The sequence below is a fragment of the Rhodocyclus tenuis genome (genome assembly GCF_014197755.1).
Taxonomy (GTDB): domain Bacteria; phylum Pseudomonadota; class Gammaproteobacteria; order Burkholderiales; family Rhodocyclaceae; genus Rhodocyclus; species Rhodocyclus tenuis.
Window position 1 is genome coordinate 230,687 of record NZ_JACIGE010000004.1, and the last position, 55,217, is coordinate 285,903.

58 protein-coding genes and 4 tRNA genes (1 of these 62 cut by a window edge) are annotated in these 55,217 nt (G+C 63.2%); 53 read left to right on the top strand and 9 right to left on the bottom strand.

What is annotated here, in order from left to right:
* The first annotated feature begins 26 nt into the window (after window positions 1-26).
* Together GGD90_RS07515 and GGD90_RS07520 are read left to right on the top strand one after the other, a co-directional pair.
* Window positions 27-1,883, top strand: a complete 1,857-nt coding sequence (locus GGD90_RS07515) for a GspE/PulE family protein (protein ID WP_153115649.1) — start codon at window positions 27-29, stop codon at window positions 1,881-1,883.
* A 198-nt stretch (window positions 1,884-2,081) separates the two neighbouring features.
* Window positions 2,082-2,636, top strand: a complete 555-nt coding sequence (locus GGD90_RS07520; protein WP_153115650.1) for a low molecular weight protein-tyrosine-phosphatase — start codon at window positions 2,082-2,084, stop codon at window positions 2,634-2,636.
* 72 nt (window positions 2,637-2,708) lie between these two features.
* On the opposite strand, the gene GGD90_RS07525 is transcribed toward GGD90_RS07520, so the two are convergent.
* Entirely contained in the window at window positions 2,709-5,600 is a 2,892-nt protein-coding gene (locus GGD90_RS07525) for an Rne/Rng family ribonuclease (protein ID WP_153115651.1), read from the bottom strand.
* 401 nt (window positions 5,601-6,001) lie between these two features.
* Between GGD90_RS07525 and GGD90_RS07530 the strand changes: the two genes are divergently transcribed.
* From GGD90_RS07530 to GGD90_RS07545, 4 genes are read left to right on the top strand one after another with little or no spacing between them, the layout of a single operon-like run.
* Entirely contained in the window at window positions 6,002-7,000 is a 999-nt protein-coding gene (locus tag GGD90_RS07530) for an RluA family pseudouridine synthase (RefSeq protein WP_153115652.1), read from the top strand.
* A complete protein-coding gene (locus tag GGD90_RS07535; protein ID WP_153115653.1) occupies window positions 6,984-7,640 on the top strand; it encodes an HAD family hydrolase in 657 nt (218 codons plus the stop codon). Before GGD90_RS07530 ends, GGD90_RS07535 begins: the two co-directional genes overlap by 17 nt.
* Window positions 7,619-7,969 (top strand): Rieske (2Fe-2S) protein, encoded by a 351-nt coding sequence (locus GGD90_RS07540; RefSeq protein WP_153115654.1) that lies wholly within the window; start codon window positions 7,619-7,621, stop codon window positions 7,967-7,969. Before GGD90_RS07535 ends, GGD90_RS07540 begins: the two co-directional genes overlap by 22 nt.
* A gap of 4 nt (window positions 7,970-7,973) precedes the next feature.
* Window positions 7,974-8,930 (top strand): S49 family peptidase, encoded by a 957-nt coding sequence (locus GGD90_RS07545; RefSeq protein ID WP_153115655.1) that lies wholly within the window; start codon window positions 7,974-7,976, stop codon window positions 8,928-8,930.
* Between the two features lie 11 nt (window positions 8,931-8,941).
* On the opposite strand, the gene GGD90_RS07550 is transcribed toward GGD90_RS07545, so the two are convergent.
* Together GGD90_RS07550 and GGD90_RS07555 are read right to left on the bottom strand one after the other, a co-directional pair.
* Window positions 8,942-9,652 (bottom strand): SAM-dependent methyltransferase, encoded by a 711-nt coding sequence (locus GGD90_RS07550; RefSeq protein WP_153115656.1) that lies wholly within the window; start codon window positions 9,650-9,652, stop codon window positions 8,942-8,944.
* Window positions 9,653-9,685: 33 nt separating this feature from the next.
* A complete protein-coding gene (locus GGD90_RS07555) occupies window positions 9,686-10,270 on the bottom strand; it encodes a Maf family protein (protein ID WP_153115657.1) in 585 nt (194 codons plus the stop codon).
* A gap of 295 nt (window positions 10,271-10,565) precedes the next feature.
* On the opposite strand from GGD90_RS07555, the gene GGD90_RS07560 reads away from it, so the two are divergent.
* The 9 genes from GGD90_RS07560 (at window position 10,566) to GGD90_RS07600 (ending at window position 17,365) form a co-directional block, all read left to right on the top strand.
* Window positions 10,566-11,060: a YceD family protein gene (locus tag GGD90_RS07560; RefSeq protein WP_153115658.1), complete on the top strand. Its 495-nt coding sequence runs from the start codon at window positions 10,566-10,568 to the stop codon at window positions 11,058-11,060.
* 21 nt (window positions 11,061-11,081) lie between these two features.
* Complete coding sequence (gene rpmF / locus GGD90_RS07565) at window positions 11,082-11,261, top strand: 50S ribosomal protein L32 (protein ID WP_153115659.1); 180 nt, start codon at window positions 11,082-11,084, stop codon at window positions 11,259-11,261.
* A gap of 70 nt (window positions 11,262-11,331) precedes the next feature.
* A complete protein-coding gene (plsX, locus tag GGD90_RS07570) occupies window positions 11,332-12,345 on the top strand; it encodes a phosphate acyltransferase PlsX (protein WP_153115660.1) in 1,014 nt (337 codons plus the stop codon).
* A complete protein-coding gene (locus tag GGD90_RS07575; protein WP_153115661.1) occupies window positions 12,342-13,304 on the top strand; it encodes a beta-ketoacyl-ACP synthase III in 963 nt (320 codons plus the stop codon). The genes plsX and GGD90_RS07575 overlap by 4 nt, the downstream gene beginning before the upstream one ends.
* Before the next feature lie 98 nt (window positions 13,305-13,402).
* Window positions 13,403-14,344 carry an ACP S-malonyltransferase gene (fabD, locus tag GGD90_RS07580; protein ID WP_153115662.1) on the top strand — a complete coding sequence of 314 codons (942 nt, stop codon included), beginning with the start codon at window positions 13,403-13,405 and terminating at the stop codon, window positions 14,342-14,344.
* A 6-nt stretch (window positions 14,345-14,350) separates the two neighbouring features.
* Window positions 14,351-15,091, top strand: a complete 741-nt coding sequence (gene fabG / locus GGD90_RS07585; protein WP_153115663.1) for a 3-oxoacyl-ACP reductase FabG — start codon at window positions 14,351-14,353, stop codon at window positions 15,089-15,091.
* A gap of 101 nt (window positions 15,092-15,192) precedes the next feature.
* The gene (acpP, locus tag GGD90_RS07590; protein ID WP_153115664.1) at window positions 15,193-15,429 is read left to right on the top strand and encodes an acyl carrier protein; all 237 of its coding nucleotides are present in this window, start codon (window positions 15,193-15,195) and stop codon (window positions 15,427-15,429) included.
* Window positions 15,430-15,633: 204 nt separating this feature from the next.
* The gene (gene fabF / locus GGD90_RS07595; protein WP_153115665.1) at window positions 15,634-16,872 is read left to right on the top strand and encodes a beta-ketoacyl-ACP synthase II; all 1,239 of its coding nucleotides are present in this window, start codon (window positions 15,634-15,636) and stop codon (window positions 16,870-16,872) included.
* A gap of 37 nt (window positions 16,873-16,909) precedes the next feature.
* The gene (locus tag GGD90_RS07600; protein ID WP_153115666.1) at window positions 16,910-17,365 is read left to right on the top strand and encodes a protein YgfX; all 456 of its coding nucleotides are present in this window, start codon (window positions 16,910-16,912) and stop codon (window positions 17,363-17,365) included.
* Here GGD90_RS07600 and nadB read toward each other — a convergent pair.
* On the bottom strand, window positions 17,343-18,920 hold the full coding sequence (gene nadB / locus GGD90_RS07605; protein ID WP_153115667.1) for an L-aspartate oxidase: 1,578 nt from the start codon (window positions 18,918-18,920) through the stop codon (window positions 17,343-17,345). The genes GGD90_RS07600 and nadB overlap by 23 nt on opposite strands.
* Window positions 18,921-19,120: 200 nt before the next feature.
* Between nadB and rpoE the strand changes: the two genes are divergently transcribed.
* The 10 genes from rpoE to recO all read left to right on the top strand — a co-directional run bounded on the left by rpoE (window position 19,121) and on the right by recO (window position 27,666).
* On the top strand, window positions 19,121-19,720 hold the full coding sequence (gene rpoE / locus GGD90_RS07610) for an RNA polymerase sigma factor RpoE (protein WP_153115728.1): 600 nt from the start codon (window positions 19,121-19,123) through the stop codon (window positions 19,718-19,720).
* Between the two features lie 35 nt (window positions 19,721-19,755).
* The gene (locus tag GGD90_RS07615) at window positions 19,756-20,205 is read left to right on the top strand and encodes a SoxR reducing system RseC family protein (RefSeq protein WP_153115668.1); all 450 of its coding nucleotides are present in this window, start codon (window positions 19,756-19,758) and stop codon (window positions 20,203-20,205) included.
* A 135-nt stretch (window positions 20,206-20,340) separates the two neighbouring features.
* A complete protein-coding gene (locus GGD90_RS07620; RefSeq protein ID WP_153115669.1) occupies window positions 20,341-21,783 on the top strand; it encodes a DegQ family serine endoprotease in 1,443 nt (480 codons plus the stop codon).
* 1 nt (window position 21,784) lies between these two features.
* On the top strand, window positions 21,785-22,045 hold the full coding sequence (locus GGD90_RS07625; protein ID WP_153115670.1) for a glutaredoxin family protein: 261 nt from the start codon (window positions 21,785-21,787) through the stop codon (window positions 22,043-22,045).
* A 271-nt stretch (window positions 22,046-22,316) separates the two neighbouring features.
* Complete coding sequence (lepA, locus tag GGD90_RS07630; RefSeq protein ID WP_153115671.1) at window positions 22,317-24,110, top strand: translation elongation factor 4; 1,794 nt, start codon at window positions 22,317-22,319, stop codon at window positions 24,108-24,110.
* 12 nt (window positions 24,111-24,122) lie between these two features.
* Complete coding sequence (gene lepB, locus GGD90_RS07635) at window positions 24,123-24,911, top strand: signal peptidase I (RefSeq protein WP_153115672.1); 789 nt, start codon at window positions 24,123-24,125, stop codon at window positions 24,909-24,911.
* Window positions 24,912-24,921: 10 nt separating this feature from the next.
* The gene (locus tag GGD90_RS07640; protein WP_153115673.1) at window positions 24,922-25,287 is read left to right on the top strand and encodes a DUF4845 domain-containing protein; all 366 of its coding nucleotides are present in this window, start codon (window positions 24,922-24,924) and stop codon (window positions 25,285-25,287) included.
* Window positions 25,284-25,958 (top strand): ribonuclease III, encoded by a 675-nt coding sequence (rnc, locus tag GGD90_RS07645; protein WP_153115674.1) that lies wholly within the window; start codon window positions 25,284-25,286, stop codon window positions 25,956-25,958. Before GGD90_RS07640 ends, rnc begins: the two co-directional genes overlap by 4 nt.
* On the top strand, window positions 25,955-26,842 hold the full coding sequence (era, locus tag GGD90_RS07650; protein WP_153115675.1) for a GTPase Era: 888 nt from the start codon (window positions 25,955-25,957) through the stop codon (window positions 26,840-26,842). The genes rnc and era overlap by 4 nt, the downstream gene beginning before the upstream one ends.
* Window positions 26,843-26,952: 110 nt before the next feature.
* Window positions 26,953-27,666: a DNA repair protein RecO gene (recO, locus tag GGD90_RS07655; protein WP_153115676.1), complete on the top strand. Its 714-nt coding sequence runs from the start codon at window positions 26,953-26,955 to the stop codon at window positions 27,664-27,666.
* Window positions 27,667-27,678: 12 nt separating this feature from the next.
* Here the strand turns inward: recO and GGD90_RS07660 are convergent, their stop codons facing one another.
* Window positions 27,679-27,981, bottom strand: coding sequence for a hypothetical protein (locus tag GGD90_RS07660; RefSeq protein ID WP_153115677.1), 303 nt, complete (start codon window positions 27,979-27,981; stop codon window positions 27,679-27,681).
* A 316-nt stretch (window positions 27,982-28,297) separates the two neighbouring features.
* Between GGD90_RS07660 and GGD90_RS07665 the strand changes: the two genes are divergently transcribed.
* The 4 genes from GGD90_RS07665 (at window position 28,298) to cowN (ending at window position 30,965) form a co-directional block, all read left to right on the top strand.
* Window positions 28,298-29,065, top strand: a complete 768-nt coding sequence (locus tag GGD90_RS07665) for a pyridoxine 5'-phosphate synthase (protein ID WP_153115678.1) — start codon at window positions 28,298-28,300, stop codon at window positions 29,063-29,065.
* Window positions 29,062-29,439 carry a holo-ACP synthase gene (acpS, locus tag GGD90_RS07670; protein ID WP_153115679.1) on the top strand — a complete coding sequence of 126 codons (378 nt, stop codon included), beginning with the start codon at window positions 29,062-29,064 and terminating at the stop codon, window positions 29,437-29,439. The genes GGD90_RS07665 and acpS overlap by 4 nt, the downstream gene beginning before the upstream one ends.
* Entirely contained in the window at window positions 29,436-30,500 is a 1,065-nt protein-coding gene (nagZ, locus tag GGD90_RS07675; protein WP_228273664.1) for a beta-N-acetylhexosaminidase, read from the top strand. Before acpS ends, nagZ begins: the two co-directional genes overlap by 4 nt.
* Before the next feature lie 189 nt (window positions 30,501-30,689).
* A complete protein-coding gene (cowN, locus tag GGD90_RS07680) occupies window positions 30,690-30,965 on the top strand; it encodes a N(2)-fixation sustaining protein CowN (RefSeq protein WP_221227688.1) in 276 nt (91 codons plus the stop codon).
* A 114-nt stretch (window positions 30,966-31,079) separates the two neighbouring features.
* Here the strand turns inward: cowN and efp are convergent, their stop codons facing one another.
* Window positions 31,080-31,637 (bottom strand): elongation factor P, encoded by a 558-nt coding sequence (gene efp, locus GGD90_RS07685; protein ID WP_153115681.1) that lies wholly within the window; start codon window positions 31,635-31,637, stop codon window positions 31,080-31,082.
* A gap of 39 nt (window positions 31,638-31,676) precedes the next feature.
* Window positions 31,677-32,873: an elongation factor P maturation arginine rhamnosyltransferase EarP gene (earP, locus tag GGD90_RS07690; protein ID WP_153115682.1), complete on the bottom strand. Its 1,197-nt coding sequence runs from the start codon at window positions 32,871-32,873 to the stop codon at window positions 31,677-31,679.
* 106 nt (window positions 32,874-32,979) lie between these two features.
* Here earP and uvrC point away from each other — a divergent pair, with 106 nt between their 5' ends.
* From uvrC to GGD90_RS07715, 5 genes are all read left to right on the top strand, one after another.
* Complete coding sequence (uvrC, locus tag GGD90_RS07695) at window positions 32,980-34,830, top strand: excinuclease ABC subunit UvrC (protein ID WP_153115683.1); 1,851 nt, start codon at window positions 32,980-32,982, stop codon at window positions 34,828-34,830.
* On the top strand, window positions 34,830-35,414 hold the full coding sequence (pgsA, locus tag GGD90_RS07700; protein ID WP_153115684.1) for a CDP-diacylglycerol--glycerol-3-phosphate 3-phosphatidyltransferase: 585 nt from the start codon (window positions 34,830-34,832) through the stop codon (window positions 35,412-35,414). The genes uvrC and pgsA overlap by 1 nt, the downstream gene beginning before the upstream one ends.
* Before the next feature lie 174 nt (window positions 35,415-35,588).
* Window positions 35,589-35,664: transfer RNA gene (locus GGD90_RS07705), tRNA-Gly, on the top strand.
* A gap of 63 nt (window positions 35,665-35,727) precedes the next feature.
* A tRNA-Cys gene (locus tag GGD90_RS07710) sits at window positions 35,728-35,801 on the top strand.
* A gap of 16 nt (window positions 35,802-35,817) precedes the next feature.
* Window positions 35,818-35,893 (top strand) — tRNA-Gly (locus GGD90_RS07715).
* Window positions 35,894-36,157: 264 nt separating this feature from the next.
* Here the strand turns inward: GGD90_RS07715 and GGD90_RS18210 are convergent.
* Window positions 36,158-36,292, bottom strand: coding sequence for a hypothetical protein (locus tag GGD90_RS18210; protein ID WP_265589149.1), 135 nt, complete (start codon window positions 36,290-36,292; stop codon window positions 36,158-36,160).
* Between the two features lie 31 nt (window positions 36,293-36,323).
* Window positions 36,324-36,408 (bottom strand) — tRNA-Leu (locus tag GGD90_RS07720).
* 216 nt (window positions 36,409-36,624) lie between these two features.
* On the opposite strand from GGD90_RS07720, the gene GGD90_RS07725 reads away from it, so the two are divergent.
* The 19 genes from GGD90_RS07725 to GGD90_RS07815 form a co-directional block, all read left to right on the top strand.
* Window positions 36,625-37,173, top strand: coding sequence for an FxDxF family PEP-CTERM protein (locus tag GGD90_RS07725; RefSeq protein WP_153115685.1), 549 nt, complete (start codon window positions 36,625-36,627; stop codon window positions 37,171-37,173).
* Between the two features lie 320 nt (window positions 37,174-37,493).
* Complete coding sequence (locus tag GGD90_RS18395) at window positions 37,494-37,610, top strand: LuxR C-terminal-related transcriptional regulator (protein ID WP_407690629.1); 117 nt, start codon at window positions 37,494-37,496, stop codon at window positions 37,608-37,610.
* Window positions 37,597-39,018, top strand: a complete 1,422-nt coding sequence (locus GGD90_RS07735) for an undecaprenyl-phosphate glucose phosphotransferase (protein WP_153115686.1) — start codon at window positions 37,597-37,599, stop codon at window positions 39,016-39,018. The genes GGD90_RS18395 and GGD90_RS07735 overlap by 14 nt, the downstream gene beginning before the upstream one ends.
* Window positions 39,019-39,025: 7 nt before the next feature.
* Window positions 39,026-40,264: an XrtB/PEP-CTERM-associated polysaccharide biosynthesis outer membrane protein EpsL gene (epsL, locus tag GGD90_RS07740; RefSeq protein WP_153115687.1), complete on the top strand. Its 1,239-nt coding sequence runs from the start codon at window positions 39,026-39,028 to the stop codon at window positions 40,262-40,264.
* 128 nt (window positions 40,265-40,392) lie between these two features.
* The gene (locus tag GGD90_RS07745; RefSeq protein ID WP_184415003.1) at window positions 40,393-41,385 is read left to right on the top strand and encodes an EpsD family peptidyl-prolyl cis-trans isomerase; all 993 of its coding nucleotides are present in this window, start codon (window positions 40,393-40,395) and stop codon (window positions 41,383-41,385) included.
* A gap of 38 nt (window positions 41,386-41,423) precedes the next feature.
* The gene (epsE, locus tag GGD90_RS07750; RefSeq protein WP_153115689.1) at window positions 41,424-42,251 is read left to right on the top strand and encodes a polysaccharide export protein EpsE; all 828 of its coding nucleotides are present in this window, start codon (window positions 41,424-41,426) and stop codon (window positions 42,249-42,251) included.
* A 12-nt stretch (window positions 42,252-42,263) separates the two neighbouring features.
* The gene (gene epsF, locus GGD90_RS07755; RefSeq protein ID WP_153115690.1) at window positions 42,264-43,682 is read left to right on the top strand and encodes a chain length determinant protein EpsF; all 1,419 of its coding nucleotides are present in this window, start codon (window positions 42,264-42,266) and stop codon (window positions 43,680-43,682) included.
* A gap of 17 nt (window positions 43,683-43,699) precedes the next feature.
* The gene (epsG, locus tag GGD90_RS07760; protein WP_153115691.1) at window positions 43,700-44,575 is read left to right on the top strand and encodes a chain length determinant protein tyrosine kinase EpsG; all 876 of its coding nucleotides are present in this window, start codon (window positions 43,700-43,702) and stop codon (window positions 44,573-44,575) included.
* Between the two features lie 76 nt (window positions 44,576-44,651).
* Window positions 44,652-45,548: an exosortase B gene (gene xrtB / locus GGD90_RS07765; RefSeq protein WP_221227689.1), complete on the top strand. Its 897-nt coding sequence runs from the start codon at window positions 44,652-44,654 to the stop codon at window positions 45,546-45,548.
* Window positions 45,549-45,552: 4 nt separating this feature from the next.
* On the top strand, window positions 45,553-46,239 hold the full coding sequence (gene epsI, locus GGD90_RS07770; protein WP_153115692.1) for an exosortase-associated protein EpsI, B-type: 687 nt from the start codon (window positions 45,553-45,555) through the stop codon (window positions 46,237-46,239).
* Window positions 46,240-46,244: 5 nt separating this feature from the next.
* Complete coding sequence (gmd, locus tag GGD90_RS07775; protein ID WP_153115693.1) at window positions 46,245-47,375, top strand: GDP-mannose 4,6-dehydratase; 1,131 nt, start codon at window positions 46,245-46,247, stop codon at window positions 47,373-47,375.
* Between the two features lie 7 nt (window positions 47,376-47,382).
* Window positions 47,383-48,321 (top strand): GDP-L-fucose synthase, encoded by a 939-nt coding sequence (gene fcl, locus GGD90_RS07780; protein ID WP_153115694.1) that lies wholly within the window; start codon window positions 47,383-47,385, stop codon window positions 48,319-48,321.
* Window positions 48,287-49,837, top strand: coding sequence for a lipopolysaccharide biosynthesis protein (locus tag GGD90_RS07785; protein WP_153115695.1), 1,551 nt, complete (start codon window positions 48,287-48,289; stop codon window positions 49,835-49,837). The genes fcl and GGD90_RS07785 overlap by 35 nt, the downstream gene beginning before the upstream one ends.
* Before the next feature lie 4 nt (window positions 49,838-49,841).
* Window positions 49,842-51,254 carry an O-antigen ligase family protein gene (locus tag GGD90_RS07790; protein WP_153115696.1) on the top strand — a complete coding sequence of 471 codons (1,413 nt, stop codon included), beginning with the start codon at window positions 49,842-49,844 and terminating at the stop codon, window positions 51,252-51,254.
* Complete coding sequence (locus GGD90_RS07795) at window positions 51,251-52,165, top strand: glycosyltransferase family 2 protein (protein ID WP_153115697.1); 915 nt, start codon at window positions 51,251-51,253, stop codon at window positions 52,163-52,165. The genes GGD90_RS07790 and GGD90_RS07795 overlap by 4 nt, the downstream gene beginning before the upstream one ends.
* Window positions 52,162-53,433 (top strand): glycoside hydrolase family protein, encoded by a 1,272-nt coding sequence (locus tag GGD90_RS07800; RefSeq protein ID WP_153115698.1) that lies wholly within the window; start codon window positions 52,162-52,164, stop codon window positions 53,431-53,433. Before GGD90_RS07795 ends, GGD90_RS07800 begins: the two co-directional genes overlap by 4 nt.
* Window positions 53,430-54,299: a glycosyltransferase family 2 protein gene (locus tag GGD90_RS07805; RefSeq protein ID WP_153115699.1), complete on the top strand. Its 870-nt coding sequence runs from the start codon at window positions 53,430-53,432 to the stop codon at window positions 54,297-54,299. The genes GGD90_RS07800 and GGD90_RS07805 overlap by 4 nt, the downstream gene beginning before the upstream one ends.
* Before the next feature lie 31 nt (window positions 54,300-54,330).
* On the top strand, window positions 54,331-55,185 hold the full coding sequence (locus GGD90_RS07810) for a class I SAM-dependent methyltransferase (protein ID WP_153115700.1): 855 nt from the start codon (window positions 54,331-54,333) through the stop codon (window positions 55,183-55,185).
* Window positions 55,186-55,192: 7 nt separating this feature from the next.
* Window positions 55,193-55,217, top strand: the start of a protein-coding gene (locus GGD90_RS07815; RefSeq protein ID WP_184415007.1) for a glycosyltransferase family 4 protein. It continues 1,193 nt past the right edge of the window; the window shows 25 of its 1,218 coding nt (coding positions 1-25); the start codon lies at window positions 55,193-55,195; its stop codon lies off the right edge, out of view.

Here is a 55,217-nt window from a genome sequence, read left to right on the forward strand (position 1 = left end):
GCCGACAACCTGTCCGGATTCCGCCGATGTCCGACATCAAAGCCGCTCAAGCCGTTTCCGCCAAAGCTTCCCACGTCCACGACCATCGTCTGACGCTGGGCGAGGTGACTGCGCTCCTCGTCGAGGACGGCATCGTGACGAAGGGCGACGCCGACGCGCTCGTCGCCGAATACCGCCTGCGTCGTGCCGACGCGCATCCGCTGGTGATCGTTGCCGATCGCAAGTGGAAGTCGGCCCTGGCACCTCATCGGCCGCTGCTGCTGGAAGACCTGTCGGAGTGGTTTGCCGGCAAGATCGGCTTGGAGTATTACCACATCGATCCGCTGAAGATCGATTTCACCACCGTCACCGAAGTGGCCTCCAGCGCCTACGCGACGCGCTTTGGCATCCTGCCGGTGCTGGTGACGACACGCGAAGTGGTGGTGGCGACGACCGAGCCTTTTCTGCGTGAGTGGGAAAAGGAACTGGCGCCGATCCTGAAGAAGGAAATCCGCCGCGTCATCGCCAACCCGCTCGACGTGGCGCGCTATCTGGTCGAGTTCTACAACCTCGCGCGTTCGGTGAAAAAGGCGGCGCAGAACGGCAGCGTCAGCAGCGGCCTGTCGTCGTTCGAGCAACTGGTCGATCTCGGCCGCGGCAACAAGCAGTTCGATGCCAACGACCAGCACATCGTCAATATCGTCGACTGGCTGTGGCAGTACGCTTTCGAGCAGCGCGCCAGCGACATCCATATCGAGCCGCGGCGCGATCTCGGCATCGTGCGCTTCCGCATCGACGGCGTGCTGCATCAGGTCTATCAGATTCCGATGTCGGTGATGACGGCGATGACCAGCCGCATCAAGATCCTCGGCCGCATGGACGTGGTCGAGAAGCGCCGCCCGCAGGACGGACGGATCAAGACGCGCATGGCCGACGGGCAGGAGGTCGAACTGCGCCTGTCGACGCTGCCGACGGCTTTCGGTGAAAAGCTGGTGATGCGCATCTTCGACCCGGAAGTGCTGGTGCGCGACTTCGCCGAGCTCGGGTTCACGGACAGTGACCAGACGCGCTGGAATTCGATGGCCGGGCAGCCGAACGGCATCATCCTGGTCACCGGGCCGACCGGTTCGGGCAAGACGACGACGCTGTATTCGACGCTCAAGCAGCTGGCGACGCCGGAAGTCAATGTGTGCACCATCGAAGACCCGATCGAGATGGTCGAGGCGGCGTTCAACCAGATGCAGGTGCAGCCGGCAATCGATCTCGGCTTTGCCGAAGGCGTTCGCGCGCTGATGCGGCAGGACCCGGACATCATCATGGTTGGCGAAATCCGCGACCTGCAGACCGCCGAAATGGCGATCCAGGCGGCGCTGACCGGGCATCTGGTGTTGTCGACGCTGCATACCAACGATGCGCCGTCGGCGATGACGCGCCTGCTCGATCTCGGCGTGCCACCTTATCTGCTCGGGGCGACGGTGCTCGGCGTGATGGCGCAGCGTCTGGTGCGCGTACTCTGCCCGCACTGCAAGAAACCGCATCCGGCGAGCGCCGACGATCTGGCGATGTGGGACAGCCTGGTCGCACCCTGGCGCGCGGCACGGCCGAGCCACTTCCATCGCCCGGTCGGTTGCCTCGAATGCCGCATGACCGGCTATCTCGGCCGTGTCGGGCTTTACGAAATCATGTTGCTCTCGCCAGAAATCAAGCAGGCGGTCAGTGCCGGTGCGGAACTGGCGCAACTGCGCGAACTCGCTTACCGCGAAGGGCTGAAACCCCTGCGTATTTCCGGTGCGATGAAGGTGGCCGCCGGCCTGACGACGCTGGCCGAAGTGGTGCGGACGGCGCCACCGGCGGACACGCCACGCGCGACGACGACGGCTAACAGCACGGCCGCGACCGTTTGATGCTGATCCGGCCGAGGGCGACGCCGGTGGCATCCAGGCGGCGCGATGGCATCGACCCGCTTGCTTTTTCTACGCACCACCCGAGAAAAATGCAGCTGCAACATCTTTCGTGTATCTTCCGGAATTCGATGTCATGAGTGGCATCGTTCAAGGTGCTGATTTTCCTGTGCTTGTCGCCGAGCTGACGATTCTTATGTCATGATCAAAATACTCTTCGTGTGCATGGGCAACATCTGCCGCTCACCGACAGCGGAGGGCGTCTTTCGCCAGCTTTTGCGCCGTGAAGGGCTGGAAGGTGCGGTTGAGGTCGATTCCGCCGGCACGCACGGTTACCACGTCGGCGAGGCACCTGACACCCGTACGCAGCATGCTGCGGCCAGTCGTGGCTACGATCTATCGGCGATGCGTGCACGCAAGGTCGCGCCACAGGACCTCGAGTATTTCGATATCGTTCTGGCGATGGATCGCAGCAATCTCGAGACGCTGCAACGCATGTGCCTGCCCGCGCATCTCGACCGGCTCGGTTTGCTGATGCCGTATGCGCCGAACTTCGACGATGACGAAGTTCCCGATCCTTTTTATGGCCTGGGTTACGGTTTTGATCTGGTCATCGACATGGTCGAGGACGCCTCGCAGGGCTTGCTGGCGGTGGTGCGTGAGCGTCTTGCGGCAACAGCTGCCGAACGTGGCGCTGTGCAGGCCGTAGCGGCGGCGCGTGGCGACGGTGCCGACGTGTCTTCGGGCAATTCGTAGCGCGTTTCCTGCGCTGCTTGCAATGCAAACGGGGCGCCACTGGCGCCCCGTTCTTGTTGCCGTGCCGATCGCTTACTTCTGCGTTTCGACCATCACCATCGGCTCATCGACCGGCGGCGGTGCTGCCGGGCGGCGACGACGCTGACGTTGCTCGGTGATCGGCGCCGGCTCGGCTTGCCATCCGCTGACCTTCTGACTGCTGGTCTCGACCAGTACAAGTCCGCTCTCCTGCAAGGCCTGAGCGACGTCGACCACGACGGCGGGCGGCGCGACCGGCGGCGTCAGCGACTCTGCGACGACCGGTTCTACAAGCTCGGGCGCGGCGACAGCAATTTCCGCGGCGACCGGAGCGGCCGCTTCGGCAGCCTCTGCGGTGACGACCGCCACTGTGGCTGCCGTGTCGGCGCTGCCGCTTGGAGGCAGTTCGGCCAGCGGCCCGGAAACGGTGGGCGCTTCGACAGGGCTTGCCGCGAACTGCGCGGCCGATTCAATCACCGCCGGCGCCGGCGCGACGCTCTCGGCCGGCGTAACTGCCGCCGGTGCTTCGGCGACAGTTTCGACAACCGAAGCAATGGCCTCGGGTGCCGCTACCGCTAGGGGTTCGGCAATGAGCGACGCTTCCTCTATGGCGACCGGCAGCGGCGCCTGTACTTCGGCTTGCATCCGGCTCGGCGCGGCGACGGCGGCTTCCGGCGTCAGACCGCTATCGGCCACTTCACCCGCTACCGACTTGAGCGCTGCATCACCGCCATTGGCCTCGACCTCACGTCCGCCGGCAGAACGGTCACGACGGCCACCACGACGACCGCGGCGGCGTCCCGGTGAATCCTCGTTGCCGGCTTCGCTGGTGGGCGGCGCAACATTCGTCGCTGCCGGGACGAATGTTTCCGGTACTGCGACGGGTGTTTCCTTGCGCTCGCCGCGATCCGCACGCGGTTCGCCACGCTGGCGACGCGAGTCCTTGTTGTCGCGACCTTCGCGATTTTCGCGGCCCTCACGGCCCTCGCGCGGTTTGCGATTTTCGTCGCGTGCCTGCTGTTGCGGGCGCTGTTCGCGGTTCTCGCGGCCCTCACGGTTTTCGCGTGGCGGACGCTCGCGCTCCTCGTCGCGGCCGTTGCCGCGCTCGCGCCGGGAATCACGGCGCGGCTCACGGCCGTTCTGGTTCGGTGTACTGTTCGCTGCCGCGGGCGTTGCCGCTGCGACCGGAGTGGCAGCCGGCTGGCGGCTCGGGCGCAGCCAGGAAAAGAGGCGGGAGAACAGCCCGTCGTCGACCACCGGCGCCGCCGCTGCCGGCGCCGCCGCTGCCGGCGCTACCGCCGTTTCGCGCACTTTCTCGGCGACGATTGGCGCCGGCTGTGCTGGCGTGATGTTCTTGATGGCTGCTTCCTGGCGCGGCGGCTTGGCTTCGGCGCCGACGCCTTCCGGACGGCCGGCGTCTTCCGGCGGGGCCTCGACCATCTTGTACGAAGGCAGCTGCAGGTCTTCCTGATTGAGGTCGTCGTGACGCAGGCGGACGATGGTGTGCTGCGGGGTTTCCAGATGCACGTTCGGAATCAGCAGCACGTTGACCTTGTGCCGCAGTTCGATGGCCTGGATGTCGGCGCGCTTTTCGTTGAGCAGGAAGGTGGCGACATCGACGGGCACCTGCGTATGCACGGTGGCCGTGTTGTCCTTCATCGCTTCTTCTTCGAGAATGCGCAGGATGTGCAGCGCGGCGGATTCGGCGCTGCGGATGTGGCCGGTGCCGGAACAGCGCGGGCAGGGGATGTAGCTGGTTTCGGCGAGCGCCGGACGCAGGCGCTGGCGCGACAGCTCCATCAGGCCGAAACGGCTGATCTTGCCGGTCTGCACGCGGGCGCGGTCGAAGCGCAGCGCTTCGCGCAGGCGGTTTTCCACCTCGCGCTGGTTGCGCTGGTTTTCCATGTCGATGAAGTCGATGACGATGAGACCGCCGAGGTCGCGCAGACGCAGCTGGCGGGCGGTTTCTTCGGCGGCTTCGAGGTTGGTCTTGTAGGCGGTTTCCTCGATGTCGGCACCGCGCGTCGCGCGTCCCGAGTTGACGTCGACGGCGACCAGCGCTTCGGTATGGTCGATGACGATGGCGCCACCCGACGGCAGATTGACCTGACGCGAGTAGGCCGACTCGATCTGGTGTTCGATCTGGAAACGCGAGAACAGCGGTACGTCGTCGCGGTAGCGCTTGATGCGATTGACGTTGCCCGGCATCACATGACTCATGAACTGCTGTGCCTGCTCGAACACTTCGTCGGTGTCGATCAGGATTTCGCCGATATCGGGCTGGAAGTAGTCGCGGATGGCGCGGATGACCAGACTGCCTTCCTGATAGATCAGGAAAGCGCCTTTCTGCTGGTTGGCGGCTCCGTCGATCGCCTTCCACAGCTGCATCAGGTAGTTGAGGTCCCACTGCAGTTCTTCGGCGCCACGACCAATAGCAGCGGTACGCGCGATCAGACTCATGCCCGACGGCGTCTGCAACTGGTCCATGATTTCGCGCAGTTCAGCGCGTTCGTCACCCTCGACGCGGCGCGAAACGCCACCGCCACGGGGGTTGTTCGGCATCAACACCAGATAGCGGCCGGCGAGGCTGACGAAAGTCGTCAGCGCAGCGCCCTTGTTGCCACGTTCGTCCTTGTCGACCTGGACGATCAGTTCCTGGCCCTCGCGCAAGGCTTCGCGAATGGTTGCCTTGCTACCTTCGACACCCGGCTGGAAAAATGCGCGCGAGACCTCCTTGAAAGGAAGAAAGCCGTGCCGTTCGGCGCCGTAATCGATAAAGGCAGCTTCGAGACTGGGCTCGATGCGGGTGATGATTCCCTTGTAAATGTTGCTCTTGCGTTGTTCCTTGGCGGCCGACTCGATATCGAGGTCGATCAGTTTCTGACCATCTACTATCGCGACACGTAGTTCTTCGACCTGTGTCGCGTTGAAAAGCATGCGTTTCATCAGCTTGGCTCCCGCGCGCTGGAACGGGGGGAGCGCCTTGTGCAGGCAGCGACGGATTAGTTGTGATCAGGATGCTTCATGGGCTTTCCGGTTTGCCAACTAAAGAAGTGTCTCGCTGTTTATTTTACTTTTTCGAGCCCTGAAACCCAGGGCCGGGAAATCTGCTTGGGGCGGTCCGCACGTGCTGGGCGCGCGCAAATGAAGTAGTATCGCTACTTGTGGTGAGCGTACTTAACCAGGTGATTTGCGCAGGAAGATCTCGCGCAGATCGGCGCGAGCGGGGATGCTGAGGCCTGCCGGAAAATACGTCACGATCATCCTGCAATCGGCGCCGTTCGACGGTCTCACGGGTCAGCGCCCCTTTCCATCCGAGACGCAAATCCACTCCAGTATATAAAACAATGGTCGAAGTTGGCAAAAATTCCGTAATAAAGACCATCGTCAGCGAAGAAGAGCAGGGCCAGAGACTCGATAACTACCTGTTGCGAGTCTGCAAAGGTGTTCCACGCAGTCATCTCTACCAGATTGTGCGCAGTGGCGAAGTCCGCGTTAACAGCGGTCGCGTTGCCGTGTCCTATCGGCTGCGCAGCGGCGATATCTTGCGCATTCCTCCCTTGCGCATGGCCGAGCGCAAAAGCGAGCGCGAGAACGAGATCATTGACGGTGCGGCGATCAAGGCCGAGCTCCCGATCCTGTTCGAGGACGAAGCGCTGCTGGCCATCGACAAGCCCGCCGGGATCGCCGTGCATGGCGGTAGCGGCGTCAGTTTCGGCGTCATCGAAGCTTTGCGCCGGCAGCGGCCGCAGGCGCGCTTCCTCGAACTCGCGCATCGTCTTGACCGCGAGACTTCCGGTGTCCTGCTTGTCGGCAAGAAGCGATCGGCGCTCAATGCCCTGCACGATCTTTTTCGTAGCGGTGGGCGATCCGGAGGCGCCGTCGACAAGCGCTACTGGGTGCTGGTTGTCGGGCGCTGGATGGATCCCTTGCGCAACGTCCGCCTGCCGCTACTGAAATACGATCTGCCCTCGGGCGAAAAGCGCGTGCGCGTTGCCGACGAGGGCAAGGCTTCGCACACGGTGTTCCGCCTGCTGGCGCGCTGGAAGGGTTTCAGCCTGCTTGAGGCCGAACTGAAGACCGGGCGCACGCACCAGATACGCGTGCATCTGGCGCATCTGGGCTACCCGATTGCCGGCGACGAGAAATACGGCGATTTCGCACGCAACCGTGAGCTGCAGCGCGACGGGCTCAAGCGCATGTTCCTGCACGCGCGCAGCATGCGGCTGCCGCATCCGGCGAGCGGCGAGACACTTGAGCTCGAATCGTCGCTGCCAACGGCGCTTGCTTCTTTCCTTCAGCATCTGTCGCAGCACGACGCCCAGGATTATGGCCAAACGTTTTGAATTACTGGTGTTCGACTGGGATGGCACTCTCCTCGATTCGGCCGCCGCCATTGTTACCTCGATCCAGGCGGCGTGCCGTGACCTTGATCTGCCGGTGCCGCCGGAACAGCGCGCACGGCATGTGATCGGTCTGGGCCTGCACGACGCGCTGCTCTATGCCGCGCCCGACTTGCCGGAAGAGAGTTATCCGAAGATCGTCGAGCGCTACCGTTTTCACTACCTGTCGCGCGACCACGAACTGGAGCTGTTTCCCGGTGCTGCAGCGCTTGTTGCCGAACTGTCGGAAGCGGGCTTTACGCTTGCTGTCGCCACCGGCAAGAGTCGGCAAGGCCTGGAGCGCGCGCTATGCGCCAGCGGGCTCGGCCGTTTCTTTGCGGCAACGCGCTGTGCCGACGAATGTCACTCGAAACCGCATCCGCAGATGCTCGAGGAATTGATGGATGAGCTTTCGGTGGCGCCCGGACGAACGCTAATGATCGGCGATACCACGCACGATCTGCAGATGGCGATCAATGCTGGTGTCGGCTCTCTTGCGGTAACGCATGGCGCGCATCCGGCGGCGGATCTCGCGGCCTTGACGCCGCTCGCCTGCGTTGACGATATCGACGAAATGGCCGCATGGTTGCGCAGGAACGCGTGATTTGCCGGTCGGCCGATCTGGTCGAGGGCAGTCGTGGTGTACGTTTCAAGGTCATGGTTTACGGCAAGGAAGAGCCCGCTTTCGCTATCCGTTTCCACGGCCGTGTCCATGCGTATTTCAACCGCTGCAGCCATGTTCCGGTCGAACTCGACTGCCGTCCGGGCGAATTCTTCGATGATTCCAAGCTATACTTGATTTGCTCAATGCATGGAGCGCTCTACGCACCCGAGAGTGGGCGCTGTCTTGGCGGACGTTGCCAGGGGCGCGGCCTGATCCCGGTCGCGGTCGAGGAGCGTGACGATTTTGTCCTTCTTATCCCGAACGAGTAAGACATTGGAAACCCCGCAAAACGACCCGCAATGGGAACGACAGCTGCTGGAAAAGATCGCTTTTTCCACCCTGCAGGAACAAAAAGCCAAGCGGCGCTGGGGGATTTTCTTCAAGCTCGCGGTACTTGCCTATCTGGTCGCGGTGCTGGTGCTGGTGGTCGATTGGGGTGATTCCGAAAAGCTTGCTGACGGCAGGCACACGGCGGTCGTCTATCTGCATGGCGTCATCGAGCCGACTGGTGAGGCCAGTGCCGAAAAGATCACGGGCGCCCTGCAGGCGGCCTACGAAGACAAGGGTACTGCCGGAATCGTCCTGCGCATCAACAGTCCCGGTGGCAGCCCGGTGCAGTCGGGAATCATCCACGATGAAATCCTGCGTTTGCGCGCCAAGCACCCGGACATCCCGCTCTATGCCGTGGTTGAGGATATCTGCGCCTCGGGCGGTTATTACGTGGCGGTTGCTGCTGACCGCATCTACGTCAATCGCGCCAGCATCGTCGGATCGATCGGCGTGTTGATGGACGGCTTTGGCTTTACCGGCACAATGGACAAGCTGGGTGTTGAACGGCGCCTGCTCACCGCCGGCGAAAACAAGGGCTTTCTCGATCCTTTCTCGCCGCAGGACGAGAAGCAGAAAGCACACGCGCGGCTGCTGCTCGGCGAGATTCACAAGCAGTTCATCGAAGTCGTTCGCCAGGGGCGCGGCAAGCGCCTCAAGGAAACGCCGGAGATGTTCTCGGGCCTGATGTGGGCGGGCAGCCAGAGCATCCAGCTCGGTCTGTCCGACGATTACGGTACCGTCGATTCGGTCGCGCGCGACGTGGTCAAGGCCGAGAAACTGCTCGATTACTCGGTCAAGGACAACATCGCCGAACGCTTTGCCAAGCGTCTTGGCGCTGACGTGGCGCGCAATCTGAGCTTCGGCCTGCTCGGCGGCGGCGAGCAGACGCAGCTGCGCTAGGCGATCCTTCGTCAGGCCTGCAGCAGAAATACTGCGGGCCGGCGTTCAATGTCCGGCGGACCCAGCCGGCGCCATTCGGCAAGCGTCCGCGTGGCAAGATACTCGCTCGGCAGGGTGATATCGGCGGCGATACAGAGGCGTGATGTCTCAGCGCAGGCGGCGAGCATCGCAGCGAACAGCTGCCGGTTGCGATACGGCGTTTCGATGAAAATCTGCGTCCGCACTTGCCGCCGCGATTCTCTTTCCAGTTCGCGCAAACGTTGCGCACGCGCCTCGTCCTTGACCGGCAGATAGCCATGGAAGGCGAACTGCTGTCCGCACAGTCCTGACGCCATCAGGGCGAGTAGTAGCGACGACGGGCCGACCAATGGAACGACACGGATTGCGTGCTGGTGTGCCAGTTCGACCAGCGCTGCGCCGGGATCTGCAACGCCCGGGCAGCCGGCTTCGGAGACCAGGCCGACGTCATTACCGCTCAGAAGGGGTTGCAGCAGCGCCGGCAAATCGGCCGGACGCGTGTGCTCGTTGAGTTCGTGAATGGCGATTTCGGCCAGCGGCCGTGTGACAGGCAAGCTCTTCAGGAAAGCGCGCGCGCTCTTGGCATTTTCGGCAACAAAAAAGGCGAGGCTTTGTGCGGTGGCGAGCACCGTGGCTGGCAGGACCGCTACCGGTGCTGTTGGACCCAAGGGTACCGGGATCAGATAAAGTGTGCCAATCTTCACAATATGGGTGAGAAGTGAGCCGTAATACTATGATTAAATAATGTTAACGCCTTCTTCGATAAGCATGTCGCAAAGCGCGATCAGCGGCAGGCCGATCAGCGCATTGGGGTCTTCGCCTTCCATCCGGTCGATCAGTGCGATGCCGAGACCTTCCGACTTGGCACTGCCAGCGCAGTTGTAGGGCTGTTCGCGATGCAGGTAGCGCTCGATGGCGGCGTCGTCGACCTGGCGAAAGCCGACCAGCGTCGGCACGCCACGTAGCTGCACGCGCCCGCTCGCAGCATTGAACAGGCACAGTCCGGTGAAGAAATTTACCTGACGACCGCGCAAGTTCTGCAACTGGCGAACGGCGTTGGCATGATTGCCGGGCTTGCCGAAAATCTGTCCGTCGAGGCAGGCGACCTGATCGCTGCCGATGATCAGCGCCGACGGGAAACGGGCGGCAACAGCGCGCGCCTTGGCTTCGGCCAGGCGCAGGGCAGTCGCTTCCGGCGACTCGCCGGCGAGCGCGCTTTCATCGACGTCCGGATTGGCAGTAGTGAAAGGCAGGCCAAGACGGGCGAGCAGTTCACGGCGGAACGGCGAGGTCGAGGCGAGGACGAGCGGTGACGTATTCATGGCGAGTCAGAAAGCAGGCGCAGGGAAGGGTGAGTCGGCCCACAGTGAGGGGGCGGAATGTCTGAATGCGGTGGCAAAGGTCCGGTGCTTGCCGCGTTACATGACCGGGCGGGCTGCGGTGCCGGCTTCGGGCCATGGCTGGGTTTCTGCGCGGCCGGCAAATTCGCGCGAGGGGCGGCAATTGAGATGTCTTCAGCCCGTTCGGGTGAGCTGCCTGTCAGCCGGCGCCTGATGCGCGCAATATGCTCAGACGCTGCTGGACTTCGAAAGCCGAAAATAATATCATGCGCCCCCTATGTCGCAACAGATCGTGATTGACAGTCTGGCATTCGTGCAGGAAGCAGGTTCGCTGCAGGGCGAATTGCGGATTGCGCAACTGTCCCGGACCCACGACTGGCTGGCGCAAACCAGCGGTGCCGTTGCCTATCGCGTAAGCGCGGTGAGTGGCGAGCGTGGTCAGTCGCAGCTGAAGATTGAGGTCGATGGAGTGCTTCAGTTGCGTTGTCAGCGTTGTCTGGAAGCGATGGAGTATTCCTTGCAACTGAACAGCCGCATCGAGTTGGTCAGTAGCGAAGCAGAGATAACGCAGGAAGAGCTCGAAGACGATTCGAGGGATTATCTTCCGGCGCAGCAGGAACTCGACGTTGTGGCGCTGATCGAGGACGAGATCATTCTCGCCCTGCCGTTTGCGCCACGACATGAAAGTTGTTCTGTGCCCTTAGCCGGGCCGAGAACCAGTAAAGTTTTACCCTTTGCCGCGCTGGCAGCCCTCAAGGGCAAGCCGGCCTGAATTTGACGACAGGAGCAAGTCATGGCTGTTCAACAGAACAAGAAGTCCCCCTCGAAGCGCGGTATGCACCGTGCGCACGATTTTCTGACCAACCCGCCGCTGGCTGTTGAAGCGACGACGGGCGAGGTGCACCTGCGCCATCACGTCAGCCCCTCGGGTACCTATCGCGGCAAGAAGGTCGTCAAGGCCAAGGGCGAGTAAGCTGCCGGATTCGGGCAGGCAGGCCGCCTATCGGGCGTGCCGCCTGCCCTTTCTTTTGCGCATTTAATTCATGACCATTACTGTCGCCATTGATTGCATGGGCGGAGATCACGGCCCGGCAGTCACGGTTCCGGCGGCACTCGCTTTCGTCCGCGCTAACGCGGATGCCCGCGTCGTCCTCGTCGGTCCGGAAGAGACGCTCCGCTCCTGTCTGGGTGGCGCGGTTCATGAGCGCGTGACTCTGCGTCATGCGACTCAGGTAGTGGGCATGGACGAGCCGCCTTCGCTCGCCTTGCGCAGCAAGAAGGATTCGTCGATGCGCGTAGCGATCGATCTGGTGCGTCAGGGCGAGGCCGATGCCTGCGTTTCTGCCGGCAATACCGGTGCGCTGATGGCGATTTCGCGCTTCGTACTGAAGATGCTGCCCGGTATCGACCGGCCGGCAATCTGTGCGGCCTTGCCGACGATGACCGGCCACACGCACGTGCTTGACCTCGGCGCGAACGTCGACTGTTCGCCGGAGCATCTGCTGCAGTTCGGTCTGATGGGCGCGTCGCTGGTCAGTGCGATCGAGCACCATGAGCGGCCGACGGTCGGCATCCTCAACATCGGCGAGGAAGAGATCAAGGGCAACGACGTCGTCAAGCGCGCCGCCGAGTTGCTGCGTGACTCCGGGCTCAATTTCATCGGCAACGTCGAAGGCGACGGCCTGTACAAGGGTGACGCCGAAGTTGTCGTGTGTGACGGCTTCGTCGGCAATGTTGCCTTGAAGTCGTCGGAGGGGCTGGCGCAGATGCTCGGCGCTTTTCTGCGCGAGGAATTCGGACGCAGCACCCTGTCGCGCATCGCCGCGCTGCTGGCCATGCCGGTACTCAAGCGCTTCAAGAACCGGCTTGATCACCGGCGTTACAACGGTGCCTGTCTGCTCGGCCTGAAGGGGATTGTCGTCAAGAGTCACGGCTCGGCCGACGTCTTCGGCTACGGTTTTGCCATCAGTCGCGCTGCCGATGCGGCACGCACCGGCGTTCTTGCCCGCATCAGCGAGCGCGTCGCGCAACTGCACCCGCAACTGGAGACCGCCTGATGTTCGCCAGAATCGCCGGTACGGGTAGCTACCTGCCCGGAACGCCCGTCACCAATGACGATCTCGTGGCGCGCGGTATCGATACCAGCGATGAGTGGATTGCGACGCGCACCGGCATCCGCTCGCGCCATCTGGCGCCGCCGGAAACCAGCAGCAGCGATCTTGCCTACGAAGCCAGCCTGCGCGCGCTCGCCAGCGCCGGTGTCGATGCGTCGGAAATCGACCTGATCGTCGTCGCCACGTCGACGCCCGATTACGTCTTTCCCAGCGTCGCCTGCCTGCTGCAGGGACGCCTTGGCAACCGTGGCGCCACGGCCTTTGACGTGCAGGCTGTGTGTAGCGGCTTTATCTATGCGCTGACCATCGCCGAGAAGTTTATCCGCGCCGGCGGTCATCGCCGCGCGCTGGTCGTCGGCGCCGAAGTCTTTTCGCGCATTCTCGACTGGCAGGATCGTTCGACCTGCGTGCTCTTTGGTGATGGCGCTGGCGCCGTCGTCCTGGAGGCCGCCGAAAAGCCGGGAATCCTGGCTTCGGCGCTGCACGCCGATGGCGCGCACCACGGCATCCTCTCGGTTCCCGGCAACGTCTGTGGCGGGAAGGTGATCGGCGATCCCTTCCTGCGCATGGACGGTCAGGCGGTCTTCCGTTTCGCGGTGCGCGTTCTCTCGGAAGTGGCCGGCGAATGCTGCGCCAGCGCTGGCGTTGCGCCGGCCGACATCGACTGGCTGATCCCGCATCAGGCCAATATGCGCATCATCGAGGCGACGGCGCGCAAGCTCGGTCTGGGCATGGAGCGCGTGATCGTCACGGTGGATGATCATGGCAATACCTCGGCAGCGTCGGTGCCGCTGGCGCTTGACGCCGCAGTGCGCGATGGCCGTGTGCAACGCGGACAGAAAGTGCTGCTTGAAGGTGTCGGTGGCGGCTTTACCTGGGGTGCCGTCCTGCTTGAGTTTTAGACGCGACAGTCTGCTGCCGCTGCGGGCAGGGTGCTGGCCGGGTCGTTTTGCTTGAATACTGTTTTCGCTGTCTTGCCAATGCTTGTGGGGAGTCTCAGTTGACATTCGCTTTCGTATTTCCGGGGCAGGGTTCGCAGTCGGTGGGCATGATGGCCGCCTACGGCGACGCTGCCATCGTCCGTTCAACGTTTGCCGAAGCTTCGGCCGCGCTCGGTGAAGACCTCTGGCAACTGGTTGCCGAGGGGCCAGCCGAAGCGCTCGCGCTGACCGTCAACACGCAACCGGTGATGCTGACCGCCGGCATTGCCGCCTATCGCCTGTGGCTCGAGAAGGGTGGTCGCGAGCCGGCGGTGCTGGCCGGACACAGCCTTGGCGAATACGCCGCGCTGGTCGCCGCTGGCGTCATCGAGTTCGCCGATGCGGTGCCGTTGGTGCGTTTGCGCGCTGCGGCGATGCAGGAAGCTGTACCGGCCGGAACCGGCGCCATGGCGGCGATCCTCGGCCTCGACGACGAAGGAATCAGCGCTGCCTGCGCCGAAGCTGCGGCCGCAGTTGGCGGCGGCGAAGTCGTTGAGGCGGTCAATTTCAACGCGCCCGGACAGACGGTGATCGCCGGCAACAAAGCCGCGGTCGAAGCCGCCTGCGCGCTGTGCAAGACGCGTGGTGCCAAGCGCGCGGTGCTGCTGCCGGTCTCGGCACCATTCCATTCTTCGCTGATGCGTCCGGCGGCCGAACGGCTGGCCGTCGGTCTGGCGTCAGTCAAATTTGCCGCGCCGCGCATCCCGGTAGTCAATAACGTTGATGCGCGCGTCGAAAGCGATCCGGAAGTGATTCGCGCCGCCCTCGTTCGCCAGGCGTGTTCGCCGGTGCGCTGGGTCGACAGCATCCGGGCGATCGCCGCGCTTGGCGTCGGCACGATCGCCGAATGCGGTCCGGGCAAGGTTCTCGCCGGTCTGAGCAAGCGATGCGCCGATGGCGTCACGGGGCTTGCACTTGCCGATCTGGCTGCCATCGAGGCAGCGCTGTCTACGCTGGAGTAATTCCCGATGCTCAACGGAAAAGTTGCACTCGTCACCGGCGCTTCGCGTGGCATCGGTCAGGCCATTGCGCTTGAGCTGGGCCGTCTCGGCGCGACCATCGTCGGTACCGCGACCAGCGAGGAGGGCGCAGCCCGCATCAGTGCCTATCTTGCTCTTGCCGGAGTCAAGGGCGAGGGGGCCGTGCTTGAGGTTCGCGACCAGGCACAGATCGAGGCGGTGCTCGGACAGATCGAAAAGACGCATGGCGCCGTCGGTATTCTGGTCAACAACGCTGGCATCACGCGCGACAATCTGGCCCTGCGCATGAAGGAAGAAGAGTGGGATGCGGTGCTCGACACTAACCTGAAAGCCGTCTTCCGCCTGTCGAAGGCGGTGATGCGCGGCATGATGAAGGCACGCAACGGGCGCATCATCAACGTGACTTCGGTGGTCGGTCACTCCGGCAATCCGGGACAGGCGAACTATTGCGCCGCCAAGGCGGGCGTTGCCGGCATGAGCCGCTCGCTGGCACGCGAACTCGGCAGCCGCAACATTACGGTCAATTGCGTTGCGCCGGGCCTGATCGCCACCGACATGACGCACGCGCTTGACGAAAAATTGAAAGAGTCGATGCTGGCGGGTATTCCGCTGGCGCGCCTCGGTACTCCGGGAGACGTGGCGGCAGCGGTCGCCTTCCTGGCATCGCCGGGCGCGGCTTACATTACCGGCACGACGATTCACGTCAACGGTGGCATGGTGATGGAGTAAAAGGTGTTGTGGACGGCCGGTGAGCATTTGGTGCGCGTCGGTCGATTTGGTAGAATGCTGCGGTTTGATTCAAACCGGCAATCAGGGAAGGAGCCCTAAAAATGGAAAACATTGAACAGCGCGTCAAGAAGATCGTTGCCGAACAACTCGGTGTGAATGAGGCTGACATCAAGAACGAATCCTCGTTCGTTGACGATCTCGGTGCAGACTCGCTGGATACGGTTGAACTGGTGATGGCGCTCGAAGAAGAATTCGAGTGTGAGATTCCCGACGAAGAAGCCGAGAAGATCACGACGGTTCAGCAAGCCATCGACTACGTCGTCGCTCACCCGAAGTAATTGTTGTTGCGGGGAAATTTCCCGCAGTCTCGAAGCCGGGCCGGCTCTGTTCCGAGTGGCAGGTCCGGTTGCCGGCTTAGCCGGCTTTGCATCGCGCGGACCGGTTTCTGGTGGATTATTTTCGGCAGATCCGCATCCGGCTGATTCATTTCATGTACCGTGCGCAGCAGTGTCCGGTCGTCCATTTTTTTCCGGGAGCAGAAGTTGACGCGCCGAAGAGTAGTCATTACTGGCCTTGGTATCGTTTCTCCGGTCGGCAACTCCGTCGACGAGGCATGGCAGAACATTGTCGCCGGACGCTCGGGTATTGATCACATCAAGAGCTTCGACACGGCAAACTTTCCGGTAAAGATTGCCGGCGAGGTCAAGGGCTTCGACGTCTCCGAATACATCGCGCCGAAAGATGCGCGGCGGATGGATACTTTCATTCACTACGGGCTGGCGGCCGGTGTGCAGGCGATCCGCGATGCCGGTCTGGTGGCGCACCCCGATGACGCGGAGCGCTTTGGCGTCGCTATCGGTTCGGGTATCGGTGGCCTGCCGCTGATCGAGTCGACGCACGACGACTATCTCGGCGGCGGTGTACGCAAGGTTTCGCCGTTCTTCGTTCCCGGTTCGATCATCAACATGATCTCGGGCAACCTGTCGATCATGTACGGCTACAAGGGTCCGAACATCTCGCTGGTCACCGCCTGCAGCACCGGTACGCACAGCATTGGTGAAGCGGCGCGCATCATCGAGTACGGCGACGCCGACGTGATGATCGCCGGTGGTGCCGAATCGACGGTGTCGCCGCTCGGCCTCGGTGGTTTCTGTGCCGCACGCGCGCTGTCGACGCGCAACGACGATCCGGCGACGGCGAGTCGCCCGTGGGATCGCGACCGCGACGGCTTTGTTCTCGGCGAAGGTGCCGGCGTTGTCGTGCTCGAAGAATTCGAACGTGCGCGCGCTCGTGGCGCTCGTATTTACGGCGAACTCGTCGGTTATGGCCGTAGCGCCGACGCGCACCATATCACCGCGCCCTGTGACGACGGCGAGGGTGCTGCACGCTGTATGCTGGCCGCGCTGCGCAATGCCGGACTCAATCCCGGTGACGTGCAATACCTCAACGCACACGGCACCTCGACGCCGCTCGGCGATCTCGCCGAGACGATCGCCGTCAAGCGTGCCTTCGGTGATTACGCCGGGAAACTGGTGGTCAATTCGACCAAGTCGATGACCGGGCACCTGCTCGGTGCCGCCGGTGGCATCGAGGCGGTGTTCTCGACACTCGCGATCTATCACCAGATCTCGCCGCCGACGATCAACATCTTCAACCAGGATGAGCGTTGCGGCCTCGATTATTGCGCCAACGAGGCGCGGTCGATGCCGATCGACGTGGCGCTGTCGAACTCCTTCGGCTTTGGTGGCACCAACGGAACGGTGGTCATCCGGCGGATCTGATCCGCAGACGGCCCCTTGCACCATCGACGCTGCTTCGATGGTGCAAGGGCCGAGCATCGTTCGGCTGCGCTCTTCGCGCAGCCTGCTCGTCTTCCTGACGGCATTTCATTGCCTCGCCGCGCTCAGCCTCTGGGCGCCCGCGTGGTCCATCTGGCTGGCGCTCTTGCTCAACGCGCTTGTTGGTCTGTCGCTGTGGCGCAGCACCCGGTCAGCGGACATCTCGGCCTTGCGTCTGGAAGCCAGTGGCCAGTTGTCGGTTGCCGACGCTTCGGGTGTGTGGCAAAGCGGCAAGGTGTCGCCAGACAGCGCCGTTCTACCGTTCCTGATCGTGCTTCGATGGTGCGGCCCGACGAGCGAGTCAGCGACGGTTGCTCGGCGCAGCCTGCGCACCCTGGTCCTGCCGGCCGACGCCCTGGTGGACGCCAGCCAGTTCCGCACATTGAGCGTCTGGCTGCGCTGGCGCGCCGGCGCTAGCGGCGCAAGGAACGCCTGAGGATCGTCGGCCTCGCTTGCGGCAACAGGTCGGGGTAGTCGCGGCTGTAGTGCAATCCGCGGCTCTCGTGGCGACGCAGGGCGCAACGCACGATCAGGTCGGCCGTGACGACGAGGTTGCGCAACTCGATCAGATCGTGGCTGACGCGGAAGTTCGAATAAAACTCTTCAATCTCGTTTTTGAGCAGGCGGATGCGGTGCTGCGCGCGTTGCAGGCGCTTGGTCGTGCGCACGATGCCGACGTAGTCCCACATGAAGCGGCGCAGTTCGTCCCAGTTGTGGGCAATGACGATTTCCTCGTCCGGATCGCCGACACGACTGGCGTCCCAGGCCGGCAGTGCAGGGATCGACAGCTTGCCTTGCGCGAGGATGTCCTGCACCGCGGCTTGCGAGAAGACCAGGCACTCGAGCAGCGAGTTGCTGGCCAGTCGGTTGGCGCCGTGCAGTCCGGTGCACGAGGCCTCGCCCGCGGCATAGAGGCCGGGCAGGTCGGTGCGTGCGTGCAGGTCGGTGACAATGCCACCGCAGGTGTAGTGGGCTGCCGGGACGACCGGGATGGGCGCACGCGTGATGTCGATACCCAGTTCCAGGCAGCGCGCGAGGATGTTCGGGAAATGCTCGCTGAGAAAAGCCGCCGGTTTGTGCGAGATATCGAGGTAGACGCAATCGAGGCCGCGTTTCTTCATCTCGAAGTCGATCGCGCGGGCGACGACGTCGCGCGGCGCCAGTTCGGCGCGGGGGTCGTGCGCCGGCATGAAACGCGTGCCGTCGGGTAGGCGCAGCAGGCCACCTTCGCCGCGTACCGCCTCGGAGATGAGGAAGGACTTGGCCTGCGGGTGATACAGACAGGTCGGATGAAACTGGATGAACTCCATGTTGGCGACGCGACAGCCTGCGCGCCAGGCCATGGCGATGCCGTCGCCGGTCGAGGTGTCCGGGTTGGTCGTATACAGATAGACCTTGCCGGCGCCGCCGGTTGCGATCAGCGTGTGTGGCGCGCCGACGGTGACGACTTCGCCACTTTCGGTATTCAGCACATAAGCACCGTAGCAGCGGTTTTCGCCGAGCCCGAGTTTGCCGCCGGTGATCAGGTCGATCGCGATGTGGTTTTCAAGGATCGTGATGTTCGGGTGGCGGCGAAGCTTCGGCGTCAGTGTTTCCTGGACGGCGAGGCCGGTGGCGTCGGCAACGTGGATGACGCGGCGGGCGCTATGGCCACCCTCGCGCGTCAGGTGGTAGCCCTTTTCGTCGCGCGAGAAAGGGACGCCTTGCTCGATCAGCCAGTCGATCGCCACGCGGCCGTTCTCGACGACGAAGCGCGTCGCCTTGGCGTCGTTGAGATCGGCGCCAGCGGTGAAAGTGTCGCGGATGTGTGCCTCGATCGAGTCGCGGCTGTCGAGCACTGCGGCGATGCCGCCCTGGGCCCAGCTGGAAGCGCTATCTTCGAGCGTGCGTTTGCTGATGACGGCAACGCGATGGGTCTCGGCCAGCCGCAGCGCCGCCGATTGTCCGGCAAGGCCGCTGCCGATGATGAGTACGTCGAAGCGAAGCGCCACTTGACAGGCTCCGTCGAAAAAAGGGTGAAAACTATAGCACGCTGGCGCCGGCAGGGGCGCGGCCTTCCTTGACCTGGCTTCATTCCCGTGCGCATGTCGGCAGCTTGCCCGGATTTATGCCAATATCAAATTCTCGGCCGGGCAGGGAGGTTGCGATATACTCATCCGTATCGATGCTTGTTTTCGGGGATTCAAAAGGCATGAGCGAACGCGAAACAGACCAGAAATTGGTCGAACGCGCACAAGGCGGCGACAAATATGCATTCGATATCTTAGTCGCCAAGTACCAGCGCAAGCTGGGGCGTCTGCTTTCGCGCTTCATTCGCGATCAGGCGGAAGTCGAGGATGTCGCCCAGGAGGCGTTCATCAAGGCCTATCGGGCCTTGCCGTCGTTTCGTGGTGACAGTGCCTTTTACACTTGGCTCTACCGGATCGGCATCAATACCGCCAAGAATTACCTCGTTGCGCAAGGCCGGCGGGCGCCGACCTCGACCGGATTCGATTCCGAAGAGGCTGAAGGCTTTGACGATGCTGATCAGTTGCGCGACATCAATACGCCGGAAAGCCTGTTGCAGTCGAAGCAGGTTGGCGAGACCGTCAACGCCGCCATGGAGGCTCTGCCCGACGAGTTGCGCACGGCGATCGTGCTGCGCGAGCTCGAAGGACTGAGCTACGAGGAAATCGCCGTAGCGATGGGCTGTCCGATCGGTACCGTGCGCTCGCGCATCTTCCGCGCCCGCGAATCAGTGGCGGCGCGCCTGCGGCCGCTGCTGGCAACGGCGCCCGACCGTCGCTGGTAATCGCCACCGGCAGCAGAGAAGGGTGGAAACTGACCATGCACGAAGCCAGCGGAACCATCGTTGCCCTTGATGGCGACTTCGCCATCGTTCGTCTCGAAGCGAGCGGCGGCTGCGGTCGTTGCCATGAACCCGGCGGTTGCGGCGGCGGCGCGAACATCGGACGAATGCTCTGCAGCAGCGAGTCGCGCGACTTTCGTGCGCTCAATCCCGAGTGTGTTCCGGTGGGGGCCAGCATCCGCCTGGCGATTGCCGATGGCGCGGTTCGCCGCAGCGCCGTGCTCGCCTACGGCATTCCCCTCGTCGCGCTGTTCGCCGGCGCACTGGCCGGAGGCGCACTCGCCGGTGAGGCTGGCAGCATCGGCGGCGCCTTGGCGGGAATCGTCGCGGGCTGGTTCGTCCTGCGCCGCGACCGCAAGGTTTCCGCAGCCGATCCGGCGATGCAGCCGGTGATCCGGCCGGCTTCGGCTGCCGGACGCGCGGCCTGACTGAAGGCTGCGGGCGGCATCGGCGGCCCTGTTTCTGCCGGGCTGCGGGCAAGGAGTCTTGCCCTTGAGTTTCCGAGTTTCGGCCGTATTGTCGACGGAGCGTCTTTCAGTCCAGATCAGGAGGTAGTGCTGCTTATGAAAAAACTTCTCGCAGCGTTTCTTTTCTTCTCTGTTTCCTTTGTCGCCCAGGCGCAGACCAGAGGTTTGCCCGATTTCACCGAACTGGTCGAGAAACAGGGAGCTGCCGTCGTCAATATCAGCACGACGCAGATCGTCCGCGGCAACGCGCGCGGTGCGCAGGTCTTCCCGTTTGACGACGATGACCCGATGGCGGATCTGTTCCGCCGTTTCATGCCGAATCCGCACGGCGGTCTTGGCTCGCCCGGGGGGGCGCGTGAATTCGAAAGCCGCTCGCTCGGCTCCGGATTCATCGTCAGTGCCGACGGTTACATCCTGACCAATGCCCACGTCGTCGATTCGGCAGACGAGATCGCGGTCAAGCTGACCGACAAGCGCGAATTCAAGGCGCGCGTCATCGGTGCCGACAAGCGTACCGACGTGGCGCTGATCAAGATCGACGCCGGCGGCCTGCCGGTCGTCCGCCTCGGTGATCCGAGCGCCTTGCGCGTCGGCGAATGGGTCGTCGCCATCGGCTCGCCCTTCGGTTTCGAGAACAGCGTCACTGCCGGTATCGTCAGTGCCAAGGGGCGTTCGCTGCCGCAGGAAAACCTCGTTCCCTTCATCCAGACCGACGTCGCCATCAATCCGGGTAACTCCGGTGGTCCGCTGTTCAACATGAAGGGCGAGGTCGTCGGCATCAACTCGCAGATTTACAGCCGGTCGGGCGGCTTCATGGGAATTTCCTTCGCCATTCCGATCGACGTGGCCATGGACGTGCAGGCGCAACTGAAGTCGACCGGCAAGGTCAGCCGCGGACGTCTCGGCGTCGTCATCCAGGAAGTGAGCAAGGATCTCGCCGATTCCTTCGGTTTGTCGAAGGCGCAAGGCGCTGCCGTCAGTGCGGTGGAGAAGGGCGGTCCGGCCGACAAGGCGGGGATCGAGGCGGGTGACGTCATCCTCAAGTTCGAGGGACGGCCGGTGATCAGTTCCGGCGATCTGCCGCGCGTCGTCGGCTCGGTCAAGCCGGGAACGCGTGTCACCGTGCAGGTCTGGCGCAAGGGCGCGGCGCGCGATATCGCCGTCACCGTCGGTGAAACGGCGGAAGAGAAGGTCGCCGTTCGTCCCGGTCGCAAAGGCGCGCAAGCCGATTCGCCGAACAACCGTTACGGGCTCGGTGTTAGCGAACTGACGCCCGAACAGAGGCGCGAGTTGAAGATCGGCGGCGGCTTGCTGGTCGAGGAGGTGCGCGGCAATCTGGCGCGCGCCGACCTGCGTCCCGGCGACATCTTGCTGGCGATCATCGCGCGCGGCGTCACCACTGAACTGAAGACGGTCGACCAGTTCAACAAGCTGCTCGGTCAGCTTGAACGCAATGCCGGCATCACCCTGCTGGTGCGGCGTGGCGAACTGCAGACTTTCGTTACCATCAAACCACCGGCCGAGCGCAAGAACGACTGAAATGGCTGCACCGATCTGCCTGACGCTGCTTTCACGTAGCTACTGTCACCTCTGCCACGACATGGAAGTGGCGCTGGTGCCCTTGGCCGGCGAGTTCGGCGTCGATGTCGAAGTGCTCGACGTCGACGCCGATGAGTCGCTGGTCGCGCAATATGACGAACTGGTGCCGGTTCTGCTGCACCAGGGGCGCGAACTTTGTCACTATCACCTTGATACTGCCTTGGTTCGCGCCTATCTTGCCGGGCTGGCAGCAAAGGTCTGACCGCCAGCCTGGGCGCTAAATCGCGGTATAATCCGCCGCCACTCTCCGCTCGCTTCGCGCGCCGGCCGCCGCCTTCATGGCCTGAACGAAGCCGTTCCCGGTGCCGTCTCCAAAACGTTCCAGCCTAGTCTTGCCGGGTCCGGCGGCGCACTCCGGCGTGTCGCGGCGAATATCGTTGCCGTGCAGCGATTACGAGAAAATAACATAAACGAATTAATGAGTTGTGACTTTTGCTTAAAGTCATTTCTCGAAATTGAAAACGACAGGACGCATGCAACACATCCGCAATTTCTCCATCATCGCGCACATTGACCACGGCAAATCGACGCTGGCCGACCGCATCATCCACCTCTGCGGCGGTCTGTCTGACCGCGAGATGGAGGCGCAGGTGCTCGATTCGATGGATATCGAGCGGGAGCGCGGCATCACCATCAAGGCGCAGACGGCGGCGCTGCACTACAAGGCGCGCGACGGCCAGATATACAACCTGAACCTGATCGACACGCCGGGACACGTCGACTTCTCTTACGAAGTTTCGCGCTCGCTGTCGGCCTGCGAAGGCGCTCTGCTGGTGGTTGATGCCTCGCAGGGAGTCGAGGCGCAGACTGTCGCCAATTGCTACACGGCGATCGAACTCGGCGTCGAAGTGCTGCCAGTCCTCAACAAGATCGACCTGCCATCGGCCAGTCCGGAACAGGCTCGCCAGGAAATCGAGGACGTCATCGGCATCGACGCCACCGACGCCATTCTCGCCTCGGCGAAGACGGGCCTAGGCGTCGAGGACATTCTTGAATCGATCATTGCACGCATTCCGCCGCCCAAGGGCGACCCGGAGGCGCCGCTGAAGGCACTGCTGATCGATTCGTGGTTCGACAACTACGTCGGCGTCGTCATGCTGGTGCGCGTCATCGACGGCCAGTTGCGCGCCAAGAACAAGATCCGCCTGATGTCGACCGGAACGACCCACCTGTGCGAGCAGGTTGGCGTGTTCACGCCAAAGTCGCAAACGCGCGACGTGCTGTCGGCGGGCGAGGTCGGCTTCATCATCTCCGGCATCAAGGAACTCGACGCCGCCAAGGTCGGCGACACGGTGACGCTGGCCGATCGGCCGGCGGTCACGGCCTTGCCTGGCTTCAAGGAAATCCAGTCGCAGGTGTTCGCCGGGCTTTACCCGGTCGAGTCGAACCAGTACGACTCGCTGCGCGACTCGCTGGAAAAGCTCAAGCTCAACGACGCCTCGCTGCACTACGAGCCGGAAGTCTCGCAGGCGCTCGGTTTCGGTTTCCGCTGCGGCTTCCTCGGCCTGCTGCACATGGAAATCGTCCAGGAGCGGCTGGAACGTGAATTCGACCAGGACCTGATTACCACCGCGCCGACAGTCGTCTATGAAGTGGCGATGCGCGACGGCAGCATACTCAAAGTGGAAAACCCGTCGCGCCTGCCCGATTCGACCAAGGTCGACGAAATTCGCGAGCCGATCATCACGACGACGATCTTCGTGCCGCAGGACTACCTCGGCGCGGTGATGACCTTGTGCAACCAGAAGCGCGGCAACCAGGTGAACCTGAGCTACCACGGCCGTCAGGTGAAGCTGATCTACGACATGCCGATGGCCGAAGTGGTCATGGATTTCTTCGACAAGCTGAAATCCGCGTCGCGCGGCTACGCCTCGCTCGACTACGTGTTCAAGGAATACCGCGCCGCCGACGTCGTCAAGCTCGACATTCTGATCAACAGCGAACGGGTGGATGCGCTGTCGGTGATCGTGCACCGTGCCAACGCCATCTATCGTGGACGCGCGCTGGCGTCGAAAATGCGCGAACTGATCCCGCGCCAGATGTTCGACGTCGCCATCCAGGCCGCCATCGGTACCAACATCATCGCCCGTGAAAACGTCAAGGCGATGCGCAAGGACGTTCTTGCCAAGTGCTACGGCGGCGACATCACCCGCAAAAAGAAACTGCTCGAAAAGCAGAAGGCCGGCAAGAAGCGGATGAAGCAGGTCGGCGCTGTCGAAATCCCGCAGGAAGCCTTCCTCGCCGTGCTGCGTGTCGACGGCAAATAACGGAGTCGTGTTGTGAACTTTGCCCTGATCCTCTTCATTCTCCTGCTTGTCAGCGGCGGCATCTGGCTGGTCGACGCCTTCATCCTGCGACCGCGTCGCGCGCCGGCGGGCAAGGATCCGTGGTGGGTCGAGTACGGTTCAAGCTTCTTTCCGGTGATCCTGGTCGTTTTCGTACTGCGCTCCTTCGTTGCCGAACCGTTCAAGATTCCCTCCGGCTCGATGATTCCGACCTTGCTCGTCGGCGACTTCATCCTGGTGAACAAGTACGCCTACGGCATCCGCCTGCCGGTGATCGACAAGAAGATCATCAGCGTCGGCGACCCGCAGCGTGGCGACGTCATGGTTTTCCGCTACCCGGAAGACCCTTCGCTTGACTACATCAAGCGTGTCGTTGGCGTTCCCGGTGATACGGTGGCGTATCAGAACAAGAAGCTGACGATCAACGGCCAGGCGGTCGACATGACGCGCGTCGATGATTACCTGCATCCGGAGCGGCTTTTTTACTCGCAGCAGTTCGTCGAGAAGCTCGGTCCGGTCGAGCATCGCATCCTCAACGACGACGATGCGCCGGCCTTCATCACCAGCGCCTCGCAGTTCCCCATGCGCGAAAATTGCCTCTACAATAATTCCGGCGTGATCTGCAAGGTGCCGCCCGGCCAGTACTTCATGATGGGGGACAATCGCGACAACAGCCGCGACAGCCGCTACTGGGGCTTCGTTCCTGAGCAGAACATCGTCGGCAAAGCGTTCTTCATCTGGTTCAATTTCAACGATCTGAAGCGCGTCGGGTCGTTCAATTGAGGGAGCAGCAATGAATCGTCAGCGTGGCGTAGCCCTTTCCGGGCTTTTGTTATGGGGCTTCGTCGTCGCCGTGGTGGCGCTGCTGGCGATCAAGGTGGTGCCCGAAGTGATCGACTATTACAAGATCCAGAAGGACGTCAAGGCCGTTGCCGCCGCCGCTGGCGGGCAGACGGTTCCCGAGATCCGCAAGGCTTTCGAGCGTTATGCCGAGGTCGACCAGATCAAGACGCTGACGCCGGCCGACCTTGATATTTCCAAGGAAGGCAACGAAGTGGTCATCGAGTTTGCCTACGAAAAGCGCATTCCGCTGTTTGCCAACGTCAGCCTGTTGATCGATTTCCGCGGCTCGTCCTCGGGGCACGGCAAAGCTGAATGACCGATCATCGAATCGAGCAGGCGCTCGGCTATTCCTTTGCCGATCGTTCCCTGCTGGCGACGGCACTGACGCATCGCAGCCATAGTTCGCCACACAACGAGCGCCTTGAATTTCTGGGCGACTCGGTCCTCAACTGTGTCGTTGCCCGGCGTCTCTACGAACGTTTTCCCGCGCTGCCCGAAGGCGATCTGTCCCGGCTGCGCGCCAATCTCGTCCGTCAGGAAACGCTGTACCGGCTGGCGCAATCGCTGTCGCTCGGCGGCTGTCTCCGGCTTGGCGAGGGCGAGGCGCGCAGCGGTGGGCGCGAGCGTCCGTCAATCCTCGCCGACGCCATGGAAGCGCTGTTCGGCGCGATCTGCCTCGACGCCGGCTTTGCCGCGGCCGAAGCGGTGATTTCGACGCTCTACGGCGAGCTGCTGTCGGCGATCGCGCCTGGACAGCCGAACAAGGATGCCAAGACGCGCCTGCAGGAAAGCCTGCAGGGACGTCGTCTGGCGCTACCCAAATACGCGCTGGTCACTGCTGCCGGACAGGCGCATGCCCAGCATTTCACCGTTGCCTGCGAGATCGACGCCCTCTCGATCCGTACCGAGGGCAGTGGTGCCAGCCGGCGCGCGGCAGAACAGATGGCCGCCGAGCGCGCACTCGAGCGGCTTCAGGAATACGCATGAACGCAGAATTCAAAGCTGGCTACGTCGCCATCGTCGGTCGTCCCAATGTTGGCAAATCGACGCTGCTCAATCGCCTGATTGGCCAGAAGATCAGCATCGTCTCGCGCAAGGCGCAAACGACGCGGCACCAGATCATGGGTATCCGTACCGACGCCGACGCGCAGTACGTCTTCGTCGATACGCCGGGCTTCCAGACGCGGCACACCAACGCGCTCAACCGCACGATGAACCGCGGTGTCACGCAGGCGCTGGGTGACGTCGACGCGGTGCTGTTCGTCATCGAGGCTGGTCGCTTCGACGCTGCCGACAAGGCCGTGCTCGCCTTGCTGCCGGCCGACCGGCCGGTGATTCTGGTGGTGAACAAGATCGATCGCCTCACCGACAAGTCAAGGCTGCTGCCTTTCCTTGCCGAACTCGGCACTCAGCGCGATTTCGCCGCGATCGTCCCGATCAGCGCCGCCAACGGCGCGCAGACCGAAGGCCTGCTGCTTGAAGCCCGCAAGCTCCTGCCGCAGCGGGAAATGCTCTTCGACGAAGACCAGATCACCGACCGCAGCGAACGCTTTCTTGCCGCCGAATTCCTGCGTGAAAAGCTGTTCCGGCTGCTCGGTGACGAGTTGCCCTACGCCGCGGCGGTCGAGATCGAGAAGTTCGAACTCGACGGCGCGCTGCGCCGGATCAGCGCTGCCATCGTCGTCGATCGCCCGAATCACAAGGCGATGGTCATCGGCAAGGGCGGCGAGACCTTGAAGCGCATCGCCAGCGAAGCGCGCGTCGAGATGGAGCGTCTGTTCGACGGCAAGGTCTTCCTTGAGGTCTTCGTCAAGGTCAAGTCCGGCTGGGCCGACGACGAACGGCTGCTGAAAAGCCTCGGTTACGAATGAAAACGCCGGCGCACCGAAGCCGCCGCTCTTTGCTGTCGGCTGGTCGGCACCTGGCTGCGGCAACGCAGCCGAGAAAGCCCGGCGGCGCCGCCCGCACAGCGGAGTAGGGAATGTTGCGGCAGCGCATCGATGGCCAGGCAGCCTACGTGCTGCATACCTACCCGTTTCGCGAAACCAGTCTCATCATTGAAGTGTTCTCGCGCGATCACGGGCGCTTGGCGCTGCTCGCGCGCGGCGCGCGCCGGCCGCGTTCGCCGCTGCGTGGCCTGCTCATGGCTTTCCAGCCGCTGGAGCTTGGCTGGTCGGGCAAGGGCGAGGTACGCACGCTGATGAAGGCCGAGTGGCAGGGCGGCCAGCCGCTGCTCGCCGGCAAGGCGCTGTTTTGCGGCTACTACCTCAACGAACTGTTGCTGCACCTGCTGCCGCGCGAGGATGCGCACGAGCGCCTTTTCGCTGTGTACGCGGAAACCCTGCGTCGTTTTGCCGAGGGGCTGCACGAGGCCGATCTGCGTCGCTTCGAGCGCGCCCTGCTCGGCGAACTTGGCTACGGCCTGACGCTGGCGCACGATGCCGAGGGCGAGGCGATCGACGCTGACGCGCACTACGCTTACGCGATCGAACGCGGGCCGGTGCGCCTCAAGTCGCCGGGGGCGTCGGCCCTGTCGGTCAGCGGTCGTGCGCTGATCGACATGAATCGCGACGATTTCAGCGATCCGCGTTCATTGGCCGAGGCCAAGCCGCTGATGCGCGCGCTGATCGCCCATTACACCGGCGGCAAGGGACTCGAAACGCGCAAGATTTTCCTCGAGCTGCAGGAGCTTTGAGGTGACGACGCCCTACGAATTCGTTGCGGCGAGCAGCGCAGGATTCTTTTCGTTGGCGACGGCGAGGTCCATGATCTCTTTGTACAGATGCAGCAGGCTGCCGAAGATGCCCTGCGCCTCGGGATGCCGTTCGACCAGCGTCGTGTTGCGCCGGGCATCGGCAAGGGCGTTCTCGAGGAACCAGATGTCGTAATCGTCGAGGATTTCGCCGCGATCGAGCCGGTGTTTCAGGTAGTCGAGCTTCGGAAGTCTCTGTTCAACCAGGCGTTCGTTGAGTACGGTGAGGATGCTGAGGTCTGCTGATAATCGGATCAATTTGTCTTCCTGATTGCTGCTGGAAATCCATGCCTCGGCGAGTGTAACGCTGATCGTCGCCGCGGCTTGTCCACGAATCTGACTGATGTGTTTGCAAATGTAATGAATTCAATGGGTTGTTTTTTCTTTTCGGGCGCTTCGCGTGGCCGGCCCAGAGTTGGCGGGTTTGCGGGGGCGACTCGATGCGCTCGACCGCGGTAGACTCGTACATTCCGTCTGACGCCGTCGGCGGATTTCGCTTGCTCCGGGCGTCGGCGCATGACTCGGCGCCGCTGGCGGCGGACATCTCTCTCAACGTTTCAGGACTTTCCTCGTAATGATCGAACTTGGCGTAAATCTTGACCACGTGGCGACGATCCGGCAGGCGCGCCGCACCTATGAACCCGACCCGGTCTGGGCGGCGGTGGAAGCGCATCTCGGCGGCGCGGACGGCATCACCATCCACCTGCGCGAAGATCGCAGGCACATCCAGGACGACGACGTGCACAAGCTGCGCGACCTGACGCAGATCAAGCTGAACCTGGAAATGGCCGCCACCGACGAGATGCTCGGCATTGCCCGCCGTGTCAAGCCGGACATGGCGATGCTCGTTCCCGAAGGGCGTCAGGAAGTGACGACCGAAGGTGGTCTTGACGTTGCCGGCCAGGAAGCGGCGCTCAAGGACGTCGTCGCGCGGCTGGCAGATGCCGGCATCGTCACCAGCGTCTTCATCGATCCGGATCTGCGCCAGGTCGAGGCGGCGGCGCGCATCGGTGCGCAGGTCTGCGAACTGCATACCGGCCCTTACGCACACGCCTTCCATGCCAAGGGTCGCGATCCCGAGCGGCCCGCCGTCGTGGCCGAGCTGGAGAAGATCCGCGCTGCCGGCGACGCGATCCGCGCGCTCGACATGCGTTTCAACGCCGGACACGCGCTCAATTACTTCAATGTGCAGCCGGTCGCGCGGCTGCCGGGAATCCGCGAACTGCACATCGGCCACGCCATCGTCAGCCGCGCCGTCTTTGTCGGACTGCGCGAGGCCGTGTCCGAGATGAAGCGGCTGATGCGCGAAGCGCAGGAACACTCGGTCGCACAGGCGAAATGATCGCCGGCGTCGGTACCGACATCGTCGCCGTCGCGCGGCTCGGCCAGTTTTACGAGCGCCACGGCACGCGCGCACTGGAGAAGGTGCTGGCCGCGAGCGAGCGTGAGGATTTCGCTGCGGCCAGCGACGCCGGACGCTTTCTCGCCAAGCGTTTTGCCGCCAAGGAAGCCTTCGCCAAGGCGCTCGGCACCGGTGTCGTCGCGCCGGCGACCTTGTCGAACATCGCTGTTGTTCATGATGCGCTCGGCAAACCGGCCTTCGCCTTTGCGCCCGAACTCGCCGCACTGCTGCAGTCGCGCTCTCTCGTCGCACATCTTTCGATCAGCGACGAGCGCGAATTTGCCGTTGCTTTCGTCGTTCTGGAGCAGGCATGAATTCCTCGTTGCGTTCCACTGCGCATTCCTCCCCGCTGCCGGACGATCTGCCCGGCCCGCTGATGGTCGATGTCCTTGGCACCCAGCTCGCCGCTGACGACTGCCGGCGTATCGCGCATCCGCTGGTCGGCGGCATCATCCTCTTTACGCGCAACTACCGCGACCCGGAGCAGCTGGCCGCTTTGTGCGCCGCGATCCATGCCTTGCGTCCGGGGCTGCTGATCGGCATCGACCATGAGGGTGGCCGTGTGCAGCGCTGTCGCGAAGGTTTCACGCGCTTGCCGGCGATGCGCCAGCTCGGCGAACTGTGGGACGCGGATGCGGCTGCGGCCGCAACGGCGGCGGGCGACATCGGTTTCGTTCTTGCCGCCGAATTGCGCGCCTGTGGCGTCGATCTGTCCTTTACGCCGGTGCTCGATCTCGATTGGGGACGCAGCGCGGTGGTCGGTAACCGTGCTTTTCATGGCGATCCGCAGGCGGTGGTCGCACTGGCTGGCGCGCTGATCGACGGACTGCGGCAGGGCGGCATGATCGCCTGCGGCAAGCATTTCCCCGGCCACGGCTGGGCCGAGGCCGATTCGCACGTCGCCATGCCGGTCGACCCGCGCAGCCTTGCCGAACTGGCGCCCGATCTCGCGCCGTACCGCCAGTTGCCGCTCGACGCGGTGATGCCGGCGCATGTCGTCTATCCGCAGGTCGATTCGCGGCCGGCCGGATTCTCGCCCGTCTGGATTAGGTTGCTGCGCGAGGAACTGGGATTCGCCGGCGCCATCTTCAGCGACGATCTGTCGATGCACGGCGCCAGCCTTGCCGGCGACATCGTCGCGCGCGCCGACGCCGCCTGGTCGGCCGGCGTCGACATGCTGCTCGTCTGCAACGCGCCGGAATCGGTCGACGTACTGCTCGAGCGCTGGCGAGTCGTCGATGAGCCGCAACGCATTCGCCGTCGTGCTGCCTTACGCTGTGCCGTGCCGGCGTCGAGCCGCGAGGCACTGGCGCTCGACGCACGCTATCGGGCAGGCCTTGCGCAGGCGGATCGCCTGCAGCGCGCTTTGGCCTGAAGTTTGCTCAAACCGTCGGCAAGCGGCGCGGATTGAGCGCTTTCCGACATTTCTGCGCCGCGACCGACTCCTGGCAATGCTGGCCGAAAGTTCATAAGATGAATGAAGTTTCGCGTTCAGTGTATTGTTTTAAATATAAATAATTCGTCCATGCTGCGGCCGAGCCTGGCTGGGACGGGAAAGGCCGAAATGAGCGAAGCAAGCCGCAACCGTTACGTCAGCTTCCAGAACATCGACTGCGACAACAACGCTCGCCTGCTGGTCGGCATGATTCGCCGGCACGCCGAAGATCCCGATAAGCACAATCCCTTCTGGGACTACTTCCTGAAGCGGCTGAACAGCGGCAAGCACGACGAACTGTTCCTGCTGCACTGTTACCTGCAGAGCATTCGCGAGTTTCTTGAAGCCGAAGACGACAGCGAAGCGCTGCAACTGCTGGCCAAGCTCGAGGAAGAGTGCATGTAGCAGGGCCGGACGGGCTGGCCGGAACGGCCCCCGTCGGTGAACGCCGGGCACAAGAACGTCAGGCACAAAAAAGGCGGCTCGCAGCCGCCTTTTTTGTTGTACGCCGGGCGCCGCTTACTTGACGCGGGCGCGGTATTCGTTGGTGCGCGTGTCGATCTCGATCTTGTCGCCGATTTCGACGAAAGCCGGCACCGGCAGTTCGAAGCCGGTGGACAGGCGCGCAGGCTTCAGCACCTTGCCCGAAGTGTCGCCCTTGACGGCCGGCTCGGTGTAGATGACTTCGCGCACCAGCGAGTTCGGCATGTCGACCGAGATCGCCTTGCCGTCGTAGAAAACGACTTCACAGGGCATGCCGTCTTCGAGGTAGTTGAGCGCTTCGCCCATGCTCTCGGCTTCGATTTCGTACTGGTTGTACTCGCCGTCCATGAAGACGTACATCGGGTCGGCGAAGTAGGAGTAGGTGACTTCCTTGCGATCGAGCTGGACGACTTCGAACTTGTCGTCAGCGCGATAGACGGTCTCGCTCGGCGCGCCGGTCAGGAGATTCTTCATCTTCATCTTGACGACGGCGGCGTTGCGGCCCGACTTGTTGTATTCGGCCTTGAGGACAACCAGCGGGTCGTTGCCGACCATGAACACGTTGCCTGCGCGAAGCTCCTGAGCGGTTTTCATAGTGCTTTTCCGGTAATGGCGGTAAAAAATAACCGCTTATTATACGCGGGCTTGGCAGAAATGCACCAGCGCGCTCGCCAGATCCTGCTGTTTTGCCAGCTCGTCGCACCACTGCGTCGCGTGGGTGGCGAGTTCGGGCAGGGCTTTGCGCAAGTTTTGCCAGTGATCCGCCGCGATGTGGCCTCCGTTCCAGGCATGCGCGAAGTCGCGAACGGCCGCATCTGCCGGCGGCGTCAGCGCGGCGCAGTAGAGGTCGAGGAAGGCGTCGAGCTTGACGAGATGCGCCGCTTCTTCCTGCGCGTAGATGTGCCAGACCAAGGGTCTGGCGGCCCACTGCGCGCGCACGAAGGAGTCTTCGCCGCGAACGAAATTGAGATCGCAGGCGCGCAGCAGGGCGTCGTAACGCGACTGCTCGACGAAAGGCAGAACGCGCAGTTCCAGCGCTCCGCGCCGGACGCAGTCGCCGGCGGCGAGCGTCTGGCCGAAGAACGCTGCCGCGGTCGGCTGCGCGCGTGATACCGGCAACAGGCAGCAGACTGGAGCGTCGCCGGCGGCCCAGAGCGCGAACAGCTCGGCGATGGCTGCGTTCTCGTAGGAAAAAAGCGAGACGAGCAGCGCATCGGCCGCTGGCGGCGGCATGTTGAAATCACGGCAGAGCGCTGCGCGGGCCGCGGCGTCGGCTGCAGCGGCCTGCCGGCGGGCGGGCAGGTCAGCCTCGCGCAGCAGGCCGCCGCTGCCCGGCACGAATCCGGGGAAGAAGAAGTGGCGCGTCAGTGGCAGGCGCGGATGCGGCGAGCCGAGTCCGTGGCAGCCCAGCGTCCACGGCTCGGCGCTGAGGTATTCGAGGTTGATCCACACCGGCGGCGGCTGGCGCTCCGCCATCGCGACGAGGCCGCTTTCCGGGATGTTGCAGCCGAAGGCTTCGATGACGACATCGCCTGGAGCGGCGAGAAATGGCTGCGGCAAATCCGGGTTGGCAGCGGTTTCGCCGCTGGTATGGCGCTGCCAGTGGTGGATGGCGACGCCATGAATCGTCTGTCCGGCCTTTTGCGGATCGAATTGCGGGCAGAGCGCGGCCAGCGCGGCCGGCTCGTCGACCCACAGGCGAACTGCGATACCGTGTTCGGCCGCGAGCTGACGGGCAAGCCGCCAGCTGACGCCGATGTCGCCGAAATTGTCGATCACCGCACAGAAAATGTCCCAGCGCTCGGCTCGGGTTGGGGCAGGAGTGGGCATCGACGCGCGTGATAAGATCGGGGCCGTCATGCTACCCCAGCCGCCCAGTTCGCCGCCAGACGCGCCATCCATCGAGGATTCCGCCGCGTCTTTCGTCAGTCCGGCAATGGCCGGATCGCCAGATGCGGACGCCGGCGAGCCGCCCGGCCCGGCTGTCGCGCCGCCGTTCGACGCGCGCGCGCTGCTGGCGACGCTGCCCGAGCTGCCCGGCGTCTATCGCATGATCGACGCCAAGGATGTCGTTCTCTACGTCGGCAAGGCGAAGAGTCTGAAGAAGCGCGTCGCTTCGTATTTTCGCGAGCACCACCCGAGTCCGCGCATCGCGCTGATGGTGGCGCAGATCGCGCGCGTCGACACCACCGTCGTCGGCTCCGAAGCCGAAGCGCTGCTGCTCGAGAACAACCTGATTAAGCGCCTGTCGCCGCGCTACAACATCCTTTTCCGCGACGACAAGTCCTACCCGTACATCGTCCTCACCCGCGACGAATTCCCGCGGCTGGCTTTCTATCGTGGCGCTACCGACCGCCGCGCCGACTATTTCGGCCCCTATCCGTCGTCGGTCGCCGTGCGCGAGAGCGTGCATCTGCTGCAGAAGATGTTCCGCCTGCGTACCTGCGAGAACTCGGTTTTCGCCAATCGCTCGCGCCCGTGCCTGCTGTTCCAGATCCGCCGCTGTTCCGGCCCCTGTGTCGGCGAGGTCGATGCCGAGGCTTATGCCGGCGACGTGCAGCTGGCGGCGATGTTCCTGCAGGGCAAGCAGCAGGAGGTGATCAGCCGGCTCAACGAGAGCATGCAGGTGGCCGCCGCCGCGCTCGCCTTCGAGGAAGCCGGGCGCATCCGCGACCAGATCCAGTCATTGCGCCACGTGCAGGAGAAGCAGTACGTCGAGAGCAGCCGTGGTGAGGACGTCGATATCGTCGTCGCCGTCGAGGAAGATGGCCTCATCTGCGTCAATCTGGCAATGGTGCGCGGCGGCCGGCACCTTGGCGACCGGCCGTTCTTCCCCGGCAATGCCGCCGGCTGTACGCCGGCGGAAGCGCTGCTCGCCTTCCTGCAGCAGCACTATCTGGCGCACCCGGCACCCGAACGCGTTTTCGTCAGCCCCTTGCCGGCCGACGACGAGGCCGGTGTCGCCGTCAGCGCACTCGCTGGTCGGCCGACGCCGGTGGTCGAGCCACGCCTGTCGATGCCGCGGCACTGGGTGGAGATGGCCGGGCAGAATGCCCGTCTGGCGATCAGCGCGCGGCGCGCGGCGCTGTCGATGCAGGGCAAGCGTCTGCAGGCGCTGCAGGAGCTTTTTGGCCTCGACGGCGATCGCGTCGAGTGCTTCGACATCAGCCACACCATGGGCGAATCGCCCGTCGCCTCGTGCGTCGTCTATCAGGGCGAGGGCATGCGCCGCAGCGAATATCGGCGCTTCAACATCCGCGACATCACGCCGGGCGACGACTACGCGGCGATCCGTCAGGCGGTGCTGCGCCGCTACGACAAGGTGGCGAGCGGCGAGGGAACGGCGCCGGCGCTGATCCTCATCGACGGCGGCAAGGGGCAGGTGGCTCAGGCGGCGTCGGCGCTGGAAGAGCTGGGCCTGTCACAATTGCCGATGATCGGCGTCGCCAAGGGCGAGGCGCGCAAGCCGGGGCTGGAAACGCTGATTTTCCCGGACGGACGCGAACCGTTACAATTGCCGGCCGATCATCCCGCGCTGCTGCTGATCCAGGAAGTGCGCGACGAGGCGCACCGCTTTGCCGTTTCCGGCCACCGTGCCAAACGCGGCAAGCAGCGCAAGACCTCGCGTCTGGAGGATATCGACGGCATCGGTCCGAAGCGGCGCAAGGCGCTGATCGCGCATTTCGGCGGTCTGCAGGGCCTCGCCGACGCCGGCGTTGAGCAACTGTGTTCGGTTTCCGGCATCAGCCGGGAACTGGCGGAAAGAATTCATGCTGCGTTGCGCTGATGCCATTTAACGTTCCCATCTTCCTCACCTGGCTGCGCATCCTGCTCATCCCGGCGATGATCGGTGTCTACTACGCGCCGGAATCGTGGGTGCCGCAGATGTTCGGGCGTGACGGGCTGGCGACGCTGATTTTCGTCACCGCAGCCGCCACCGACTGGCTCGATGGCTATCTTGCCCGCCGTCTTGACCAGACCTCGGCCTTCGGCGCGTTTCTCGATCCGGTCGCCGATAAGCTGATGGTCGCAGCGGCGCTGATCATGCTCGTGCAGCTCGGTCGTCTCGATGCGGTCATTGCTGCGATCATCATCGGCCGTGAAATCACCATCTCGGCGCTGCGCGAGTGGATGGCGCAGATCGGCGCGCATCGCAGCGTTGCCGTATCGATGATCGGCAAGGTCAAGACAATGGCGCAGATGACCGCGATTCCGATGCTGCTCTATCACGCGCCGGTTGGCGGCGTCGATGCACAGGAAAACGGCACCTGGCTGATCTACTTCGCTGCCGTGCTCACCTTGTGGTCGATGGGCTATTACATGCGCATGGCCTGGCCCGAAATCGTCGCCCAGGAACGCCTGCGCAACTGACGCCATCCTGACCTGCGGCGTTGTCGCCGGGTCTGCCGCCGCGTCCCGACGCTTGTGCCAGCGCTTTTACCGCCCGCCCGGAGAAGCGCAGCAGCCTTTGCTTTTCAGGCGGCAAACTGAGCTTCCGGCGCTTGACAGCGCGAAAACAGTCTTTATAATGCGCACTCGTTTGACGCGGCAGTAGCTCAGTTGGTAGAGCGCAACCTTGCCAAGGTTGAGGTCGAGAGTTCGAGACTCTTCTGCCGCTCCAGTTTTCGGGGGAAAGCTGAACGGGCTTTCCCCTTTTAGTTGCAAGAGCCGCTTCGGCGGACACGGCGCGATAGCAAAGCGGTTATGCACCGGATTGCAAATCCGTGTAGGTCGGTTCGACTCCGGCTCGCGCCTCCAGTAACAAAGGTTTCATGCGGCAGTAGCTCAGTTGGTAGAGCGCAACCTTGCCAAGGTTGAGGTCGAGAGTTCGAGACTCTTCTGCCGCTCCAGTAGCAAAGAAAGGAAGCCACTCGGCTTCCTTTCTTTTTGTCCGTGAAGATGGCATTCGCATAATATGTCACGTAATGGGTGCTTGCTGGCTGCTTCCGGTCTTTTGTGCGCAGAGTCAACGCCGCGCAATGCAGCAAGTGCCGTTTTCCGGCCAACATCGGGCGCCGACAATTCTGTTTTCTTGCGCCGCCGCTAGCCTTTTCTTGCACGCTGCGAGGTGCCCGATTCGGGCATCGGCTCACGGCCGATCTTGTCAGCTATCTTTATAGCGCGGCCTGGACAGATTTCGTCGCGGCGCCCGCGCCGTTCAGTTCGCGCTGAACAGCCTTTTCCGCCAGCCAGCCGCCGTCGTCGTCCATCAGGATGTTCGGGCGCACCAGCTTGCGACAATGGGTCATGAGCTGAAACCGGCAGGCAAACGTCAGCTTGTGGTGCCCGGAGCGGGGGTCGAACCCGCACGCCTGTCGGCTCCGGATTTTAAGTCCGGTATGTCTACCAATTTCATCATCCGGGCACACGGCGCGAATTATAGTCGGTGCAGCCGGCGCCACCACACTTGCCGGGCAATCCGGCTAGCCGCGGCGCCCCCGGCTCGTGCCGAAAGAACCCCGCTGCGGACGAGTGCGTTGGTCCGAAAGAGCCATTGATGGCCGGTGCATATGCACCCAGAATCAGCCCGACTATGCCGCAGTGCGGCAGCTGATTTCGGATTTCGGACTGGAGCCTGCTCATGAACAAACTTGCGATTTCACTGGCGCTGGCGGGGATTTTTGCCACGGCAGGAACGGCGAATGCCGCATTTGCGATCGATACCCTGCCCACTGGCGTCACGCTCGTGAGCTTCACCCATGCGCTCGGCGGCGACAACAGCTTCAGCGACATCTACAACTTCCAGCTCAGCGGACCGGCCAATCTGTCCGGCGTGCTCAGCAACAATCCGGTGTCGATCCCGCTCCTGGGCACCATCGTTGACACGTCCGGTCTCTCCGCGTCGCTGTTTTCAGGGCTCGGCGGAGTGAATGCGGCCTCCGTTCAGGGGCCGGCGTCGTCACCGATCGGCAGTTTCGGTCTCACGCAAGGAAATTTCGCCGGCCTTGCCGCGGGTATCTATCACGTCACCATCAGCGGTTCGGTGACGGGCATCTACGCCGGTTCGTACTCGCTCGGTCTGTCCAGCACGCCCGCCGTTCCCGAAGCGGGTTCGTACGCGATGCTGCTCGCCGGGCTTGGCCTGATGGGCGCCATTGTTCGCCGACGGGTGAGCAAGCGCGAGCCCTGATTTTCTGCCGTTCCGGCGAAGACCTACGGGCTTCGCCGACAGCTTGCCGCAAGTTTCCGGTTTCCTGATGCCGACGCTTGCGGCGTTTTTTTGGGCTGCAGTTTGCAGCGCACCTGTGTCCCGTTCTGCGCAAATGAAATACACGGTGAATGTCACCGTCACGCGCTTGAAATCCTTCTTTCGTACATTGACACGGCCTTTCGCCAAGCTGCGCATTTTTCGCGGCAAGCTCAGCGACGGATCAGCGGCAATGCCGGCAAGCACGCGGCTTCTACGGCCGCGCAAGCGCCATCGGCAAGCGTACCCAGCTGATCCTCAAGATCAGTCCTTTCACAGTAAAGAACCATCTGCAACGGATCTTCAAAAAGTTCGATGTCTATAACCGCACGCAGGCGGTCAACCGCTTCGAAAAGCTGATCGCCAATGGCCGCAAGTAATCCGCTCGCGCACGCCTCGTCGATCGGCGGGCAGACGCTTGTCACACCGCCCGGTCGTGACAACCTGCTCTTCGTCGTCGAAAGCCTGCTCGCGCCCTTGCTGCTGGTCATCTCGCTGTGGGGCATCGCGCTCTACGAGGAAGGCGAGCTGTCGCCGCCGTATCTGATCCTGGCGGTGATCGCCTTTTCGCTCGCTTTCCCCGGCAGCTCGCGCCTCGGCAAGCCGCTGTGGCGCGTGTTTTCCGAGACCGCGCTGTGCTGGGGCTGGATTGCCGTGCTTCTGCTCTTTCTCGGATTTGCCACCGGCTACATCAAGCAGTTTTCAGTGCAGGCCATCGTCGCCTGGCTGTGGGTCGCGCCGGCCAGCGTGTTCGCCGGGCACCTCGTATTGCGGCTCACGGCGCCGTGGGTACTCAACCTGCAAGGCAGCCCGCAGCGCGCGATCGTCGTCGGCAAGAACGGGCAGGGGCTGGAACTCGCCAGACGCATCAGGGATACGCCCTTCTCGCAGATCGAACTGAGCGGTTTCTTCGACGACCGCGACGAAAACCGCCTCTGCCTGAGCGGCCAGTTCCCGCTGCTCGGCACGCTGCCCACGCTGTCGGCCTACGTCAAGGAATGCCGCGTCCAGCTCATCTACCTGTCGCTGCCGATGGCCTCGCAGCCGCGCATCCTGCACGTGCTCGACGAGCTCAAGGACACCACTGCGTCGATCTACTTCGTCCCCGACATGTTCATCACCGACCTCGTTCAGGGGCGGACCAACACGGTGTGCGGCGTGCCGGTGATCAGCGTCTGCGAAACGCCATTCACCGGCATGAACGGCTTTGTCAAGCGCAGCAGCGATATCGTGATCTCGGCGCTCATCCTCATGCTCATGTCGCCGCTACTGCTGTCTATCGCCGTCGCCATCAAGCTCACCTCGCCCGGTCCGGTGATCTTCAAGCAGCGTCGTTACGGCCTCGATGGCAGCGAAATCCTTGTCTATAAATTCCGCTCGATGACCGTCTGCGACGACGGCAATACGATCGCACAGGCGACCAGGGGCGACAGACGCATTACCCGGCTCGGCGCCTTCCTGCGCAAGACCTCGCTCGACGAACTGCCGCAGTTCTTCAACGTCCTGCAGGGGCGCATGAGCATCGTCGGCCCACGCCCGCACGCCGTCGCGCACAACGAGCTCTACCGCAAGCTGATCAAGGGCTACATGATCCGGCACAAGGTCAAGCCCGGCATCACCGGCTGGGCGCAGGTGAGCGGCTATCGCGGCGAAACCGAAACGCTCGACAAGATGCAGGCACGCATCGACCACGACCTCGACTACCTGCGCAACTGGTCGCTCGGGCTCGACATCCACATCATCCTGAAGACGGTCGCCATCGTCTTCAAGGATCAGGCTGCCTACTGAACCCGCCATGCAGAAAAAACCCGCCCCCCCCCGCAGCGCCTCGCTCCCCAGCCGACGCAGGCATGGCCTGCTCCTGCTGCCCGCGCTGCTGCTTGCCGGCACAGCCGGCGCCGACGCCTTCGACACGCTCAACCTGACGCTTTCCGACACCGTCATGCACGACAACAACCTCTTTCGGCTGTCGTCGTCGGTCGACCCGGCAGCGGTCGGGCTCAAGCAGAAGTCCGAGAACATCAACGTCAGCACCGTCGCGCTCAAGCTGGCCAAGAACGTCTCGCTGCAACGCTTCGAACTGGAAGGCAGCCTCGTCGACTACCGCTACCAGACCTTCGACTACCTCAGCTATACCGCCAGCAACTACACCGCCGCCTGGAACTGGTCGCTGACGCCGCGCTTTCATGGCCGCCTGAGCGACTCACGCACGCAGTCGCTCAACAGCTTTGCCGACTACACCGGCTACAACAACCGCAACCTGCGGACCGACGGCGTCAAGCGCTTCGACGGCATCTTCGAGTTCGGCCCCTGGCATCTGCTCGCCGGTGCCGCCGAAAGCAAGCGCACCAACAGCCAGACCTTCCTTGCCGACGGCGACAACACGCTCACCACCGTCGAAGGCGGCCTGCGCCGCGTTTTCAGCTCCGGCGCCGCGCTCAGCGCGCTCAGCCGCCGCGGCAGCGGCGACTACTTCAAGCGTGAGCAGCCGATCGCCAGCGGCCTCTACGACAACGGTTTCGAGCAGAACGAGAAAGAACTCCGTCTCGACTGGCCGTTCACCGGCAAGAGCAGGCTCAGCGCGCGCGTTGGCCGTCTCGAACGGCAGCACGACCATTACGCCGAGCGCGATTACGCCGGCACGGTCGGCAATGTTTCGCTCGACTGGAACATCAGCGGCAAGACGCAACTGAGCGCCGGCTTCACGCGCGAGCTGGCCAGCTTCCAGACGCTTTACAGCAGCTATTCGCAAACCGATCGCCTGCTCGTCGCCCCGCAGTGGAAGATCGGCGCCAAAACCAACCTGCGTCTGCGCTATGAATACTCGCGCCGCGACTACCTCGGCGCCATTGCCGCGACGCCCGCCAACGGCCGCAACGACACGTTGCGCCAGGCCTCGATTGCACTCGAATGGACGCCGATCAAGTCCGTGCTGCTGGTCGCCTCGCTGCAGGGCGACAAGCGCGCCTCGAACGTCAGCGGCTTCGACTACAACAGCACCTCGGCCAACCTCACCGCGCAGTTCAGCTTCTGATGAAGACGCCTGCCCAGCCCCCGAAAGCGGTTTCCCACCGTCTTATTTCTGTCATGACCTCACCCTTACAATGCGCCGGTCCCTCCAACCGTAACCGTTTCCGGCCAATCAACAGGAATCGCTCAATCGTGAACAGCTCGCGCCTCAAACTCTCCGCCATTCTCATCGCGCTGCCGCTGGCCATCGGCCTTTACGGCTGTGACAAGGACGAAAAAAAGCCCGCCAGCCAGGTCGCCGCCAAGGTCAATTCCTCGGAGATCTCGGTGCACCAGATCAATTTCCTGCTCTCGCGCCTTGGCCCGGCCGCCGCTGCCGCCACGCCCGAGCAGGCGAAGAAGCTGCGTCAGGACGTGCTGGAGAAGTTGATCGAGCAGCAACTCGCCGTCGATCAGGCAGTCGAGAAAAAAATCGACCGCTCGCCGGAAGTGATGGAAGCCCTCGAGGCCGCGCGGCGCGAAGTGCTCTCGCGTGCCTATCTCGAACAGGTGGTTTCCGCGCAGGGCAAGGTCACGCCGGATGAGGCGCGCGCCTATTACCGGCAGAACCCGGCGCTCTTCGCCGAACGCCGCCTTTACAACATCCAGGAAATCCAGCTGGCCGCCGCCGACGGGCTGGCCGCCAAGCTGCGCGATCAGATCAACGCCGGCAAGTCGATGGAAGACATCGCCAGATGGCTGAAGGCGCAAGACATCAAGTTTGGTGGCGGTAGCGCCGCTCGCGCCGCCGAGCAAGTGCCGCTGCCGCTGCTGCCCAAGCTGCACGCGCTCAAGGACGGGCAGGGCCTGGTGCTCGAAGACGGCAAGGCGATCACCGTCATGCGTCTGGTGGCCTCGCAATCGCAACCGGTGGACGAAGCCACGGCGCTGCCGCGCATCCAGCAGTTCCTTGGCAACCAGCGCGGTGGCGAAGCCGCCGCCCGCGAGATCAAGCAGCTGCGCGACAAGGCAACGATCAGCTACCTCGGCGACTTCGCCCCGGTGGCGGCGCCCGCTGCGCCGGCCGCCAGCCCGGCCGCTGCGCCGACGACCGCGCCAGCGACTACTCCAGCCGCCGCCAGCAGCGAAAAGTCGGCTACTACACCGGCCAACGCGCTCGAAAAGGGCGTCGCCGGGCTCAAGTAAGACTGCGTAAAACCGCCTCTGCCAGCAAGGAAAACCGCATGATCCGCCGCCTCATCAGACTCGCTGCTCCCGTCCTCGTCGCCGCCGGCCTATGCCTGGGCGGAGCGGCGTTTGCCCAGGAAAAGTCCGCACACGACAAATCCGACTATCCGCTCGGGGCCGGCGACGTCATCCGCGTCCAGGTTTTCCAGAACCCCGACCTGACGGTGGAAACGCGCGTTGCCGAAAGCGGCCTGATCACCTACCCGCTGATCGGCTCGGTGGCGCTTGGCGGCCTGTCGATCTCGGCGGCGGAAGGCAAAATTGCCGACGCGCTCAAGCAGGGCGGTTTCGTGCAGCAGCCGCAGGTCAACATCGCGCTGCTGCAGGTACATGGCAATCAGGTGGCTGTGCTCGGGCAGGTCAATCGGCCGGGGCGCTTCCCGATCGAAAACACCAACACCCGCGTCAGCGATGCGCTGGCCGCCGCCGGCGGCGCCTCGCCGGGCGGCGACGACGTAGCCATCGTGACCGGCACGCGTGGCGGCAAGCCTTTCCGCAAGGAAGTCGACGTGCCCTCGCTGTTTCTCGGCGAAGCCTCGCAGGACGACATCATCGTCGCCGGCGGCGACACCATCTACGTGCACCGCGCGCCGGTTTTCTACATCTACGGCGAAGCGCAGCGCCCCGGCGCCTATCGCATCGAACGTGGCATGACCGTCATGCAGGCACTGGCGCTCGGCGGCGGGCCGTCGCCGCGCGGCAGCGAGTGGCGTCTGCGCCTGCACCGCAAGAGCGCCAGCGGCGCCATCGAAAAAATCTCGCCCGATCTGACCGATCCCGTTTTGCCCAACGACGTGATCTACGTCCGCGAAAGCCTCTTTTAAGGGACCGCCCGCATGACACTGCAACAGTTCCTGCTCATCCTGCGTGCCCGCGCACGCATCATCCTGTGGACCTTCCTCGCCACCGTGCTGACGACGCTGATCGTCAGCCTGCTGATTCCCAAGCAGTACACCGCCAGCACGGCGGTGGTGGTCGACGTGAAATCGCCCGACCCGGTGGCCGGCATGGTGCTGCCGGCGCTGATGGCGCCCGGCTACATGGCGACGCAGGTGGACATCATCAACAGTGATCGCGTCGCGCAGCGCGTGGTCAAGCTGCTGCGCATGGATGAAAACCCGACGATCCGCGCGCAATGGCAGGACGCCACCGAAGGCAAGGGCAGCACCGTCGCCTGGCTGGCCGAACTGCTGCAGAAGAAGCTCGACGTGAAGCCCTCGCGCGAGAGCAACGTCATCAATATCGCTTTCAGCGGCGCCGACCCGGCCTTTGCCGCCGCCGTTGCCAACGCCTTTGCCCAGGCCTACATCGACGTGAACCTCGAGCTCAAGGTCGAGCCGGCACGGCAGTACTCGACCTGGTTTGACGAGCAGACGCGGCTGCAGCGCGACAAGCTGGAAAAGGCGCAACAGGCGCTTTCGGCCTACCAGCAGAAAACCGGCATCGTCGCCACCGACGAGCGGCTCGACTACGAAACCGCCAAGCTCAACGAAATCTCGAGCCAGCTCACCGCCGTGCAGGCGCAGACGAGCGACAGCCGCAGCAAGCAGAAGTCGGCCGGCGGCTCGGAAACGCTCGCCGAAGTGCTGCAGAACCCGCTGATCAACAACCTCAAATCCGATATCGCCCGGCTGGAGGCGAAGCTGCAGGAAAGCAGCGTCAATCTGGGCCGCAACCACCCGCAGACGCAGCGCACCGAATCGGAAATCGCCTCGCTGAAAGCCCGGCTGGCGGTTGAAACGCAGAAAATCAGCAGCAGCCTCGGCACCTCGGTGCAGGTAGGCAAGCAGAAAGAGAAAGAACTGCTCGAAGCGATCGAAACGCAGAAAACGCGCGTGCTCGATCTCAACCGCCAGCGAGATGAGATCAGCGTGCTCAAGCGCGACGTTGAAAGCGCGCAGCGCGCCTTCGAGGCGGTGAGCCAGCGCTCGTCACAGAGTCGCCTGGAAAGCCAGTCGATCCAGACCAACCTTGCCGTACTCAACACAGCGGTCGAACCGACCACAGCTTCCCGCCCGCGAGTCTTGCTCAACGTGCTGGTGTCGGTCTTCCTCGGCACCTTGCTTGGCGTCGGCGCCGCGCTGCTGCTCGAACTGACCAACCGCCGCGTGCGCTCGCCGGCCGAGCTGGCCGAAGCGCTCGATTTGCCGCTGCTTGCCAGCATCAACTCGACGCTGCCGCCGCCGACCCTGCGCGAGACGCTGCAGTCCTTCTTCTCGCTACGCCGCCAGCCGCTGGCAGCGGCGGCCAGCTGATCGCCCGGAGAACACCCATGCACCTCGCGGAAACTTCAATCCTGGCGACAACGCCGAGCGCCGGCGCATCGATCGGCGCCATATTGATCGACGCCGGCCGCCTGACGCCCGAGAACGCCGAGCGCATCCTGCGCCTGCAGAAAGAGCAGGGCAAACGCTTTGGCGATGCCGCGATCGAGCTTGGCCTGCTCAGCGAAGACGACATCCGCTTTGCGCTCTCCAGCCAGTTCGACTATCCCTACCTGTCGGCAGGCGACAGCAGCCTCAGCGCCGAACTGGTGGCTGCCTACAAGCCGCACAGCGCCAGCGTCGAGCATCTGCGCGCGTTGCGCAGCCAGCTGATGCTGCGCTGGTTCGACAACGAGCTGAACCACAAGGCGCTGGCCATCGTCAGCCCCGGCGCGCGCGAAGGGCGCAGCTTCATCGCCGCCAACCTGGCGATTGTCTTCTCGCAGCTGGGCGAACGTACGCTGCTGATCGATGCCGACCTGCGCCACCCGCGCCAGCACGAACTCTTCAAGCTGGACAACAGTGCCGGGCTCTCCGGCCTGCTCGCCGGGCGCAATGGCGCCGAAGGCGTGCAGCGCGTGGCCAGCCTGCGCTCGCTGGCTGTGCTGCCGGCCGGCGCGGTGCCGCCCAACCCGCAGGAGCTGCTCGGCCGGCCGATCTTTGCCGAAACGCTGGCCAGGCTGGCACGCGATTTCGACGTGGTGATCATCGACACGCCGGCCGGCGGCAGCTACGCCGAGGCGCAGACGGTGGCGGTGCGCGCTGGCGCAGCGTTGCTGCTTGCCCGGCAGAACCAGAGCAGCGTGCCGCAACTGCTGGCGCTCAAGCGCAGCCTCGAGCTCGCCGGCGCCACGCTGGTCGGCTCGGTGCTGAACGACGCCTGAGCACCGCACATGCGCACCAGCCTTTCCAACCCGAAGATGCGCACGCTGAAGCAGTTTGGCGCCGCGCGGCAGCAACGTGTCTGAGTACGTCATGGTAAGCGGCGTGCCGATCAACGCGCAAAAGCAGCCGCTGCACTTGCTCGCCTGGCTGCCGCTTATCGTCGGCCTGATTGCGCTCTACGTTCCCACCCTTGTCGATCTGTTTCTCGGCATCTGGAGCAGCGACGAGCAGAAGCACGGGCCGATCGTGCTGGCCATCGCCTGCTGGCTGGCCTACCGCAAGTGGCCGGCGATGTGGGTAGCGAGCGAAGGCAAGCCCGGCTCGGTCTGGGGCTGGCCGCTCTTTGTGCTTGGCCTGCTGTTATATGCCATTGGCCGCTCGCAGGACATCCTGCTCTTTGAAGTCGGCTCGGTCATCTGGCTGCTGGCGGCGATCCTGCTGCTCACACGCGGTCCGGTGGCGCTGAAAGCACAGTGGTTCGCACTGTTCTTCATGCTCTTCATGATCCCGCTGCCCGGCGCACTGGTCGATGCAGTGACCATGCCGATGAAGATGGCGGTCTCTTATGTGGCCGAGCAATTGCTCTTCTGGGTGGGCTACCCGATCGCACGCAGCGGCGTGATCCTGCAGATCGGCCAGTACAAGCTGCTGGTGGCCGATGCCTGCGCCGGGCTGCACACACTGTTTACGCTGGAAGCACTGGGGCTGCTCTACCTCAACATCGTTCGCCACGACTCGCTCTTCCGCAACGTGGCACTGGCGATCTGCATTGTGCCGATCTCGTTTACCGCCAACGTCATCCGCGTGATGGTGCTGACGCTGGTGACCTATCACTTTGGCGACGCGGCCGGGCAGGGCTTTCTGCACGGCTTTGCCGGGATGGTGCTCTTTCTCACTGCACTGCTGCTGATCATCGGCGTCGATTCGCTGCTGCAGTTTGTCGACCGGCGGCGCAATCCGGCGGGAGCCTGAAGCGATGAACGTCTGGCTGCGAAACTCCATCCTGCTGGCACTGATGCTCGCTGCCTCAGGCCTTGCCTTTGCCCTGCGCCCGACGCAGAAGATTGCCGAGCAAGGGCCGAAAGTGGATCTGGAAACCATGATTCCGCAGGCCTTCGGTGACTGGCGGGAAGAGCAGCAGTCAGCGACGCAGATCGTCGATCCGCAGCAGAAGGCGATGATCGACAAGATCTACAAGCAGACGCTCAGCCGCACCTACGTGAACGGCGAGGGCTACCGGATCATGCTGTCGATCTCCTACGGCAGCGACCAGACCGATTCGATGCAGGTACACAAGCCCGAAGTCTGCTACCCGGCGCAGGGCTTTGTCCTGCAGGGCAAACAGGTGGGTAGCCTGAAAACCAGTCAGGGCTCAATCCCGGTAACGCGGATCTTCGCCACGCTTGGGCAACGCAGCGAGCCGGTGACCTACTGGACCACGGTTGGCGACCGTGTGGTTGCCAGCGGCATCAACAAGAAGCTCATCGAAATGAGCTACGGCCTCACCGGAAAGATTCCCGACGGCATGCTTATCCGCATTTCTTCGATCGATCCTGAGGCCGCCAAAGCGTATGCCATGCAAGACCGCTTCGCCGCGCAAATGCTTGCAGGACTGGCACCCGAATACCGGCAAAGAGTCGCCGGCAACCTTCAGTTGAACTAATGAAAATGACCTTCTCCACGAATTCCGCAGCGGAAGTGACTACGCCGGCCACCGGCAAAGTCGTCCTGATCACCGGCATCACCGGCCAGGACGGCGCCTACCTTGCAGAATTCCTGCTCAAGAAGGGCTACGTCGTGCACGGCATCAAGCGTCGCGCCTCACTCTTCAACACCGATCGCATCGACCACCTGTACCAGGACCCGCACGTCTCCAACCGCAACTTCGTCCTGCACTACGGCGACCTGACCGACTCGACCAACCTGATCCGCATCATCCAGCAGGTGCAGCCCGACGAGATCTACAACCTGGCCGCGATGAGCCACGTTGCCGTCAGCTTCGAGACGCCCGAATACACCGCCAACGCCGACGGCATCGGCACGCTGCGCATCCTCGAAGCGATCCGCATCCTTGGCCTGGAAAAGAAGACCCGTTTCTACCAGGCTAGCACCAGCGAACTCTACGGGCTGGTGCAGGAAATCCCGCAGAAGGAAAGCACGCCTTTCTATCCGCGCAGCCCGTATGCGGTGGCGAAGATGTACGCCTACTGGATCACCATCAATTACCGCGAAGCCTACGGCCTCTACGCCTGTAACGGCATCCTCTTCAACCACGAATCGCCGCTGCGCGGCGAAACCTTCGTGACGCGCAAGATCACGCGCGCACTGGCGCGCATCAAGCTCGGCCTGCAGGACACGCTATATCTCGGCAACCTCGATTCGCTGCGCGACTGGGGGCACGCGCGCGACTACGTTGAAATGCAGTGGCTGATGCTGCAGCAGGAAAGCGCCGAAGACTTCGTCATCGCCACCGGCGTGCAGTACAGCGTGCGCCAGTTTGTCGATGCCGCCGCCCGCGAGTTGGGCATCGAGATCAGTTGGCAAGGGCAGGGCGTTGAAGAAACTGGCACCGACCAGAACGGCCGCGTGATCGTCCGCGTTGATCCGCGCTACTTCCGCCCGACCGAAGTGGAAACGCTGCTTGGTGATCCGACCAAGGCGAAAGAAAAGCTCGGCTGGACGCCGAGGACCAGCTTCGACGAACTCGTCGCCGAGATGGTGCGCGAGGATCTGAAGAGCGCCGAGCGTGACGAACTGGTCAAGAAGAACGGCTACGCCGCCTTCGATTACCACGAATAAAGCCGCCATGGACAAGAACGCCAAAATCTATGTGGCTGGCCATCGCGGCATGGTCGGTTCAGCGATCGTGCGCAAGCTGCAGTCCAGGGGCTACAGCAACATCCTCACGCGCACGCATCAGGAACTCGATCTGCTCGATCAGGCGGCCGTACATGCCTTCATGCAGGCAGAGAAGCCTGATTATCTGTTCATCGCTGCCGCCAAGGTAGGCGGGATTCAGGCCAACAACGTCTATCGCGCCGACTTCATCTACCAGAACCTGATGATCGAGGCCAACCTGATTCACGCGGCGCATCTGGCTGATGTCAATCGCCTGCTGTTTCTTGGCTCAAGCTGCATCTATCCGCGTGACTGCCCGCAGCCGATCAAGGAGGAGTACCTCCTCACCGGGCCACTGGAGCCGACCAACGAGCCTTATGCAATCGCCAAGATTGCCGGCATCAAGCTGTGCGAGAGCTACAACAGCCAGTACGGTCGGCAGTACGTCAGCGCGATGCCGACCAATCTCTACGGGCCGAACGACAATTACGACCTGAACAATTCGCACGTGCTACCGGCCTTGCTGCGCAAGGCACACGAAGCCAAAGGGCAGGGCGTAACGACGCTGGAAGTGTGGGGCTCGGGCAAGCCGCTGCGCGAATTCCTGCACGTGGATGACATGGCCGATGCCTGCGTTTTCCTGATGCAGCGGGAAGACATCCGCGACGGTCTGTTCAACGTCGGCACGGGGAGCGATGTAACGATCCGCGAGCTGGCCGAAACCATCATGGCTATCATCGGCCTGCATGGCGAGATCGTCTTCGATCCCAGCAAGCCCGACGGTACGCCGCGCAAGCTGCTCGATGTAACGCGACTGCAAGGTCTTGGCTGGCGGTCGAAATTCTCGCTCGGTGACGGCATTCAAAACACCTATGCCGCATATCTCGCCACGTCCCCTGCCCGCTGAAGAGAAGGTACCCGCGACGGGTCTCGGCAGCCGCAGTCTCTCCGCCGTCATCTGGGGGGGCGGTGGCGCCCTCGTCAGGATTCTGCTGCAGATGGGCACGCAGATTGTCCTCGCGCGAATTCTCGGGCCGGAGCAATACGGCTTGTTTGCGATCGCTGCCGTCGTGATCGGCTTCAGCGGTTTTTTTTCAGACGTCGGAATCGCCTACGGCCTGATCCAGAAGCAGGATGTTTCAGCGCATGACCTGCGTTTCGTGTTTACCTGGCAACTCATTATCGGCACGCTGGTCAGCGCTGCCATCGTCTTGTTAAGCGGGCCGATTGCCGCTTTCTTCGGCGAGGCAAAGGCACAAGAGATTGTTTCGGTGCTGGCCGTGGTTTGCCTGCTCAATGCGCTGATGGCACCGGCGCAGAACATGTTGAAGCGCGAACTTAATATCCGGCGAATCCAGTTAGCCAATATCGCCGGCTATGTCGGCGGTTACGTCGCCGTTGGCGTGCCGCTGGCCCTGTCGGGGGCGGCAGTCTGGGCACTGGTGGCGTCGTGGATCGTGCAGGTGTCGATCACGCTGCTGATTCTCTATGCCGGTGTTCGCCACCCGCTGCAACCGCTGTTCTGGTTTGTCGGTGGGGGCCAGCTAATGCGTTATGGCGGGACCGTGCTGATCACCAACATTACCAACTGGGTCATCGGCAATATCGAGCGCGTCGTCATCGGCCGCTACTTCGCCAGTCGCGAGATCGGCCTTTACGCTACGTCTTATAACCTCATCAACGGCCCGGTCAGTTCCTTGCTTGGCGTGGTGCAGCCGGTTTTCTTTTCCGCCGCGTCGCGCATTGCAGACCAGCGCGAACGCCTTGTGGAGGTCTATCTTGGCATCGTCGCGTTGACGGCATTAGTCGTATTGCCGCTCTTTGCTTCAGTTTCCGCCGTCGCCGACACGCTGGTGCTGGCGCTCTATGGCGCGAAGTGGGTAGAGGCCGGCGTACTCCTGTCGCCGCTGTCTCTGGCGATTCCGCTGCTGCTGTTCTGGGGGCTGACGACGCCACTTCTGTGGATCGGCGGCGCCCCGGAGCGCGAGTTCAGAGTTCAGTTGCCGATGGCACTGCTCTGGGTCGCCATTTCCTGGGCGGCTGCGCAGCATTCGCTGGAAGCGGTTGCGTGGTCCGTGGTGCTGCTGTTCGCCCTGCGATTCGCCCTTATTTTTTTCGCAGCCAGACAATTGTTGCCGATTTCCTTCGCTGGCTTGTGGCGTGCCTGCCGTGGCGGATTGTTGCTGGCGATGATTTGCGCCAGCATCGCCGCCGCCAGCGATGGCTGGTTGAGAGCCGAAGGACTGCCGGCATTTGTCCGGCTGTTGATTGATGCCGCGCTGGCCGCTGCGGTGTACCTGCTGCTGCTGATGAAACTCCCGGGAATCATCCCGGGCCATTGCGGCGAACTGCTCACCCGTCTCGCCGCCCGCTGCCCGGCGCCGCTGGGGTGCTGGCTGGGTCGTCTGCCGGTGATGGGGTAGAACAATGAGTATTCTCGAGATTGTCTATCCCGCCGTTTACTTCGCCATGGCTTTCGGCGCAGCCATTCTGCTGGTGCTCGCCTTTGGCGTATCCCTCCACGTGGAAGGCTCGTGGGGAGCGCGTTTCGTGCCGGCGATCGCGCCGCTGATCGTGCTTGGAATCGCCCTGAGCAGCCTGCTGTCCGGGCGAAATCTGGCCATGGCGGCGCAGCATATCGATCTGCTCGCGGAGCAGCCGGGCGGTGGCGCATCGATTCTAAGGCTGATCACGCTGAGCATCCTCTGCATTGCCGGTGCAAAGCTCGTCGGCGCGTTTACCCGGCGACGGGCGCTGAGCGAAGCGCCGGGCAGCGCGCTCTTCGTTTCGCTGCTGATCTACATCGTCGCCAGCAATCTTCTGCCGAGCGCTTTCGGCACAGTGCCGACCTTCGTGCATTCGCTGTTCTATTCTTTGGTGATTTTTGCGGCGGTCTGGGCGGCACGGCGCGAGCCGCTGGAAACGATGATCAAGGCTGCCAAGGCGGCGCTCTACGTATTGCTTGTCGGCAGCCTTGTGGCAGCGCTGCTTGTTCCTGCCATCGCGTTGCAGCCTGACTATCAGGGCCTGATCCCCGGCCTGCATGTGCGCCTGTGGGGGCTTGGCTCCAACGCCAACAGTATCGGGCCGCTGGCCATGCTGACCCTGCTTCTGGAATATCTGCTTCCTACCCGCAATCGTCGGCTGCGTGCGCTGCTGATTACCGCTGCCGTGCTGGTGTTTATTCTGGCCCAGTCCAAGACGGTCTGGTTCGCTTTGCTCATTGTTCTGGCCATTCTTGCCTGGTATCGCTGGCCACTGCGCGCTGGTCGGCAGGCCGCTCTGCTCTTGGCGTTGGTCATGATTACGGTGCTTTCTGCTGGCCTGCTGGCGGTGATGTTCGTCGATCTTCCTTCCTTGTGGGATCGCATTTCCGACTCGAAAGTCGGTGACAGTGTCGCAACGGTTTCCGGACGCACTGGTATCTGGGAGGTGGCGCTACGCGAGTGGCAGCACAGCCCGTTGTTCGGTTATGGGCCGACGATCTGGGGTGAGAAGTTTCGCTGGCAGATCGGCATGCCCTATGCCTTCAGCGCCCACAACCAGTTCATGCAAACGCTTTCGGTCGCCGGCACGCTGGGTTTTCTTGCCTTGCTGGCTTATCTGCGCTACCTGATTCCGGCCGCCTTGCGTATGGCGGCGCAGACGCGCGGCGTCTCGGTCGCCTTGCTCGCCATGATCCTGTTGCGCTGCTTCTCGGAAGCACCGCTGGCGATGACCGGGCTGATCGACGGCGATGCGCTGACGCATCTCTTGTTGTTCGCGATCGTCCTCCGGGCGCCGGCGCGCGAGCTTCGGCGCAGCGAAGCGCAAGTGGTGCCCGCGGGACTGCGCGCATGATGTTCTCGGTGGTGATCCCCTTGTACAACAAGTCAGCCTATATCGAAGAGGCGCTGCATTCGGTCATGGCGCAGGATCTGCCGGCTGGCGAGATCATCGTTGTCGACGATGGCAGCAGCGACGACGGACCCGCCAAGGTAGAGGCGCTCGGGATTCCCCTGGTGCGGCTGATTCGTCAGCCCAATGCCGGCGTTTCGGCTGCACGCAATGCCGGCATCGACGCCGCGCGTGGCGACTGGGTCTGCTTCCTGGATGCAGATGATCGCTATCTGCCGGGCTTCCTTGCCAGTCTGGCGCGTCTGGCTGACGCATACCCGAACGCAGCTTTGCTGGCGACGGCCTATGTGCGATGCCATGCCAATGGTCAGCGCCGCGTACCGAGTTTGCATCCGGCGGCCGCTCGCGGCGGTCTGGTCAGCAACTTTTACGCCGCCTGGAGCCGCTCGAACTTTTTCTTTACAAGTTCGCTCGCCATCCGGCGCAGCCTGCTGACCGACGAGAGACTGCGCTTTGCCATCGGCGAGCGGCTCGGTGAAGATCAGGACCTGTGGTTTCGCATCGCCGAGCGCTTTCCCATTGCTTTCGATCCGGTAGCGCGCGCCGAATACCGTCTCGATGTTCCGGGAAGTGCCACCCATGGCTCGGGCGTCGCCGATGAACTGCCGGCTTTTCGTCGCCTGGCCGAGCGCTTGCGCCGACACGAAGTGCCGCAACACATGCGCCGCGGCGCCGCCCGCTTTTACGCCAGCCATTTGCTTAATGTCGCCAATGTCCGCCTGGCTGGCGGCGATCGGCAGGCGGCGTGGCGCATCGCCCTTCGTCGAGAAGCCTTCGCCAATCCCTTCTACTGGCTGAAGACCGCGCTGCGACTCGCACTTGGCGGCGAAATCAACAGTCGAGGCACGACATGAAATTCCACAGTTTCTTGTCGGCTCATTTCCTGTCCGGCATGCTGGCCGGCGCCTTTGCCCTGTTTCTGGCCGCCTCCAGCAGCGCCGATGAATCGTCGCGGGATCCCTATTTTGGCCTGCACATGCACCGTGCCGACAGCGGCACGGCCTGGCCGAAGGCTGCCTTCGGCGCATGGCGCCTGTGGGATGCGGGTGTCGCTTGGCCCGATCTGCAGCCCGCTCCGGGACAATGGGACTTCACTCGCCTCGATCGCTACGTCGCCTTCGGCCAGCGCTTCGGCGTCGACATCCTGCTGCCGCTGGGTCTCAGCCCGGCGTGGGCGTCGGCACGTCCCGCCGAGAAATCGAGTTACCGCCCTGGCTGGGCCGCCGAGCCGGCCGATATCGAAAACTGGCGTCTTTACGTACGCACGCTGGCCGAGCGCTATCGCGGCCGGATACGGCACTACGAAGTCTGGAACGAGATGAACGACAAGGGCTTTTATACGGGTTCGGTCGACAAGATGGTCGAACTGACTTGCGAAGCCCACCGCATCCTGCACGAAGTTTCACCCGATAACCGGCTGATTTCGCCATCGCTGATCGGCGCCGGCAGCGAGCCGGAGCAGTTCGAGAACTTCCTGCGCAAGGGCGGCAAAGCCTGCGTCGATGTCATTGGTTACCATTTCTACGTGCCGCATCGCGAACCAGAGGAAATCGTTCCGCTGATCGGCCGGGTGCGCGCGGCGATGGTGCGGCAGGGACTGTCCAGCCTGCCGCTGTGGAATACGGAATCCGGCTGGTGGCTGGAAAACGGCGACGGAACATTGCAGGCAGGCGCCGATCCGCGCTGGCGTCGCGTGCGTCTGGACGAGGGCGCTGCCGTCGTCGCACGCTCGCTGATCCTCGGGCGCGCGGCTGGTCTTGAGCGTTTTTACTGGTACGCCTGGGACAACTACATTCTCGGCTTGACCGAGGTTTCTACTGGTGCGCTGAAGCCGGCCGGTGTTGCTTACGGCACACTCATCCGCTGGCTGAGCTTTGCTACGCCGAAATGCAAAGAGACGCGAGGAACTTGGGTATGTGCGCTACCGCCGGTGGGTGGGCATACCCGCCGCATCGTCTGGCAAGCGGATGGCCGGTCCGCCAGCTTCGCCCCGCTCGGCGAGCAGGTGCTGGCGGTGGAGCGCCTGGACGGCAGCCGTTCGCCTGTTGGCAGCGTTCCACAGGCCAGCGTTGCGGTTTTCTACGAGCCACAGTTGATCGTTTCCGCGCCGGGTAAACCATGAGCCTGCTCTCGCTCGTTCTCGCCACCTACGGCCGCTGCGATGATGTCGGGCGAGTGCTCGATTCCTTGCTGGCACAGACCGACAAGGATTTTGAAGTCTTGATCGTCGACCAGAATGCGGATGATCGGCTGGCACCGCATGTGCGGAGAGGTCTCGCGCAAGGCTTGAACATTCGCCATCTGCGCCTCGAGAAGCCCAGCCTTGCGGGAGCGCGCAACCTTGGTATCGCTGAAGCAGCCGGCGAAATCGTCGGTTTCCCCGACGACGATTGCTGGTACGAGCCCGAAACCGTCGCCGAAGTGCGGCGAGCTTTTGCTGCTTCCGGGGCCATCGACGGCATCGTTGGCTGCTGGGTTGAGCAAAGCCTGGCGAATAGCGCGCCGAGGCCGTTCGGCCGGCTTTCCTGCGCGCAGTGGCGGCAGTTTCGCAGCGGCAGTGCCAGTTCGATAACGCTGTTTATTCAGCGCTCGCTATTGCTGCGGCTCGGCGGTTTTGATCAGCGTTTTGGCGTCGGTCAGTGGTATGGGGCCGGCGAAGAAACCGACTTCATTCTGCGTGCGCTCGAGGCTGGAGCGTGCGTCGAATACCGTCTTGAGGCGAGAGTGCATCACGCCTTCAGCATCGCGGCCCCGAACGAACAGCTCCTTGCCCGATGCCGTGCCATGCGCCGGCGCGGGCGTGGCACCGGCGGCATCTACGCCAAACATCAGCTCAGTCATTGGGTGATCGTGCGCGGAGTTTTCGGGCAGTTCATGCGCCCGTTGCTGCGCGGTGAGTTGCGCCAAGCCGCCATCGGCGCCTTTGTCTCTCTAGGTTTGCTCGAGGGGCTCGTCAAATGGCGATTTTCCGAAACCATAGATTCCTGAAGCCAGTGCGCGCGCCAACGAGGAGTTGAAGATGAGTTTTGTGCAAACGAGCTATACCCGACAAGCGATTGACGAGGCGCGCATGGGCTGGCCTTCGCGCTATGGTGCCCCTGACTCCATCGACAACTGGCGGCACAGCCGCATGCTTAGCTGCACTCAGCCCTTGCTCGCCGCACTGCCGGAAGCAGAATGGATGACGCTCGGCGACGGGCGCTACGGTTCCGATGCGGCGTATCTGAAAGAGCGGGGGATCAAAGCGACCGCCACCAGCCTGACGGACGAGAAGCTCGCCGTCGCGCACGAGAATGGCTTTATCGACGCTTACCGGATCGAGAACGCCGAGCACATTTCGCTCGGGGAGAATGCGGTCGACTTTGTCTTGTGCAAGGAGGCCTACCACCACTTTCCTAGGCCGCCGATAGCGCTCTACGAAATGCTGCGTGTGGCGCGCGTTGGCGCAGTTCTGATCGAACCTCTCGACGATCAGCGGATACTCAATCTCGTTCGTACGGCTGCCAAAAGGTTGCTGCGCGGCGATACCGTGCTGGACTTCGAGCCGAGTGGCAATTTTCTGTACCGGCTTAACTTGCGCGAGTTGGGGAAGCTGCTGACGGCAATGGGTGGAGAGGTAATCGCTTTCAAGGGAGTCAACGATTTCTATCACGGGCGGCTTTCACGATATGACGCAAGGCAGGTCAATGTCGGCACGCTACTGACGCGAGCCGGCATTACCGTTCAGGATGCTCTGTCCAGCCTTGGCCTGATGGGCTTTGGACTTGGCTGTGTAGTGGTCTTCAAGGGGCGGCCGGAGGGTGTTCTACTCGACACGCTCGGCGCTTCCGGTTTCTCCATCATTGAGTTACCGAAGAATCCCTATGCCGGATAAGCCAAGCTTGGCCCGTGCAGAAAGCCGCGCCT

Excerpts from the sequence above, each read along its gene's own strand:
- epsE (WP_153115689.1), top strand. The coding sequence starts at position 41,424 with ATGATCCGCCGCCTCATCAGACTCGCTGCTCCCGTCCTCGTCGCCGCC.
- GGD90_RS07800 (WP_153115698.1), top strand. The coding sequence starts at position 52,162 with ATGAAATTCCACAGTTTCTTGTCGGCTCATTTCCTGTCCGGCATGCTG.
- GGD90_RS07805 (WP_153115699.1), top strand. The coding sequence starts at position 53,430 with ATGAGCCTGCTCTCGCTCGTTCTCGCCACCTACGGCCGCTGCGATGAT.
- epsL (WP_153115687.1), top strand. The coding sequence starts at position 39,026 with ATGCAGAAAAAACCCGCCCCCCCCCGCAGCGCCTCGCTCCCCAGCCGA.
- recO (WP_153115676.1), top strand. The coding sequence starts at position 26,953 with ATGTTGCGGCAGCGCATCGATGGCCAGGCAGCCTACGTGCTGCATACC.
- GGD90_RS07615 (WP_153115668.1), top strand. The coding sequence starts at position 19,756 with ATGCACGAAGCCAGCGGAACCATCGTTGCCCTTGATGGCGACTTCGCC.
- rnc (WP_153115674.1), top strand. The coding sequence starts at position 25,284 with ATGACCGATCATCGAATCGAGCAGGCGCTCGGCTATTCCTTTGCCGAT.
- GGD90_RS18210 (WP_265589149.1), bottom strand. The coding sequence starts at position 36,292 with ATGACCCATTGTCGCAAGCTGGTGCGCCCGAACATCCTGATGGACGAC.
- GGD90_RS07785 (WP_153115695.1), top strand. The coding sequence starts at position 48,287 with ATGCCGCATATCTCGCCACGTCCCCTGCCCGCTGAAGAGAAGGTACCC.
- GGD90_RS07620 (WP_153115669.1), top strand. The coding sequence starts at position 20,341 with ATGAAAAAACTTCTCGCAGCGTTTCTTTTCTTCTCTGTTTCCTTTGTC.
- GGD90_RS07535 (WP_153115653.1), top strand. The coding sequence starts at position 6,984 with ATGGCCAAACGTTTTGAATTACTGGTGTTCGACTGGGATGGCACTCTC.
- GGD90_RS07725 (WP_153115685.1), top strand. The coding sequence starts at position 36,625 with ATGAACAAACTTGCGATTTCACTGGCGCTGGCGGGGATTTTTGCCACG.
- gmd (WP_153115693.1), top strand. The coding sequence starts at position 46,245 with ATGACCTTCTCCACGAATTCCGCAGCGGAAGTGACTACGCCGGCCACC.
- GGD90_RS07530 (WP_153115652.1), top strand. The coding sequence starts at position 6,002 with ATGGTCGAAGTTGGCAAAAATTCCGTAATAAAGACCATCGTCAGCGAA.
- pgsA (WP_153115684.1), top strand. The coding sequence starts at position 34,830 with ATGCCATTTAACGTTCCCATCTTCCTCACCTGGCTGCGCATCCTGCTC.
- earP (WP_153115682.1), bottom strand. The coding sequence starts at position 32,873 with ATGCCCACTCCTGCCCCAACCCGAGCCGAGCGCTGGGACATTTTCTGT.
- fabG (WP_153115663.1), top strand. The coding sequence starts at position 14,351 with ATGCTCAACGGAAAAGTTGCACTCGTCACCGGCGCTTCGCGTGGCATC.
- epsF (WP_153115690.1), top strand. The coding sequence starts at position 42,264 with ATGACACTGCAACAGTTCCTGCTCATCCTGCGTGCCCGCGCACGCATC.
- GGD90_RS07795 (WP_153115697.1), top strand. The coding sequence starts at position 51,251 with ATGATGTTCTCGGTGGTGATCCCCTTGTACAACAAGTCAGCCTATATC.
- rpoE (WP_153115728.1), top strand. The coding sequence starts at position 19,121 with ATGAGCGAACGCGAAACAGACCAGAAATTGGTCGAACGCGCACAAGGC.
- GGD90_RS07640 (WP_153115673.1), top strand. The coding sequence starts at position 24,922 with ATGAATCGTCAGCGTGGCGTAGCCCTTTCCGGGCTTTTGTTATGGGGC.
- plsX (WP_153115660.1), top strand. The coding sequence starts at position 11,332 with ATGACCATTACTGTCGCCATTGATTGCATGGGCGGAGATCACGGCCCG.
- GGD90_RS07665 (WP_153115678.1), top strand. The coding sequence starts at position 28,298 with ATGATCGAACTTGGCGTAAATCTTGACCACGTGGCGACGATCCGGCAG.
- GGD90_RS07560 (WP_153115658.1), top strand. The coding sequence starts at position 10,566 with ATGTCGCAACAGATCGTGATTGACAGTCTGGCATTCGTGCAGGAAGCA.
- era (WP_153115675.1), top strand. The coding sequence starts at position 25,955 with ATGAACGCAGAATTCAAAGCTGGCTACGTCGCCATCGTCGGTCGTCCC.
- GGD90_RS07515 (WP_153115649.1), top strand. The coding sequence starts at position 27 with ATGTCCGACATCAAAGCCGCTCAAGCCGTTTCCGCCAAAGCTTCCCAC.
- GGD90_RS07520 (WP_153115650.1), top strand. The coding sequence starts at position 2,082 with ATGATCAAAATACTCTTCGTGTGCATGGGCAACATCTGCCGCTCACCG.
- epsG (WP_153115691.1), top strand. The coding sequence starts at position 43,700 with ATGCACCTCGCGGAAACTTCAATCCTGGCGACAACGCCGAGCGCCGGC.
- nagZ (WP_228273664.1), top strand. The coding sequence starts at position 29,436 with ATGAATTCCTCGTTGCGTTCCACTGCGCATTCCTCCCCGCTGCCGGAC.
- acpP (WP_153115664.1), top strand. The coding sequence starts at position 15,193 with ATGGAAAACATTGAACAGCGCGTCAAGAAGATCGTTGCCGAACAACTC.
- uvrC (WP_153115683.1), top strand. The coding sequence starts at position 32,980 with ATGGCCGGATCGCCAGATGCGGACGCCGGCGAGCCGCCCGGCCCGGCT.
- GGD90_RS07735 (WP_153115686.1), top strand. The coding sequence starts at position 37,597 with ATGGCCGCAAGTAATCCGCTCGCGCACGCCTCGTCGATCGGCGGGCAG.
- GGD90_RS07540 (WP_153115654.1), top strand. The coding sequence starts at position 7,619 with ATGGTTGCGCAGGAACGCGTGATTTGCCGGTCGGCCGATCTGGTCGAG.
- GGD90_RS07790 (WP_153115696.1), top strand. The coding sequence starts at position 49,842 with ATGAGTATTCTCGAGATTGTCTATCCCGCCGTTTACTTCGCCATGGCT.
- acpS (WP_153115679.1), top strand. The coding sequence starts at position 29,062 with ATGATCGCCGGCGTCGGTACCGACATCGTCGCCGTCGCGCGGCTCGGC.
- efp (WP_153115681.1), bottom strand. The coding sequence starts at position 31,637 with ATGAAAACCGCTCAGGAGCTTCGCGCAGGCAACGTGTTCATGGTCGGC.
- epsI (WP_153115692.1), top strand. The coding sequence starts at position 45,553 with ATGAACGTCTGGCTGCGAAACTCCATCCTGCTGGCACTGATGCTCGCT.
- GGD90_RS07625 (WP_153115670.1), top strand. The coding sequence starts at position 21,785 with ATGGCTGCACCGATCTGCCTGACGCTGCTTTCACGTAGCTACTGTCAC.
- fcl (WP_153115694.1), top strand. The coding sequence starts at position 47,383 with ATGGACAAGAACGCCAAAATCTATGTGGCTGGCCATCGCGGCATGGTC.
- GGD90_RS07555 (WP_153115657.1), bottom strand. The coding sequence starts at position 10,270 with ATGAATACGTCACCGCTCGTCCTCGCCTCGACCTCGCCGTTCCGCCGT.
- GGD90_RS07600 (WP_153115666.1), top strand. The coding sequence starts at position 16,910 with ATGGTGCAAGGGCCGAGCATCGTTCGGCTGCGCTCTTCGCGCAGCCTG.
- GGD90_RS07810 (WP_153115700.1), top strand. The coding sequence starts at position 54,331 with ATGAGTTTTGTGCAAACGAGCTATACCCGACAAGCGATTGACGAGGCG.
- lepA (WP_153115671.1), top strand. The coding sequence starts at position 22,317 with ATGCAACACATCCGCAATTTCTCCATCATCGCGCACATTGACCACGGC.
- rpmF (WP_153115659.1), top strand. The coding sequence starts at position 11,082 with ATGGCTGTTCAACAGAACAAGAAGTCCCCCTCGAAGCGCGGTATGCAC.
- cowN (WP_221227688.1), top strand. The coding sequence starts at position 30,690 with ATGAGCGAAGCAAGCCGCAACCGTTACGTCAGCTTCCAGAACATCGAC.
- GGD90_RS07525 (WP_153115651.1), bottom strand. The coding sequence starts at position 5,600 with ATGAAACGCATGCTTTTCAACGCGACACAGGTCGAAGAACTACGTGTC.